Below are 55414 nucleotides of genomic sequence, written 5' to 3' on the forward strand. Positions count from 1 at the left end.
GTCAACCCGGTCAGCCCGAGGAAGAACACGAAGGTCCCGAAGCCGATCCCGACCGGCCAGATGCTGGCGTGATCGGCGTGTTCCGCCTGGCTCTCCACCGCGGTCGTCACGCCGCCGTCGGTCGTCGCCGCCGTGTCGTCGACGAACTCGAGGCGACCGCTGGCGTAGCTCGGCCGCCCGTCCCAGTTATCCAGTGGCGGGGGCGACGTGGTCGCCCACTCGGCGGTCCGGGAGTACTCCCAGGGGTTATCGGGTGCGTCGGGACCCGTGAGCAGGCTCTTCCCGAGCGTGAAGAACGTGATCAGGAACGACGCGCCGAAGACGAACGCGCCGACGGTCGCTGCCTGGTGATAGATGTGGATCGCCTCGCCGTAGTGGAAGACGCGCCGGGGCGTCTCCCAGGCGAGGAACATCGGGAAGTACAGCAGGTTGAAGCCGACGAAGTAGACCGCGAAGTTGAGCTTGCCGAGGGTCTCGGAGTACATCTTTCCGGTTATCTTCGGCCACCAGTAGTAGAGGCCGCCGACCAGCGCGGTCACCCCCGAGACCATCACGTAGTGGAAGTGCGCGACGACCCAGTAGGTGCCCCGGAACTCGTAGTCCAGCACGACGGCGCCGAGGAAGACGCCGGTGATGCCGCCGAGGATGAACAGGACGAGCGCTCCCAGCGAGAAGAGGAACGGCGTGGTGAACCGCACGCGGCCCTTAACCATCGTGTAGATCAGCGAGAAGATCATCAGGTCGAACGGCAGCGAGATCCCGATGGTCGTCGCCATGAACAGCGTCTTGATCTCGAGGTTGATCGTCGTCAGGAACATGTGATGGGCCCAGACGAGGAACGACTGGACCGCGACCAGGACCATCGCGATGATGACCCACTTGCGGCCGACCAGCCGCCGCCCCGTAAAGGTCTGGAACGTCTCGAACATGATTCCCAACGCCGGGAAGAAGACGATGTACACCTCCGGGTGTCCGAAGAACCAGAACAGGTGCGCCCATAACAGACTCGAGCCCTCGTCGGTCGCGAAGTACTGAGTCAGGAGGAGTCGATCGCTCGCGAGCAACAGGAGCGCGGCCAGCAGCGCCGCGAACGCGAACAGCATCATCCAGATCGTCAGCAGCCACGACCAGGTGAACAGCGGCATGTTCCACAGCCCCAGCCCCTCTGCGCGCGAGCGGTGAATCGTCGTGAGGAAGTTCACCGACCCGAGCGTGATCGACATTACGAACAGCATCAATCCGAGGATCGTCGCGTTTCCGCCGGTCGTCGCCTGCAGCGCGGGGTGGTACATCGGCACGTTCAACGGCGCGTACATGTACCAGCCGCCGGCGAACGCCCGCTCCTGGAAGAATGCGACGGCGAGAAGGAGCCCCGAGAACAGATAGAACCAGTAACTCAACGCGTTTAGTCGCGGGAACGCCAGGTCCTTCGCACCGATCTGTAGCGGGACGAAGTAGTTCGCGAAGCCGGCGGCGAACGGCGAGAGAAACCAGAAGACCATCAACAGGCCGTGGTTGGTAACCGCCTGGTTGAACTCGTTGTTCTCGAGCAGCCCCGTTCCGCCGGGGACCCACAGGTGGAGACGGAACAGGAGTGCGAGCACCCCGCCGAGCAGGAGGAAAAACAGCGCCGTCGCCAGATAGAGGATTCCGATATCCTTGTGGTTGGTCGTCACCAGCCACCGTTTGACGGTTGTCTGCGGCGGAAGGTCGCTCATGAACTCACCTCGTCTGCGCGGTATCGGGGTGATTCGATCCCACGTATCGGTTCGATTACGACTCCGCGAGCACGAGGCACCATTACCAGCGGATACCTCCACCAATTCCACTAATCAATGTGTTCGGTGCATCTGCAAGGCAACGGGCCGGGAATCGGCGCCATCGGTCGGCGATGCTATCGGAACCAGCCGCGGATGCGGCGACCGCGTCCGGGTCGATCCGGACACGGTTTGTCGGTCGCGCTGACGGCCGTATCGACGCGATCGCCGTCGTAGAAGAGGTCGACCGCGACGGGGTCGTCGTCGACCGCCACCGAGAAGCACCGCGTCGACGACGGCGGAACGACCAGCCGGTTCCGATCGCCGGTCGCGGCCGCGGCCGTCGCCGACTCGTCGTCCGTCGCCGACTCCGTCCCCTCGACGACGATTTCGCCGAAGTACTCCTCCTGACAGGCGTCGTACTCCGGATTCGAGGCGACGACGTCGCCGGCGCCCGGAACGGTCGGCCCCTCCTCGAACGCTTCGGCGGTTCCGATGATTCCGTCCGCCGGTCCCCGCTCGTGCTCGGTTATATCGATGACGCGGACGCCGTCGACGGAGTTGAAGTAGAGGAAGTCGTTACCGATCAACCCGGCCTCCGTGAGGAACGACACCTCGGTGACGACCTCGGCGAACGTCCCGACGACGAGGATGGTCTGACAGTCGATGAACTCGATCCCCGGTTCGAGGGGCCGGCGCTGCCACTCGAGGAAGGCGGGGCGGCGGCCGTCGTTGGTCGCACAGAAGACCGCTCGGTCGTCGTCGGCGCAGTCGGCGGTCAGTCCGACATCATCGGGGTCGACCAGCGCAGGCCGTGCGCTCCCGGTCCCCGAGAGGCCGACCGCACCCCCGCCCACTGCGACACCGGCGACGGAGGCCTTTCGAAGCCAGTCGCGTCTCGAATACTCTCGTGTCATGGACGAGCGTAACCCGAACCGGACACTACGTTATTAGGTAACTTCCATCGGAATACAGCGCATATTCTTGCTCGAAAACAGCACTCGGAACGGTAGGAATCCGCTAAATGCTACCGGACCGCCGGATCGGTGTTCCTACCGGCCGTCGGCGCGTGCGAACGCGAACTCCCGGACGAGCTTGCCGGCCAGCGCCGCGGTCTGTCCCTCGTCGCGGTCGTTGACTTCGACGACGTCGAAGCCGTCCGCGTACGGCGCGACCTCGCGGACGACGTCGCGCAGCTCGCGGGACTCGAGGCCGAACGGCTCTCTGGTCCCCGTCGCCGGTGCGTAGGCGGGGTCGGCGGCGTCGATATCGACGCTCAGGTAGACGTCGCGACCGTCGAGTCGGTCCGCGAGCGGCCAGTCGGCGACGTCTTCCGGCGAGACGACCGTCACGTCCGGCGCTCGGGCCCGCTCCCACTCCGTTTCGCTGCCGGTGCGAGCGCCGAGGATGAACACGTCCTCGACCGCGGACTCCTCGAGGATCCGTCGCGTGACGGAGGCGTGGGAGAGTTCGTTGCCGTCGTAGGCCTCGTAGAGGTCAAGGTGGGCGTCGAGCACGACGACCGCCTCGGGTTCGACGGCGCGGACGCCCGCCAGCGAGACGGTGTGTTCCCCGCCCAGCATCAGCGGGACGGCGTCGTCCCAGACGACACCGCGGAGCGTCCCCTCGAGGTACTCGAGGTACTCCTTCGCGTTGTCCCACGCGCGGATGTCGCCGTGGTCTTCGACGCCGAGTTCGGAGAAGTACTGGTCCGTCCGGTGGTCGTAGTCGTCGAACGGTTCGGCAAAAGTTCGGATGCGTCGGGGACCGAATCGGGTCCCCGGCTGAAAGGTCGTCGATACGTCCAGGGGCGCACCGACGACCACGAAGTTCGCGCCGTCACGGTCGGCGTCGTCCGCCGTGTGGCTCCCCTCGCCGTCGTCGGTCGCCCCGGGAAACATCAGACGATCTTTCGCTGTTCTTCCATCTCGAGGTATTCGATGTTCTCGTCGGGGGAGACGTCGATGTCGTCGGGGACGCGCATCGTGATCGTCTCGTACGTTTCGAGGTCCATGACCTGCATGTCGTCGCCGTCAACGGAGACGACCTGGCCCTGTTTGCGCTCGATGATCGGGACCCAGATCTTCGCGTCGACCGGCTGGGAGAGCGATCGCTTCTTGCCGTCGAAGACGCCCTCGGCCTCGACGCGTGCCTTCGCGCTGCCGTGTTTGCCCGGCTTCGCCGTCGAGTAGGCGTTGATCTTACACGGCGTGTCCTCGATCATCACGTAGCTTCCTTCCTGGAGGTCGCGAACTTCGGTCTGCTGTTTCGCCATGTCCCGGCGTAATCAATCGACGTGCATAAACCGTTTGGAATGGCCGCTGGCACCGAGTCAGTCGGTGACACGGCGGACGCGGCTCGCGAGGAGCGGGCGCACCTGGCCCGCGATTCGTACCCGACGACGCGGGACCGATCCCGTCTCGAGTCGTTGTTTACGTCCCGTCCCAGCGGAACCCGCGCGGTTCGGTCGGCGGCTCGAGCGGACTCGCCGGCAGTCCGTCCCCGACGGTCGGATCGTTGTAGGCCCGCGGCGCGATGTCGTTCGGTCCATCGGGGTAGTACAGCGAGGCGAGCGTCTGGATCTGCCCCCGCCCGACGCCGAGTTCGAACTGGCCGCCGCCGTACAGCCGAATCTCGTTCGCCTCGCAGTAGGCCAGCGTCTCGAGCAGCGACTCGAGCGAGCCGAACCGGGAGGGTTTGACGTTGAGCCAGTCGGGGTCCCACGGGAGCGCCTCGACGTCCGCCAGGCCGTGTATCGGGGCATCCCACGATACCCGCCCGCGGACGTCGGCGTCCTCGAACAGCGGCCGCGTCCGAGCGGTCAGGGCGGGATCCTCGACGACGGCGTTGGGGAAGGCCTCGAGGACTCGTTCGTACAGTTCGCGATCGGCGGGGACGTCGACCTCGGTTCCCTCGTACCGTCCCTTGAGGTCGAGAATGCGGATCGCGTCGGCCCCGACGGCGTCGTCGATCCCCGCCACGAGGTCGTCGTCCCAGGCCGGGATCGGATCCAGTTTGAACTCGAGGCCCGGGACCCGTTCGCGCAGGGCCTCGAGACGATCGGTCGTCGGCGGCTCGCCCAGCCGGGTGCTGGCGACGAACCGGACGGGATCGAGCGACCGACCGAGCGCGCTCGCGACGTCGGTGTCGGCCTGCCGCAAGGCGAGGTCCAGCGCCGCGCTCTCGAGCCCCCAGCGCCGGTAGTTGCGGAACACGTCGCGGTCCGGCGCGCCGGCGGAAAAGAGGTCGATCTCCGCGAGGCGCGACGAAAACGAGTCGATCGTCCACTCGCCGGCGAGCTCGGGCAGCCCCGACTCGGCCAGCGCGTCGTGATCGTCGGTCTCGTAGGTGACGTCCTCGCCGCGGCCGACGACCGCCTCGCCGTCCGGTCCGGGGCCGGAGAGGGCGAACTCGGTCGTGACGCGGGTGAACTCGCTCGAGGTCTCGCGCTCGAGGCGGTCGGTCGACACCTCGTCGATCGTCACCGGTAGGTCGGCAATCCGCTCGTAGTCCATACCGGACACTCGAGCGCCAGCGAAAAGAACGTTTGACCCTGCCTACTCCTCGCCGCGGCGCCGGCGCATGCTCTGTCGCGTGAACTGCGGTTTGGCGCCGATCCCCTTCCGTTCGCGGAACGAGCGGTAGAGCAGGACCGTCACGACCAGCGAGAAGACGGCCGCGACAATCGACGCTCGAGGCGCCTCGAGCGCGTAGAGGACGCCCGTCGAGAACAGCGACATCGTGAGCAACATGCCGTAGATCAGCCGTTTCGCGAACGTGTCGAAGACGTTCTCCTCGTCCTCGAGGCCGATGCGGACGTAGAGGTCGTCCCGATCGAGTCGGTCGAGGGCGCGCTCGGCTTTGGGCGCGAGTCGGGTCAGCGACTCGCCGGTTCTGCGGATGTTCTCGCCGGTCTCCCGGGCGTACTGTCGGATCGACTCCTCGCGGTACCCCTCCTCGGTGAGGTAGTCGGTCGCGACCGAGATGAAGTCGAAGTCGGGATCGAGGGTGACGCAGACCCCCTCGACGACGGTCGCGACCCGCAAGACCAGCGCGAGGTTCTTGGGGAGTCGGAACGGGAAGACGTAGATCGAGTCCTCGATCTGGCCGACGATCTGATTGACCCGGTACTGTTCGACGTCCTCGCCGCGGGCGTCCTGGATGGCGATCTCCATCACCTCGGCCATCACGCCCCGGTCGGCGTCGGGGCTCAAGGTACCGATTTCGATCAGCGCGTCGAGGATGCCGTCGATGTTCTGGTTGGCGACGGCGACGTAGAAGTCGATGATCTTCTCTTGGACGAACGAGTCGACCCGGCCCGACATCCCGAAGTCGTAGAAGACGATCCGCCCGTCGTCGGTCACCGCGAGGTTCCCTGGGTGCGGATCGGCGTGGAAGACCCCGTCGTCCATGATCATCTGCAGGTACGCCCGTTCCAAGTTCTCCGCGAGTCGCGTGCGGTCGATCCCCTTGCGCTCGAGTTCCCCGAGATCGTTGATCTTCGTCCCCTGGATGTACTCCATCGTGAGCACGCGCCGACCGGAGTGGCTCTCGATCACGTCGGGGATGACGAACCGGTCGTCGCCCGCGAAGTTGGTCCGGATCTCCCGGAGCATCTCGGACTCGCGCTCGTAGTCCATCTCCTCGCGGATTGTCTTCGAGAACTCGTCGGCGAGGTTCCGCAGGGAAAAGGCCCGAGATTCGTCGACGAAGTACAGCAGGATCGGCAGCGACCATTTGATCACCCGCAGGTCCGCGTTGACCAGTTCCTCGATGTCCGGCCGCCGGATCTTCACCGCGACCTCGCGGCCGGCGGGGTCGGGTCCTCCGGCGCCGTCCACTCGAGTATCCCCCGATTCGGCCGTCGGGTCCGCCGTCCCGACGGCGTCGACGGCCTCGGGATCGACCCGCGCGTGATACACCTGCCCGAGGCTCGCGCCGCTGATCGCCTCGGTCTCGAACTCGACGAAGTTCTCGTCGACGGGGCCGATCTCTGCCTCGAGGACCCGTTTCGCGTCGGCCCAGTCGGCCGGCGGCACCTCGTCTTGCAGCGCCGCGAGGACGTCGATGTACGCCGGCGGGAGCACGTCGGGCCGGGTCGAGAGCAGCTGACCGAGTTTGATGAACGTCGGCCCGAGGGTCAGCAGCGACTCGAGGAGGACCTCCGCCCGGTGACGGTGGGTCTCGGCGTCGACCGATCGCGGCCGCCCGAACAGCAGGAATCGGCGGCGGTCACGGGCGTAGGCGAGCAACAGCGGGAGGAACTGCCACGCGACGAGGACGAACCGCTTGTACGCACGGAGGGAGCCCAGTCTGTGTCACCTCAGGTTAGGAGTCTTCCTCGACGACGTCGATCGTCGTCTCGCCCGTCGCCGACGTTTTGGGGAGAGTCAACTCGAGGACGCCGCGTTCGACGATCGCTTCCGTCTCCGTACTGACTGCGTCGGCGGGGAGGGGAAGCTCGATATCGAGAAAGAGCGAGCGGTTCTCCTCGAGGTACTGGTAGTCGCCCGCGGGGTCCTTCTCGCGGTGGGCCTCGATGGAGAGCCGTCCGTCGTCGACCGCCACCTCGAGGGAGTCGGCGGAGACGCCCGGAACGTCGAGGACGAGCAGGTAGGCGTCCTCTCTCTCGAGCAGATCGAAGAAGACGTCTTCCGAGAGATCCTGCAGTGCGGCGCGAAGCGCTGACATGGCTACAGGTTCGAACGCCGATACGAAAAAGGCCGCGGTAGCGGCCGATTCGACTGTCGGACGGCGCTGTGACCGACGCGGGACGCGGCCGATCGCGGGGCCCGTCGACGGGGGGCGGTCCCCCACGTTTTAGGCGCCCGGCGACCCGAGTGCAGGTATGGACGGAGCCGACAGCGAGCGCAAGCGGGCCGGGTTCAAGGAACGGACGCCGGTCGACGAGGCGCGACGGATACTCAGGGAGGCCGTCGCGGGGGCCGACGACGCGGCCGCTGCAAACGGCGACGACGGCGACGCGCTCTCGCCGCTGACGGGAACCGAACGGCTCGAGGTCGAGCGCGCGGACGGCCGCGTGCTGGCCGCTCCCGTCGCCTCGGCCCGGAGCGTCCCCCACTACGAGCGGGCCGCGATGGACGGCTACGCCGTCCGCGCCGCGGACACGTTCGGCGCCAGCGACCGCTCCCCCGAAGTGCTACGGATCGCCGAGGGCGTCGGCGCCGACGCCGAGATCGGGCCCGACACCGCCGCCCGCGTCCACACCGGCAGCGCCCTTCCGGCGGGCGCCGACGCCGTCGTCATGATCGAGCGCGTGACCGAACTCGAGTCGGCCGGCGACGTCGAGATCGAGGACGCGGTCGCCGAGGGCGAGAACGTCGCGCCGGTCGGCGAGGACGTCGAGGCAGAACAGCACCTCTACGACGCCGGCCACCGGCTGCGGCCGTCGGATCTGGGCCTGCTGCGGTCGGCGGGCTACGCCCGCGTCGCGGTCGCCGAGCCCCCGACGGTCGGCGTGATCCCGACCGGCGAGGAACTCGTCGAGGCCGATCCGGGGCCGGGCGAAGTGATCGAGACCAACGGGCTCACCGTCTCGCGGCTCGCGAACCGCTGGGGGGGCCGCGCGACCTACCGGGACGTCGTCACCGACGAGTTCGAGTCGCTTCGCGTGGCGATCCAGCGCGACCTGACGAAGGACGTGATCGTCACCACCGGCGGCTCGAGCGTCGGCGAGCGCGACCTCCTGCCCGAGGTGATCGACGAACTGGGCGAGGTGGTCGTCCACGGCGTCGGGCTCAAGCCCGGCCACCCCGTCTGTCTCGGGATCGTTGAGGAGACCCCCGTCCTCGCGCTGCCGGGCTATCCCGTCGCCTGTATCGTCAACGCCGTCCAGTTCCTCCGACCCGTGATGCGCTGGCTCGAGGGGACCGAGTCCGATCCGCACCCGACCACGTACGCACGCCTCGAGCGAAAGATCCCCAGCGAACCCGGAACGCGGACGTTCGCGCGGGTGAAACTAGAAGCGCGCGAGCCGGACGATGGCGACGACTTCGGGGCCGGCGAGCCGCGGTTCGCGGCGACGCCGACCCGAGCCAGCGGCTCCGGCGTGCTCTCGAGCGTCGCGCTGGCCGACGGCTGGGTGGTCGTCGACGACGACCGCGAGGGGATCCCGGCGGGCGAGACCGTCGCCGTGCAGGACTGGGAGCCGAACACGTAAGTCACCTCATCTCGTCTCGATACAGTTTTTTACCGTGACGATCGTACGCACAGTCATGGAACTGAACGAATTCCTCGAGGGGGAAGGACTGACCGGCCGGCAGGCCGCGATCGTGTTCTTCACCTTCCTGACGCTGATCATCGTGGCGGGGATCCTGCTGGTCACGTTCAGCGATGCCTTCTACAATCTGGTGAACTAGGTCGACCGACGGCCTCAGTCCGACCGTATCGCCAGTCGAACCGCGTCCGCGAGCGCGTTGACCCGGGCGACGTGCTCGTAGGAACCGTCCCGAACCCCGTTCGTGACGTACGAGAAGCCGACGTTCTCCTCGGGGTCGGCCCAGCCGACGCTACTGCCGAGTCCCGCGTGGCCGAAGACGCGCTCCGGCGAGAGCGTCCCGTATGGGGCGACCGTCGTCCCGCCCTTCCAGAACCCCAGTGCGAACCGGCCTTCCCGTCCGAGCGTGCCGTCCGCGTCGGTCTCGGCCTCGAGGGCCGTCATCCGCTCGACGGTCTCCGCGGGGAGGATCCGGGTGCCCTCGAGTTCGCCCCCGTTGGCGAGACAGGCGTAGAAGCGCGCCATGTCGCCGGCGGTTCCGATCCCGTTGGCCGCCGGAATCACGGCGCGGTGGATCTCCTCGGCGTTAAACGGCGCCGCGACCTCGGCGTTGTCCCCGAGCCCCTCGCCGGGGTCTCGACAGCGGTCGAACGCGTCGAAGCCGACCAGCGTCGCCACGTCGTCGTCTTCGTCCTCCCGGAGGCCGATCCCGGTGTCGTCCATCTCGAGGGGGTCGAACACGCGCTCCTCGACGGCCTCCTCGATCGGCGAGCCGGACACCCGACGGACGAGTTCGCCGACTAGCCAGCCGAAGGTGAGCGCGTGGTAGGCGGGCGTCTCGCCCGGCGGGAAATTCGGCTCCATCGCTTCGATCTGCTCGACCGCGGCCTCCCAGTCGGTCCAGAGATCGGGCCGGTCGTCGATCTCTCCCTGATTGAGTCCCGCGGTGTGGCTGAGGACCTGTCGGACGGTGATCCCGGCCTTCTCGGTCCCCTCGTCGGCGAACTCCGGCCAGTGGTCGACCACTCGGTCGTCGTACGCGAGTTCCCCCTCGTCGACCAGCGTGTGCAGCGTCACGGCGGCGTAGGGCTTCGTACACGAGAACAGCACGTGGCGCGTCTCGGGGGTCTCGCGGTCGCCGTCTGGCCCCTCGCGGCCGCCCGCGAGATCGAGCACCCGCTCACCGTCGACGTAGACGGCCAACTGCGCGCCGTGGTGGAGGCCGGCCTCGAGGTGGCGGTCGAACAGGGCGGCGATCCGCTCGCGATCCGAATCGGGGAGTCGTGTCATACCACACCGCACCAGCGGAACGCTTGTAACCGTTCGGGAGCGTCGTCTCGCCGATCCCGGATCGACGTCGCGGAGAAAGCGGACAGCGCGTTAGCCGGAGAACTCGTAGAGTTCGTCGCGGAGAAAGCGGACAGCGCGTTAGCCGGAGAACTCGTAGAGTTCGTCGCCGACGTGGTGCAGCGAGTCGATGACCTTTCCCTCGTCGCCGGCCATATCCTCGCCGTCGACGCGAGCGCGGCCGACCGCCAGCACCTTTCCGTGGGACTCCTCGGCGATGACGACCAGATCGTCGGGCGAGATGTCGTCGGTGGCCTCCGTGATCCCCGGTCGCATCACGTCCGCGCCGTCGCTGACGAACGAGATCGCGCCGGCGTCGACCGTGACCAGGCGCTTTTCGGGTTCGTAGGCGTTGGCGCCTCTGACGGTCAGGAACGGTTCCTCGTCGAAGTAGGCGACCTGTGGCTCCCCGTCGATGAGGACGACCTCCCAGTCGGTGTCCTCGAACTCGACGCGCTCGTAGGCGTCGCCCTCGGGCGAGACGCCGAGTTGCTCCTCGAGGGCCGTCTCGACGTCCGAGACGACGTCGCTGCGGAGATGGTGTCGGGACTTGACCTGCATACCCGGTCCAACGGCCGAGCGAGAGATAAAAGGCCCGTTCGGCGACCGATCGGAGGCCCTGAGAGTCGCCGCCGATTAGGGGTGTGACAATCGCTAAGTACTAGCACGGTGTCCGGTTAGCTATGTGGCCCTCCCGGACGCGCACTGAGACGGTCACGTGTCTCGCCTGCGGCGATCAGGTCACCCGGTCGATGGCGCGCGAGTACGACAAACACGGCGACCGCTGGGATCGCGAGGACAAGGAGTTCGAACACCTCTGTAAATCCTGTCACGACGACCTCTGTCACTATCCGCGGGACGACCTCGAGGCCTTACTCGTCGAGAGCGAGGCCGGCGAAACGGATCGGGCCGCTTTTCTCGCCGACTACCTCGAGACCGTCGAGGAGCGCTACGGGACGCTCGAAGAGGAGTCCTGACGGCGAACCGCGTCGAGTTCGCGGCCTCCCTCGAGCGGCGCCGATTCGAGTCGCGACCGCTCTAGCGGTCGCCTGCCCATCCCGACACGACTTTCACCTTCACGTCCGTAGGCCCCGCTATGAGTAACGACGCACAGGCCGAGGCCGGGACGGCCGAGGCCCAGGGCCCGGTCGAAGTCTCGGAGGACCTCGCGCGCCACCTCGAGAACAAACGCGAGGAACTCTTCGAGAAGTTCGAACTCCGTGACGAGTTCCCCGCCGAGGTCCTCGAGGAGGCCGAAGCCCGAACGGAGGGCGTGACGGCCGAGATCAGCGACGAGATCGACGAACGGAAGGATCTGCGAGATCTGACGACGTGGACGACGGACCCGATCGACGCCCAGGACTTCGACGACGCGCTCTCGATCGAAGAGCGCGACGACGAGTACGTCCTCTGGGTCCACATCGCCGACGTCACCCACTACGTCAATCCCGACACGGCGATGTGGGACGAGGCCGTCGAACGGGGCAACACGGTCTACCTGCCCGGCTACACGGTCCACATGCTGCCGCCGGTGCTCGCCGAGACGGTCTGTTCGCTGGTCGCCAACGAGGACCGACTCGCCCACACCGTCGAGATGCACCTCGACAAGGAGAACCTCTCCTACGAGAACATCGAGATCTACAAGTCGGTCATCCAGTCCGACGAGCGCCTGACCTACTCGCAGGCCGAGAACCGCCTCGAGGACCCCGACGCCGACCTCCACGAGGAGAACAAACTGGTCTACGAGGTCGCAAACCGGATGCACGAACAGCGCAAGGAGGACGGCTCGCTCGTCCTGAACCCCGCCCGCGACCGGGCCCACACCATCATCGAGGAGTGCATGCTGAAGGCTAACAAGGCCGTCACGCACGAGCTCATGTGGAACCGCGGCGTCGAGGCGATGTACCGCGTCCACCCGCAGCCGAGCCCCGACGAGTGGTCCGAAGCCCTCCGAGAGATTCAGGACCTAGATGGCGTCTCGATCCCCGGCAGCACGTGGGACGACCCCCGGAAGGCCGTCAACGCGACGCTCGAGGAGGCGCCGGGCCGCCAGCTCGACAAGATCCAGTGGGCGGTGATGAAGGTGATGCCCCGCGCGAAGTACATGAACGACCCGTTCGGCGGCCACCACGCGCTGAACTTCGAGATCTACGGCCACTTCACCAGCCCCATCCGCCGGCTCAGCGACCTGATCAACCACTGGATCGTCTATCAGAACGACGTCCCCGAGAACCTGATCGAACTCTGCGACCGCGCCAGCGACAAGCAGAAGGACGCCGAGCAGTGCGAACGCGAGTACAAGAACTTCCTCCAGGAGGTCGGTCTCGATCCGATGGCGGTCAACAACCGCGGGATCGAAATCGTTGACGACGACGAAGCCGACAAGACGCTGTAACGGTCGCTACCGCGCGAGTGATGCCGTCTGATTTTCCAGCCTGATCGAACCTCGTGCGGCGGCGCACACTCGATCCCGGTGAGCGTATCGGGAACCATGCTTCGAAGCCGTGCGAGGGCTTCGCGAGTCGGGCGGGACCGGCGGTCCCGCATCCCATGCGAACGCCGCCAGGGTCGCCGTGAGCAGATGGGCGCTTCACGCCCGTGAGCAGCGTACTCGAGACTCACCGCTCTGCAAACCGCCGATATCGCGTTCGACTCGAGGAGCGACGCTCGTCAGTCGCTCTCCCTCCCATCCGCGCTCGCGATCGGTCGCTCGTAGACGTACTCCTCGAGGCCGGCGGCCAGATCGTTCTTCCGCGTCGCGACGCGTTCGAACCCCGCGGATTCGTAAAACGCGATTCCGACGTCGTTGGCCGCGAGGACGGCCAGCCGCAGGCGGTCGAACGCGTCCTCGAGGTCGGCCTCGAGTCGCGTTAACAATTGCGTCCCGGTCCCCTCGCCCCAGATCTCGGGGGTGACGTACAGGCGCGCGAGGTAGCCGACCGCCGGGTCCTCGGGCCACGGGACGGCGTGGGCGAACCCGGCACACTCGCGGTCGAACTCGCCGATGCGGTCTGCGCGGTCGTCCATCGATCGCGCTCGAGCGCCGTCGTCGGCCGACTCGGCGACGAGGAAGGCCACGTCCGCCCGCTTGCTCGCGCCGTCGATCGACGACTCGAGGTCGCCGATCGCGTACCAGTCGTCGACGACCTCGTCGACCCGGTCGGAGCCGAGGATCTCGTCGTAGGCAGCGTGCCAACTCTCGCGGGCCGTCTGGTGGATCGCCCAGACGTCGTCGCGCGTCGCCGGCCGGACGGCTCGACTCACGTGACATCGTACCAACTCCGTAACCAAAAGTTCGGGGCCGGACGTTGAACGGTTGTACAGGTCCTGATACGTCCGAATACGACTTTCTCGATTTCGTCGGTGTGCGCGAATCGAGACGGGAGTCCCGTCGCCGATTCAGTCGACGACGAACGTTTCGGCCTCGATTACGCTGCCGCCGACCCAGCACTCGCGGGCGAACCACGCGAAGTAGCCCACGAGCCCGGCGGTGAGCACGCCCTCGAGCGCCCCGAGTCCGGTGATGCCGTCGCCTCGGTGGAGGCTCGCGACGCTGATCGCGGCCCAGCCGACCGCCAGCAGGGCGATCGCGACGGCGGCGACGCGGGGCCACTCGAGGGTCGTCGACCCGAGCGAGACCCGCTCCCGGCGGCCGGCGGCGAGCATCCCGCACCCGACGGCGACGAGCCACGCGACGATTGCGATCATCGACGGCGTCGTCGGAATCCCCAGCGCGGCGACGAAGCTGACGGCCAGCAGGAGCGTCGCGACGCCGCCGCCCGCGAGCCCGCGGCGGAGGACGGCCTTTCGGGTGTTCACGGGTGAGGATTCGGCGGCGGCCGTCATTACCGGTTCGGATCGCGGTCATCGGAACTGGCTGTCAGGTCGGGCGACGAACGACGAAAACGAGCGAAGCGGAGAACGGGAAACCGGTCGTCGAGTCGCGATCAGTCGTCAGTCGTCGTCCATCGGCGCCGTCACGGGCTCGACGCGCTCGCCGCGAGGCCCCTCGATGTCGACCTTCGGGAGCAGATCGCGCAGGTAGCGGCCGGTGTGGGAGTCGTCGAGTCGCGCGACTTCTTCCGGCGTCCCCGTCGCGACGATCTCGCCGCCGTTTTCGCCGCCCTCGGGGCCGAGATCGATGATGTGGTCGGCGTTCTTCACGAGGTCGAGTTCGTGCTCGATGACGACGACGGTGTTGCCGTTGTCGGTCAGCCGGTGGAGGACGTCGATGAGCTTGCGCTCGTCCTCGCTGTGGAGTCCGGTGGTGGGCTCGTCGAGCAGGTAGAGCGTCTCGCCCGTGTCCTTCTTCCCCAACTCCTCGGCGAGCTTGATCCGCTGGGCCTCGCCGCCCGACAGCGTCGTGGAGGGCTGGCCGAGCTTCATGTAATCGAGGCCGACGTCCTTCAGCAGCTTCAGGCGCCGCCGGATCTGGCTCGAGGACTCGAAGAACTCGTAGGCCTCCTCGACTTCCATCTCGAGGACGTCGGCGATGGTCTTGCCCTTGTAGGTGACGTCGAGCGTGGCGTCGTTGTAGCGGGCGCCGTCGCACTCCTCACAGGGGACGTACACGTCGGAGAGGAAGTTCATCTCGATCTTCACCGTTCCCTGTCCGCCACACTCCTCGCAGCGGCCGCCCTTGACGTTGAAGGAGAACCGGCCCTTCTCGTAGCCGCGCTGTTTCGCCAGCTTCGTCTGGGCGAACAGTTCGCGGATGTAGTCGAAGACGTTGGTGTACGTCGCCGGGTTCGAGCGGGGCGTGCGGCCGATCGGCGACTGGTCGATCAGCCGTACGGTCTCGATCTCCTCGAGACCCTCGAGGGCGTCGTGGTCGCCCGGGATGACCGACGTGTTGTCGTTCATCTCGCGGGCCAGCCCCTTGTAGAGCACCTCGTGCATCAGGGTGGACTTGCCGGAGCCGGAGACGCCCGTGATCGCCGTGAAGTTGCTCAACGGGATGTCGACGTCGACGTCATCGAGGTTGTGCTGGCGGGCGCCGCGGATCGTCAGCGCGCCGTCGGGATCGCGGCGTTCGTCGGGGACCGGAATCTGCCGGCGGCCGGAGAGGTACTCGCCCGTCACGGAGCCCTCGGTCGCCTTGACCTCCTCGACGGGGCCGTTGGCGACGACCTCGCCGCCGCGCTTGCCGGGGCCGGGCCCCATGTCGATGACCTGGTCCGCCCGGCGCATCGTCTCCTCGTCGTGTTCGACGACGATGAGGGTGTTTCCGAGGTCCCGCAGTTCCTCTAAGGTGTCCAGCAGGCGGTCGTTGTCCCGCTGGTGGAGCCCGATCGAGGGCTCGTCTAACACGTAGAGGACGCCGACGAGGCCGGAGCCGATCTGCGTGGCCAGCCGGATGCGCTGGCTCTCGCCGCCCGACAGCGTCGCGGCCTCCCGGTCGAGCGTGAGGTAGTCCAGCCCGACCTCGCACATGAAGCCGAGTCGCGCGCGGATCTCCTTCAAGATCTCCTCGGCGATGACCTTCTCGCGCTCGGTGAGGTCGGCCTCCATCGATTCGAAGTGTTCTAAGGCGTCGCCGATGCTCATCGCGTTGATCTCGGTGATCGCCGTCTCGTCGACGAGCACGGCCCGACTCGCGGCCTTCAGCCGCGTGCCGTCACAGGCCGGACACTCCGTCGCGGACATGTAGTCCTCGATGTGCTCTCTGGTCGAGTCGGAGTCGGTCTCGATATACCGGCGCTCGAGGTTCGGAATGACGCCCTCGAAGCGCTTGCGCTTCCGGCGGGTGCCGTTTTTCGTGCTCCGCTTGAACACGACCTCGTCGTCGGTGCCGTAGAGGAACGCCTGCTGGACGTCCTCGTCTAACTCCTCGAACGGCGTCGACAGCGAGACGCCGAAGTGCTCGGCGACGGCGTCGAGGCGGGTTCGGTAGTACGACCGGTTGTAGCTCCAGGCCTCGAAGACGTGCTTGAGCGGCTTGGACTCGTCCTGCACGACGAGGCCCTCGTCGACCTCCTTGGTCTCGCCCAGCCCTTCGCACTCGGGACAGGCGCCGTGGGGCGAGTTGAACGAGAAGGAGCGGGTCTCGATCTCGGGGACGTCGATCCCGCAGTGGGTACAGGCGAGGTCCTTCGAGAACTCGACGACGAAGCGGTCGTCCTCCTCGGTCTCGTTGCCCAGGGCGCCCGTCCGGCGGGCCGCGTCGCCCAGATCGCTCGCGACGTCTTTGGGCGCGTCCGGCAGGATGACCTTCAGGACGCCCTCGGCCTCGTCGAGCGCGGTTTCGACGCTGTCGATGATGCGCGGGCGGTCCTCCGTGGAGACCTTCACGCGGTCGACGATGACGTCGACGGTGTGGTCGAAGTTCTCGTCCAAGTCGGGGTCGTCCAGCGTGAGGTCGTGTTCCTCGCCGTCAATCTCGACGCGGGCGTACCCCTCCGAGACGAGTTCCTCGAAGAGGTCCTCGAAGGCGCCCTTCTGGTCGCGGACGACCGGCGCCGCCAGCTTGACCCTCGTGTTCTCGGGGAGCTCGAGGATGCGTTCGACCATGTTCTGGGCCGACTGTTCGCCGACTTCGCGGCCACAGTCGGGACAGTGGGGGGTGCCGACGCGGGCGTAGAGGAGACGGAGATAGTCGTGGAGTTCCGTGACGGTCCCCACCGTCGATCGGGGGTTGTTCGCGGCGTTCTTCTGGTCGATCGAGATCGCCGGGGAGAGGCCTTCGACGGTCTCGACCTGCGGCTTGTCCATCTGCCCAAGGAAGTTCCGGGCGTACGCCGAGAGGCTCTCGATGTACCGGCGTTGGCCCTCGGCGTAGATCGTCTCGAACGCCAGCGAGGACTTGCCCGACCCCGACAGGCCGGTGACGACGGTGAACTCCTCGCGGGGAATGGTGACGTCGAGGTCCTTGAGGTTGTGTTCCTCCGCGCCCCGCACCTCGATGTAGTCCTTGCTCATAATTTCGTGGTGATCGGTGACTGCATAATTGCGCGACTCGCTGCTCGATTCACTGTGATGGAGTCAGTGTCCGGAAGGACTTAACGGGTCTGAAAGCCCGATAGAATGGGGTTTGCTAGCAGCTAGCCCGATCGAACGCTCCCGTCGCCGCGACCTCGTGACGATCCGAGCCCCCAGTCCAAAGTGACTTCGGTCTGACTCCCCAACGGAAAGTCATGAGCGACGACACCGACCCCAGTCTGGCGGTCGACGACCTCGTCGACTACTGCCACACGCAGGCGGGGCTGCTCTCCGGGCGCGTCGAGACCATGCGCTCCGAGGCCGACGACTTGCTCGCCGAGATCGACGAGGACATGGCCGAACTCCGCGGGCAACTCGAGGACCACTCGACGGCGACGACGGGAACCGATGCCCCCTCGACGCCGGACGGTCCCGGCGACGAGTTGGACCTCGACGCCTTCGAGGAACTCGAGAACGACGTCAAGGAGAAACAGCTGCTGCTCGAAGCCAAACAGACGCGAATGGAAGCCTTCCAGACGCTGGCCGGCGCCTACACGGACCTCGCGGAAGAGTTGGCCGAGGACGTCGACGACGGCGAGGACGCCCTCTCCCGCCTGCTCGAGTTCGAGGCCGACCGCGACGCCCCGGTGTACTTCGACGAGCGGGAGACGATGCTCGAGGCCGCAGCGCACTCGAGCGACGACGACTCCGGAGACTGACGGTCGGTCTTCGGTGTGGATCTCAGTAGTCGATAGCGCGAGTTATTCACTCGGATATTCAGGTGAGTTGCGGGCGGTAATTACGCGTGCGAACGCTTCCTCAGTCTCCGTCGTACGCTGCGTCGAGATACGGGTCGTATCTGCGACCGCAATTATCGCATTCGTAGAATTGTATTCGCCATCCCGGCGTCGTATATCGGGGCGAGTACGCCTCTCGCTTGCCACAACGCGGACAGGTGGTCGGCGGCGAGGATTCCATAGTGAAGACGATCCGACGGATCGCGATAAGTGCGTTCCCTCTATTCAGCACGCCCCCTCTCGACGGGCGTTCTGTCGGTCGATCTGCTGAATAGAAAGCGCGTGTCTCGCCCCGCCACGCCACTTTGTCGATCAGTTGGCGATAATCCGGGCGATCCAGACGATCGGGATCACCGGGATCGCCAATCCGGTGACCAAAAGCAGGATGGCGATCACGATCTTTTCGGCGCGACTCGACTCGTGCCATATCGACTGCCACATATCGTCGATCGCCTGCGCCGTTCGCTGGATCAATCCGGCCATAAATGGTGCTGAGGGTGTCGAGACGGAAAATCAAACAGCCTGCAACGGATTGGGCGCCCTCGATTCGCAGCGTCTGACTGTCATCTTCACAGGTACCTCTACCACCCTCCCCAGGTAACACGTGGAGAACCAACTCGCTCTATTGTGCTGGGAACACCCTCTGTACTCAGCAGGTTCTTTCTGACAGAATCTGAGTAGGACGTTCAGCTACTGCTGAATACAGGGCGCGTCTCGGTTACAAATCTCTACTCACAGGAAGGACAGCAGACGATCAATAGACTTGATCCGATGAGATGGGATATATTCCTCGCTGCTATTACTAACAGAAATCCAGATAGAATCAAGCCCAGCAGCAGATGCACCAGCAATATCTGTTTCCAATGAGTCACCGACGTGTACTACAGTAGCGGGTGTCGCATTGAGCGACTGAATCGCTCGTTCGAATGGTTCTGGATCAGGTTTTGGTGGTACACCGTGGCCCGCGATAACGATCGTGTCGATCCACCGATCGAGGTTCACAGCGTCGATCTTCTGCTGTTGCGCGTCCGGTGCGCCGTTCGTCACAATAGCAAGCTGGTACTCTCGGTTGAGTTCGTTCAAGACGCGACTGACAGATGGGAGGAGTTCGACGTTTGTCTGGTCGCGCTCATCGCTAAATGTGTCCGCGAGGGCTCGTCCAAGTTGCCGTTCGTAGCCATTCTCATCAGCGAGCGCTGCAAAGCATTCAGAGCGAAGTTCGTTCATCGAATTGCACTTCTCCGCAAACTCGTCATATCGGGCATAGTACTCCTCAACCGAGAAAAGCGGCTCAGTCCCCAAGATTTCGAAGGATGTCTGTAGGACCTCGCCCGGAGACCTCTTATACTGCACTAACGTATCGTCGAGATCAAACAAAACGGCCTCAATTTGGACCACATTATTCTTCCCTTATCGATTATATTAGGTTTTTCCTGCTTCATCTATCGGCGCCTACGCACCTATCAAAACATTTCATAACTGACTGGCCTGGTGAATCTAGCCTCTCTATTCAGTACGCCTCTCTTTACAGCTATCGGTGAGATCGATTGCTACTCCAGTATCTACTCAACCTGTACTGAACACGCGCTTCACAAACCACTCTGAATACCAAAATCGCCGTCCCAACCACTGCTATCTCCGACCCCTCGAAGCGACGCCTCAGTCGTTCGACAGCACCTCGAGCAACCGATCGATATCCTCCCGGGTGTTGAACGCGTGGACCGACGCCCGGATCGCATCGGGGTAGGGCAGCGACCGGACGACGATGCCGGCGTCCGAAAGCCGCTCGACGGTCGCCTCGGGATCGTCGACGTCGACGGTGACGAGGCCGGACTCGAAGGTCCGCGGACTCAGTAGTCGGTCGTCCTCGAGGCCGTCCTTGAGCCGGTCCGTGAGCCGTTCGATCCGCGATTCGATCGCGTCGAGACCGATCTCCTCGAGCGTCCGGATCGATTCCGCCAGCCCCGCGTGCGGTGCGGGACTCGACGTGCCGACTTCGAACCGCCCGGCACCCGGCGCGTACTCGTAGTCCGTGGCGTCCGGGTCGACGACGCTGCGGTACCCGATCGCGGCGGGAACGAGGTCGTGCTCGCTCGCGACCCCGTCGCGGACGTACGCGAACCCGGTGCCGAAGGGGCTGACGAGCCACTTGTGACCCGCGGCGACGACGAAGTCGGCGCCCCACTCGCGGACGTCGACCGGCGATTGGCCGGGCGCCTGCACGGCGTCGATGAGGACCAGCGCGCCGGCGTCGTGGGCGATGTCGACGATCTCGGCGACCGGCAGTCGGGTGCCGTGGGTCCAGGTGAGCGAACTCAGGCAGAACAGCGTCGCGTCCTCGGCCGCCGCCGTCACGTCTTCGAGGTCCAGTCGCCCGCGTTCGGTCTCGAGCACCCGCACGTCGACTCCCCGCTCGCGCTCGAGGCGCTGCCACGGCAGGATTCCCGCGGAGTGCTCGAGGTCGGTTCTGACGACGGTATCGTCGTCGTCCCAGTCGAGCGCGCCCGCGACGCGGTTGATCCCGTCGGTCGTGCTCTCCGTGAGCGCGATCTCGGCGGGCGCGGCGCCCAGCAGGCCCGCGATCGCGTCCCGCGCCTCGTCGTAGGCGTCGAACGCCGCGGGATACTGCCCCTCGTTCGTCGGGGCCTCGAACTCGTGGGACTCGAGGGCCGATTCGGCCGCCTCGACGACGCGGCGCGGGCTCGGACCGCCCGCACCCCAGTTGAAATACGCGCCGGACTCGAGAGCCGGTATCGTCTCGCGCAACTCGATGGGGTCCATACCACATCCATCGGTCGGCGTCGTGTTCGGTCTGACGGTCGATTTCGAGCCGCGGCGACGAGTTGAATCGTACCGGGGAGCCGATCATTGTTCGGGCGTATTTAACCACCCTCTGTATCGAGGGAGCGGCCGCTGAGATTACTATCGCTCGAGAACCATCGCGGGTATTGACCGTATGTCCACTCGTAGGTAGAGATGAGGAGAAGGCCAATGACAACGACAGCAGCGAACCGACGACAGTTCATGGCGGCGCTGGGCGCGGCCGGCACCATCGCGGTGGCCGGCTGCCTCGGCGGCGACCGGCCCCAGCCGAACAGCGCGGCGAACGAAACGGAGCCGGCAGGCGACGAAGGACTGTCGGCGGCGAAGGCTGTCGACGTCGACCGGATCGCTCGGGATCCGACGGACGTGCCCCCACCGGTCGACTGGAGCGAGCCCCGCGAACACGACGTGACCGTCCGCACCGAGCGGCTAGTCGCCGAGATCGAGCCGGGGGTCACCTTCGAGTACATGACCTTCGAAGGCCAGGTGCCCGGACCGATGATCCGGGTTCGCGAGGGCGACCGCGTGAACCTCACCTTCGAGGTGCCCGAGGACCTGAACATGGCCCAGCACAACATGGACTTCCACGCGGTCTACGGGCCCGGCGGGGGCGCCGAGGCGACGACGGTCAGCCCCGGCGACGATCCCGCCGAGATCGGCTTCACGGCTGACTACCCCGGGGTGTTCATCTACCACTGCGCGATCCCGAACATGGACTACCACATCAGCTCGGGCATGTTCGGCGCGATCCTCGTTGAGCCCGAGGACGGCCTCCCCGAGGTCGACCGCGAGTACTATCTCGGCCAGCACGAGATCTACACCGACGGCGAGGTCGGCGAGGAGGGCCACCACGCCTTCGACTTCGACGCGATGCTCGCCGAACAGCCCACCTACGTCGTCTTCAACGGCCAGGCCTACGGCCTCACCGAGGACCACGCGATGCAGGCTAAAACCGGCGAGACCGCCCGGGTGTACTTCGCCAACGGCGGTCCCAACCTCACCAGCGCCGTCCACCCCATCGGCAACGTCTGGAGCCGCTACTACCGCGACGGCGACCTCCTGACCGATCCCGACCGCAACATCGAGACGGCCCCGGTCGCACCCGGCACGACGACCGCCGGCGAGATGGAGTTCCCCGTCCCCGGCCCCGTCAAGATCGTCGACCACGCGCTGACCCGCGCCACTCGTAGGGGCGCCCTCGCCGAGATCCGCGTCGACGGCGAACCCACCCGCGACCTCTACGACGAGAGTCCGTGAGCGGGATCGCCCCAGCGGTTCGCCAGCATCACCTCGAGCGACCACTCCTCCTTCTTCGCACCTACATATCGATCCCGACGTCCGCATGCGACCCGATTCGGCGACCGCCGCGACGCTAACTCGAGAGGCGTCTCGTCGCGTTCTCGACCCTCAGTAACTGAAGGTGGCTTTTACAGGAACCCCGAGCAACACTCGCCCGATGATGTCCGTCCTAGCACCGCTACTCGCGTTCGACGCCAGCGATCCGGAAGCGACGGTCGCGATCGGGCAGCTGTTCACCTCCTTCGCGGTCGGCGGCGCCGCGATCGCGTACTCCGTCGCCGACATCGCGACGGTGATGCTCGAGGCCGACTCGCTCTCCCCGTTCGCCGAGGGCGCGGTGCTGTTTTTCATCCGCTTTCTCGCGCTGGCGATCCGCGCGATGTACCACGCCGAACGGCCCGGGAGGGACGGTCGCGACTGGTTCCCGCGTGGGCCGACTACGCCGTCGTCGCGGTCTTCGTCGCCGCCTGGTGGGGAACCTTCCTCCTCGGGAGCGACTGGACGCACCCGGTGATCGCCGTCGGCTGGATCGTCACCTCGGCGTGGGTCGTGCTCTACGCCGTCCGGACGGTCCAGGTCCACGAGAGGACGACGCTTGCGGCGCTGACGCGCCACCTACTGCCGGCGATCCTCTGTCTCGCTGCCGTCGTCTCCGTCGATCTCGTGGCCGGCTCCCTGTCGGGGTACGGGGCGCTGATCGACGCGGTCTGGATCGTCGGCACGACGCTGGTCGCCGCCTTCCTGTTCGACACCGCCGTCGCTATCCGCCAGCAGGGCGGCGAACTCGAGCGGCTCTACGACTGGACGACCTGGCGCGAACAGTCGTTCGAGCAGTAGCCGCGGACGGCGTTCCGGGGTCGTGCGCCGCCTCAGAGGTTGCCCCGCAGCACGATCTCTTCGCCGACGGAATCGAGCATGTCCTCCGTGACGACGTAGTCCTCTTCGTCCTCCCCCTCGACGCCCAGCGAAGCGAGCAGGTGCTCCGCGACCGACGGGTTCGGGTCGACGGAGGCGCGACCGTTCTCGACTTTCGCGACGATACCGAGCTCCTTGCCTTCCGCGTCGACGACCGTCTTGCCGACCTCGTCGTCTGTCAGTGTCGCTGTCATACCCGGTGCTATCACGACGACCGGGTTAACTCCGGGGCCGTCCCGTGCCAGCCCGACACGGCGTCTCCGTCGCCTGCATCGACCGTCCGTCATGCGATCGGTCTCGCTGCACGCGCGCCCCCGGGCTATTTGACGGCCGATGACGACGGTACGGTCGGAGCGTTCGCTTCCGTCCAGCCATGACTCACACCATCGAACTCAGCGACGACATGAAAGAACGGCTCGACAGCCACTGCGAAGAGGGCGAGTCCTACGAGGAGTTCCTCGAGGAGCTCCTCTCGATCTACGAAACCGAGGGCGCGTTCCTGCAGGAAGGCTACTCCGAGTGACGGCCGCGTGGGCCTCGATCATCCGGCCTTCCTGTTCGATCGAAACCCGACGGCGAAACGATCGTTGAGGCGTGGCTCCGACCCGTCGCCGCTAGGACGGTATCGCTCACGGAGGCGGCTGTAGACGAAAACGGGCGACAACGGCCGGACGGTTAGTCGTCTTGCGTCACCGGCTCCTCCTGGGGCGTCTGTTTCTCCTGGAGGTGTTCGATCGCGTGGAGTTCGACGACCGGGAACAGTTTGGCCACCGTGAGGAAAAACAGCGTCACCATTCCGATCGTACCTGTCAGCGACGAGATCTCGATGAGACTCGGGAAGTACTCGCCGGGCACCGCGCCGTAGATGTCCAGCGTCGGATGCAGGAACCCCTCGACGACGAACAGGATCTTCTCGATCAGCGTACCGGTGAGCACCGCGAGACCGGCGACGACGGCCCGCTTCTTGGTGAACAGCGCCGGGCGAATCGTCTGTGCGAAGATGAACGCGAGCGTCGTGGCGACGAGCCCCATCGCGAGCACGTAGAGCGGCTGGTGAATCCGTCCCTCCGCGGCGTGGGTCACGTCCACGGGCGCCGTGAACAGGCCGGTCGTGAGCTGCTGGAGCTGTAGCCAGAGGAAGAGCAGACAGAAGAAGCCGAGCCACAGCAACAGCCCGCGGAAGATGTCGTCGGTGATGATGTGATCCCAGTCGTAAGCCCAGCGGAAGGCGTAGGACAGCAGGATCACGCCGCTGATCGCCGACGTCAGGGCGATCGTGAGGAACTGCGGTCCCTGAACGGCGCCGAACCAGCCCGGCATCGTCGGGATCACCGCGAACAGCCACGGAATCACGCCGCCGTGGAGCAAGAGCGGCGCCATGATGATGATCGCCAGCGCGAGCCACCAGACCATCCGCTCGATGATCTCGTCTTCCTTCTCGGTGTAGCCGATCGTCATGAACCGGTAGATCGGCCCGAACCGATCCGGCAGCTGGTCGCGCAGGCGGCTGATGTCGTAGCGCAGCGTCAGCGACAGGTACGTCGCCGTCAACACGAGGTAGGCGGTGATGACAGTCACGTCCCACACCAGCGGCGAGTTGTGAACCGTGATGTGGTAGTGGCCCAGCACGCTCGTGACCATCCGGTCCGGACGGCCCATGTGGACGATGATGTAGAAGCCGGCCGCCGAGAGGCCGGCGATCGTCAGGAGTTCGGCGAGGCGAGCGACCGGCATATACCGTTCCATGCCGAGCAGCCGGACGGCGGCCGAGAGGATGATCCCGCCGTGTGCGATCCCGACCCACCAGATGAACGCGCCGATGTAGACGCCCCACGTGACGCCGCCGCCCGACCCCCAGTCCGCGAGGCCGGTGACGACCATCCCCTCCCAGAGCTGGTAGAACCAGCCCAGCAGGAACAGGGTAAACGCCAGTCCGGCGACGGCGACCAGCGCGAAGTACTTCGTCGAGGTGTTCTGTATCGGGCGCAGGATGTCGGCCTTCCGCGGCGTTTTCGTACTCATTGGGAGAGCTTCGCAAGCCTACGGGTGCCGGTCCCCTTATTGCATCCGTTGGCTTTGCAAGCACCGCCGAACGAGCCGAAACGGACGCGTCCTCGGTCGGCGGTTCCGCGCGAGTCGGCTTCCGGTCGGCCCGTGCAGCCAGCCGTTCGGTTCGCTTAAGGCGTCGCCGCGAGCCGATTCCCGGCTGCGGTTTTGCGCGCCGCTGCGAGCCGTCGCTCCGCGATCGACCGCGAACGCCGCGCCTCGAGTAACGACAAATTGTCGCCCGTATGCGGACGTTTCGGTAGCGCTATCGGGGCGTCAACGACCGACTGGGTTCGGGTCGCCGCTGCAGTGGCTGTGAACGGTGTGGCACCTCCAAGTGGATGCGGGCCGAATCACCAGCTATGACGTTCCTGGTCGCCCTCGACGAGTCGGCTCCCGGTCGGGCGGCCCTCGAATACGCGCTCGAGAACCACGCCGACGAGGAGATCGTCGTCGTTCACGTCGTCGATCCGAACGAGAGCGGCTACGGCGAGGCCGCCCACATCGGCGCCGACGGGATCCGCGAACAGCGCCGGGAGCAGGCGACCGCACTGTTCGAGCGGACTCGGGAGACCGCGGCCGAGCGGGACTGCGAGATCGAGACGGCGCTTCTGACCGGCCAGCCCGCGGCCGCCGTCCTCGAGTACGCGACCGACCGCGGGGNCCGCGGGGTCGACCGGATCGTCGTCGGCAGTCACGGCCGGTCGGGAATCTCGCGGGTCTTGCTCGGGAGCGTCGCGGAACGGATCGCCCGTCGATCGCCGGTTCCGGTGACGATCGTTCGCTGACGGTCGTCGACCGAGCGAGCGCGTCGTCCCGCCCGAGAGGTCCGGAAGGCGGCTGAATCGGCGCTGGGACGTCTCTTCCCCCGCCTTCGAAATTCGTTGTCTGGGGACGGACACTCCACCGCAACTGAATAAACTAATGTGGCTTCGAAATAGTTTCGGCGGTATGAACAACCGCTACGATGTGGTCATCGCCGGTGCCGGTCCGGCCGGGGGACAGTGCGCGCGTGACCTCGTTGCCAGGGGCTACGACGTCGTGGTCCTCGAGACCGAGTCGGAAGACGAGTTCCCGCGCCAGAGCAACAAGTCGACTGCGGGGACGTTCCCGTCGATGATGGCCTCCTTCGGAATCCCGGACGACGTCGTCATGCAGTACACCAACAACGTCGTCCTCGAGTCGCCGACCGATCACTACGTCCAGGAACAGCCCGGCGCGGTTCTGGAGTTCGCCGACTTCAAGCGCTACCTCGTCGAGGACGGTCGCGACGGCGGCGCGGAGTACCTGTTCGACGCCCGCGTCACCGCCCCGATCATGGAGAACGGCGAGATCGTCGGCGTTCGGTACAACGGCGATGAGGAGGTCTACGGCGACGTCGTCATCGACGCGACGGGACCGTCCGCACCGCTGGCGAAGAAACTCGACGTCGTCGACTTGAAACGGGAGAACCACGCGATCGGCATCGAGTACGAGTTCGAGGGGATCGACATCGACCGTCCCGGGTTCGCCGACCTCTCCGACGCGATGATGCTCCGGCTGGACCACGAGATCGCGCCCGGCGGCTACTCGTGGATCTTCCACACTGGCGAGGACTCCGCCAAGGTCGGACTCTGTTACATCCAGAACGAACACCACAGTCGGTACGCCAAGGACGGCCACACGGTCGACGACTACCTCGAGCACTGGCTCGAGACGGATCCCCGCTTCGCGAACGCGACGCGCCTCGAGGGGAAACAACACCGGGGCTCGGCTCACATCCAGCTGCCGGAACGGATGCACACCGACCGGTTCCTGGCCATTGGCGACACCGTCCCGACGGTCGACCCGCTGTGGGGCGAGGGGATCAACAAGTGCATGCAGTCCGGTCGCGTCGCGGCCGTCGCCGTCGACAGCTGTCTCAAACACGGTCTCGAGCCGACCGCCGAGAACCTCGAGGTGTACGACACCCTCTGGCACCGCGACGTCGCGCCCAACCAGCGCAAGCGACTGCTGATGACCCAACTGCTCTACCTCGCGCCGAACGAACGCTACGATCAGTTCATGGCCGATCTCCACCGCCTCGACGAGGAGACGCTCGCGGCGGCGAACAACGGCAACATCCTCGCTCTCGCGAAGCTGTTTGATATCGACGACGCGCCGCTGCTCGCCCGCTTCGCGAAACAGCAGCTCAAACTCGGTCAGTTCCTGTAGCGCTCCGTCCGTTCTCGCCGAAAACGGCGAGTCCGATTTCGACCGGTGACAGATCGTCGTCCGTCGACCGCTCGCCGATGCGTCGAACTGTTGATGCACCCAGGATCGGCCACAGGTCGAACGCTGCGGTGATGTCCTCGAGGTGGGGCAGCCCGGTCCCGAGAACGACCGTAACCAGCAGCGCCGCGATGTGGCGGGGCCCGCTCATCGCTTGCCGCCGGAACGACCGACTCGCTGGCCGATCCCATCACGTCATCCGGGAGGCGTTGTCAGCGATCCGCAATCTGGGTATCGCGACGCTCGAGCGCGCCGTCGCGGCCGGCGACCGCCCGCCGACCCGGAGACGATCGACCGCCGGCTCTTTCCGGCCGCTCTCCGATTTTCTGTGTAGATGGCGCTTCTCGAGAATTTCGTGTTGGTGTTCGTCGCCGGCCTCGTGACGGCGCTGGCGACCGGGCTCGGCGCCGTCCCCTTCCTCCTGTTCGATTCGATCAGCGACCGCCGGAACGTCGTTCTCTGGGGGCTCGCCTCCGGGATCATGCTCTCGGCGTCGACCTTCGGGCTCGTCGAGGAGGGGCTGGCCGAGGGGACGCCACTGGAGATCGCGATCGGGATGGCCACCGGCGTCGCGCTCGTGATCGTCGCCCACGACGTGTTGCTGGACGTCGACATCGATCCCCGCGACTACGAGGAGGCCGATTTCAAGAAGCTCGTGCTCATCCTCGGCGTGTTGACCGTCCACAGCTTCCCCGAAGGCGTCGCGATCGGTGTCTCCTTCGCCGATCTCGGCCTCGAGGGCGGCACCCGGCTCCTCGGGTTTACGGTCCCGCTGCTGGCGATCTTCATGACCGTCGCGATCTCGATCCACAACGTCCCCGAGGGGACGGCGATCTCGATCCCGCTGTCGGCGATGGGCGTCGCGAACTGGAAGCTCGTCTGGTGGGCCGTCTTCTCGAGTCTGCCCCAGCCGATCGGGGCGGTGCTGGCGTTCGGCTTCGTCCGCTACGCCCGGGAGTTTCTCCCCTACGGCTTCGGGTTCGCGGCGGGCGCGATGATCTACCTCGTGCTCACGGAGTTCGTCCCCGAGGCGCTCGACGTCGGTCGGGAGCTTCCGCGAGGCGGCAAGCCGGAACTGGCCGCCGGGCTCCTCGTCGGCGCGCTCGTCATGGTTCCGCTCACGTTCGTCTGACGGCCGTTCGATCCGAATCGCGACCTGATCTGCAACTGGCCCTCACTCGAGGACGGCCCCGTGTTCGTCGATCTCCCCCTTCACGATCCGCGTCGAAGAGATTCGCTCACCGTCTGCGGCGAGGACGTAGGGGGCGACGATCCCCGAGATGGGCTCGAGGTCGCGGCGGCGGCGCCGGTCGTTGATCGCCTCGAGTTCGGGCGCCGTCTCTGGGGAGACGACCAGCGCGTCGATCGAGGGGTCGTCCTCGGCGATGTCGTACTCGCTCGTCAGTTCCCGGAACTCGACCTCGCGGCCCCACGTATCGAGTTCGGCGACGGCGTCGGTCACCGCCGCCACGCGCTCGTCGAACACGGGGATCTCCCGGGGTTCGTGGCGCGTCTCGACCGCCAGATCGTCGCTCGTCAGGGCGACGACGACGCCGTCCTCGCCGAACCGGAGCGCGTGCTCGAACAGGGTCCGATGGCCGTCGTGGAGCGGGCCGAACGTACCGGCGACTGCCACTCGCATGGCTCAGCCGAGTACGGGAAGCCCCATAACTGTGCGTCTCGGGTTCGGTCCGGTCGACCGTCGTCCGTCACGGCTCGAGCAGGTCGGCCGTCGTCGCGACCGTCGCGAACTCCCCCTCGAGGTGGGCCAGCGCGGTCCGGTGGACCGTCTCGGCGTCGAACCGCTCGCCGTCGAACTCGCGGTCGAAGGTGGCGGTCGCGTCGGCGGCGACGATCGGCTCGAAGCCGAAATTCTCGGCCATCCGCGTCGTCGTCGAGATGCAGTGGTCGGTCGTGAGGCCGGCCACGATGAGCGTCTCGAGACCGCGCTCGCGGAGCCACGCCTCGAGATCGGTCCCGATGAACGCGCTGTTGACCGACTTCACCATCGTCGGCTCGCCCTCGAGGGGCGCCGTCTCGGGTTTGTACGCGAATCCGGGGTCGTCGCTCCGAAGCGGCGAGTCGGCCTCCGTCGAATCGTGGCGGACGTGGACCAGCGGCCGGTCGGCGTCGCGCCAGCGCTCGAGCAGGCGCCCCGCGTTCGCCTCGGCGTCGGGGTTGTTCCGGTCGCCCCACGAGGGATCGTCGAACCCTCGCTGGAAGTCGACGAGGACGAGCGCGGCGTCCTCGAGTCGGTCGGCGTCGGTCGGTGCACCCGTCATGATTCGAGCGGTTCGACGTCGTCTCCCGGTCGCAGGTCGCCGCCCTCGAGGATCCGCGCCCGAAGGCCGCCGCGATGAACCAGCGCCTCGCGCACGCCCCGCTCCTCGAGGTGGCGTTCGAGGTACGCACACGGTTCGCACAGTTCCGTCCCCTCGCAGACGACCTCGCCGACGCGGAACCGCTCTCCGTCGAGGTGGTTCAGCGCGACGCCCTCGGTCGTGACATTCCGGCGGTGAACACCCGGATCGAGCGCGATGTCGTAGTCGCGTTCGACCGCCTCGAGGGCCTCGCGCTCGATGAAGGTGATATCGCTGCCGTCGCGGTCGGCGAACGTTCCCTCGGTGTCGTAGTACCGGTCGCCCTCGAGTCCGCGGCCGGCGACGGCCGTCGCTTCCTCGACTCGTTCCGTCGGCGCCCCCTGTTCGGGCGCGATGTGGATCGATCGGACGCTACCGTTCATACCGGTGCATCGAGGGGTCGTGTGAAGTCGTTATGGTTTGGCGACTCGATTACGCCGGGCACCCCCTCTAACGCGTTCGGCTGCCTCTCACGAACCGGCTGCTGCGTCGATCAGTGTACTGAACGGGTGATCCGACAGTGAACCGGGACGAAGATGCATGTCCTGCTCCCGTAGACACGAGGGATTTCACACCCTCCCCGACCGATTCGCTTCACTGCGTTCGCTCATCCAACGGGAGACGCTTCGCGTCTTCCAAGCCGTCACTCGCTATCGCTCGAGACGACCTCGTACGGCTTTATCGGCCGTCTTGCTATCACTCGACGGCCGACAGCGCGCCACCGCAGATCACGTATAACCGCTGGCGGCTCACACCGTCTCGGGCAACCAACCGCCGTCGACTTCGATATTTTCGCCGCTGACGTACTCGCTGTCCGGGTCGAGGAAGAAGTACAGCGGCGCGATCAGATCCTCGAAGCTCGCGGGCCGGTCCCGCGGGAGTTCGTCGGGGAACTCGTCGGAGTTCTCGACGACGTACGGCGAGACGGCGTTGACGGTGACGGGATCATCCTGCGTGTCCGCGGCGAGCATCCGGGTGAACATCAGGACGCCGGCCTTCGCGACGAAGTACGGGAAGTTCTTCGGGCTCACGAGGCCCTTCTCGCTCGAGGCGTAGCCGACGTTGACGATCCGGCCGTAGTCGCCCTCGCGCATCTCCGGCAGCGCGCGCTTCGAACAGAGGTAGGTGCCGTTGAAGTTGGTCTCGAGGACGCGGTTCCAGGTCTCGAACTCGATGTCGGCCCAGTGGGCGGGCGCGAAGTCACCGACGTTGTTGACGAGCACGTCGACGCTCCCGAGTTCCGACTCGACGGCGGAAAAGAGGCCGTCGACGCTCTCGGGGTCGGTGACGTCGCCCTGAACTGTCATCGTCTCGGGGGCGCCGCGAGATTCGGCTTCGGCGGCCACCTCGCGGGCCGCGTCGGCGCTCGTGTGGTAGTGAACGGCGGTCTTCGCGCCGCGGTCGGCCGTCGAAAGCAGGAGTTCGCGACCGACGCCGCGCGCGCTGCCCGTCACGAGTACCGTCCGGTCCGAGAGGTCTGGTCCGTCCATGTCGCTCCCGTCGGCGACGGCGTGGAAAAAACGTCCGGAACGGGGGCTCGCGGTCGACGCGTCGGAAGTGGATTTACGGTGCTCCCCGAGAGAGAGGTCAGTATGACGCTAGAAACAGTGCTACTCGCCGTCGGACCGGGAGACGCAGAACGAATCGACGAACTGGCCGAAGCGGTCGTCGAAGTCGCCGAACCCGCCGATGCGACCGTCGTACTCGCCCACGTCTTCACGAAAGGCGAGTACGACGACGTCCTCTCCCGACTCGAGTTCGACCGGGAGCAGACGGAGATTGACCCCGACGACGTCGCCCGCCGCCACTCGACGGTCCTCGACCTACAGGAGACCCTCGAGGAGTACGGCGTCGACTACGAGACCCGCGGTGCGGTCGGCGAACACGGCCCGACGATCGTCGATCTCGCGACCAGCACGGACGCCGACCGCGTCGTCGTCGGGGGCCGTCGCCGGTCGCCGACCGGGAAGGCGGTGTTCGGATCGACGGCCCAGGAGGTCATGCTGTCGGCGCCGTGTCCCGTCACCTTCGTCCGGAACGACGATCACGGCAACTGAGCCGTCCTCGCATCGTCCGCTCGTCGCCGACTAGCGATGGGTATCGGACCGATCGGTACTGGACTCGGTTCCGGGTCGCCAGTACCGAACCGCTGCGATCGCGCGACGGTGACGCGGGCGACGGACCTACCGCTTGTCGGACCGCTCCTTCCACGCTCGTTCCTGCCGTCGCTCCGCCACGTGTCGCCGGCCGCCGGTCAGTTCCCGTCGAACCCGTCTCTCGAGGCCGCGCGCTTCGGCCAGCAGCGTTCGCTGGTAGTTCTCGACGACGTCGTACGACCAGCGGTCGTCGTCGACGACGCCGTGAGGTAACAGTTCGTCCCGGACATTGTCGGCGAGGTCGTCGCGACCGCTCTCCCTGAGGAGCCGTTCGGCCTCCCGGAGGTGGTCCATCCCGTGGCCCGTCGCGTGGTGGAACGCGAGCAATTGGCCCTGGGCGCGCTGGAACCACTCGAGGCCGAGTTCGACCTCGTGGACTGCGCGCCGCTCGGCCTCGACCAGATCCGGAGCGGGCTCAGACTCGCTGTCGGCCGGGTCGGGGGCGGACTCGGTCTCGGTCTCGGTCTCGCTGGTCGTCTCCTCTGTGGCCATACCTAGGTGTACGTCATCACATAGCATACAACTGTTCCTGGCGACCGCGATCCCGGAACGGCGCGGGCGTAACGTATTGGAAACAATACTCGTCGGCGAGTATAATCTGAGTAGTTAAGTACGGGCGCGATTGTCCCTAGGATAGCATGGACTACTATGCGGGCGTCGATCTCGGCGCGACGAACGTCCGTGCCGTCGTCGCCGAGGACGACGGGACGACGCTCGGTGTGAGCCGACGATCCACACCGCGTGGCCCGACGGGGATCGACGTCACGGAAGGCGTTTTGCGGACGCTTCGCGAAGCGTGTGGCGACGCCGGTATCGCACCCACTGAAATCGTCGCGGCGGGGATCGGCTCTATCGGTCCGTTCGACCTCGCGGAAGGGGCGGTCATCGATCCGGCGAACCTGCCGGACTCGATCGATCGCATCCCGCTGACGGGACCGATCTCGAAGCTGATCGACAGCGACGAGGTGTACCTCCACAACGACACCAACGCGGGCGTCATCGGCGAGCGGTTCCACGCCGATCGCAACCCCGACGACATGGTCTACATCACGATCTCCTCGGGGGTCGGCGCCGGCGTCTGCTGCGACGGCGAGATCATGAGCGGCTGGGACGGCAACGCCGGCGAGGTCGGCCACTGCGTCGTCGATCCGCAGGGTCGGCTGACCTGCGGGTGCGGCCGCGACGGCCACTGGGAGGCCTACTGCTCGGGGAACGCGATCCCCGACTTCGCTCGGCTGCTCGCCGAGGACGATCCGACGATCTCGACGAACCTTCCCCTCGAGGGGCCCGATTTCACGGCCAAGGACGTCTTCGAACTGGCCGGCGAGGACGAACTGGCCGACTACACCATCGAGCAACTCGCCCACTGGAACGCGATCGGCGTGACGAACGTGATCCACTCCTTTGCCCCAATCGTGGTCTCCTTCGGCGGCGCCGTCGCCCTCCACAACGAGGAACTGGTCGTCGACCCCATCCGCGAGCGCGTCGCCGAGATGGTGATGACCAACGTTCCCGAGATCACGGTCACCGATATGGGCGACGACGTCGTCCTCGAGGGCGCCCTCGCCAGCGCGCTGACCGGCGGCACGGGCGACCGCAAGCAGCTCTGACGGTCAGTTCTCGAACCGACGGCGCCTCGGGGGCGGGATCCGATCCGGTTTCGACGCCGAGGCGTCGACGACGGTACCGACCCGTGCGTCCGCTTTCCACGTACTTTTGACGCGAGCGACGGTTGATGACGTATGCAGCGGAGAGCATTCCTCCGGGCGGGCGGGGCCGCCGGCGCAGTCCTGACCGTCCCGGGAGCGGCCACCGATTCGGCCGCAGCGACGCCGCGCGCCAATCAAGAGGCCCCCGACTCGTTCGAACCGCTCGGGCAGATCGAGCTATCCGGCGGCGACCCCGCCGAAGTGGTCGTCGGCGACGACGGCGAGACGGCGTACCTCGCCACTACGTACGGGTTCGCGACTGTCGACCTCGGCGATCCGATCGCGCCGGAGCCGCTCGCCGAACGAAATCAGCTCGCGGTCGACGGCCGGGAGTTCACGCGGATTTTCGACGTCAAAGTCGACGGCGACCGACTCGCGGTCGTCGGGCCCGCCGACGAGGGGTTCGGCGAGTTCAACGGGTTCGAACTCTACGACATCAGCGACCCCGCTGACCCCGCGGTCGTCGACCGCTACGAGACCGGTTTCCACATCCATAACTGCTTTTTCGCGGACGAACTGCTGTACGTCGTCAACAACGGCCCCGACGATACCGCGCTCGTCATCTACGACACGAGCGACGACGACACCGAGGAGGTCGGTCGCTGGTCGCTCCTCGATCACGAGCCCGAGTGGGAAGACGTCTACTGGTACGCCCACTATCTCCACGACGTCACCGTCCGCGACGACCTCGCGCTCCTCCCGTTCTGGGACGCCGGCACCTATCTGGTGGACGTCAGCGATCCGAGCGCCCCAGAGTACGTCTCGCACGTGCGCGATCCCGACGTCGGCGACGATCGCAGTTACGGGGGAAGCGAGGCCGTCTACAGCCTGCCGGGTAACGACCACTACGCGGCGGTCGACGACGCCGGCGACCTCCTCGCGGTCGGTCGCGAGTCCTGGACGACTGGCGGCTCGGCGCCGGACGGTCCGGGTGGAATCGACCTCTACGACGTCACCGATCCGACGGCACCGGACCCGCTGGCGTCGATCGAACCGCCCGAAAGCGACGACGCGTCCCGCCGAGGCGGCGAGTGGACGACCGCGCACAACTTCGAGTTGCGCGACGGTCGCCTCTACTCGGCGTGGTATCAGGGGGGCATCAAGATCCACGACGTCGGAGACCCCGCCGCGCCCGAGGAACTCGCCCACTGGCGGGCGACCGACGAGGCGGCGCTCTGGACGGCGCGCGTCGCCAACGACGGCGCGACGGTCGTCGCGAGCAGCACGTCGCGGATCCCCGCCACGGACATCGACGGCGCGCTGTACACGTTCCCGACCGGACTCGGGAGCGACTTCGAGACGGGCGGCGACGACACCGATGGCGGATCGAACGGCGCTCTCAGCGATCGGGTTCCCGGCTTCGGCGGGCTCGGCGCCGGGGTCGGACTCGCCGGCGGCGCGGCCGCCCTCGAGTGGATCCGCCGTCGCGACGACGATCGGTGACCGAGCGCGCGCCGCCCCGAAACCGTCAGGAACGATCCTGATAGTAGCTAACACGCGTCAAAACCTTATTCAGCGCTCGCGTGTTAGACCGACTAATGACTGATTCCGACGCGGTATCCGACGCCGAAGCCGACGGCGAGCCGTCGCTCCGAGAGCGCGTCGAGACCTGGCTCAGCCGGGAGATGCCGATCATCCAGATGCACGGCGGGACCAGCGCCGTCCGCGAGGTCGACTCCGAGACCGGCGAGGTCATCATCGAGCTCGGCGGCGGCTGCAAGGGCTGTTCGGTCAGCGACGTCACGACGGGCAACATCGAGGCCGAACTCATCAAGTGGCCCGAGATCGACGAGGTCACCGTCCGCGTGCCCGACGCCCGCGAGCAACTCGGCGGTCCAGACCAGGCGGAATCGATCATGGGCGTCGACCGCACGGAGGGCGGCCGCGGCGACTGGGGCTCCTCGAATCCCGGTAAGGACCACCTCTAAGTCGACGCCTTCGCTCTTTGTCCTCGTTTTGCGCGTCGCGTTTGATCGATCGAGTCGCAACGGCTTTCCACACAAGTACTCCTCGAGACCCCGTCGAACGGATCGGTTTGACGGCTCTTACAGCTGTGTGTGCGGCATCTACGAAGTCGCGCGCCTTGTCCCGCAGCCGCCAGCAACGGTGGCGAGCCTCGAGTACTGCTCCGCGCGCTCGAGTGGATCAGCCAAGGGTGATAGGACTATCCTGCGTAGTCGTCAGCCACCACTGTCCAAGCCTGTGGTTGGCTTTCCAGGAGCGGCGTCTAACGGTACGGAGCGGCGGAGGGCCGTCCGGAACGATCGAACGGGTGGTTCGACTATCGAAACCGTCTGCTCGAGCCGCGTCGACCGCGCCGCCGTCTGCCGTGTGGGGACCGCCGCGCCGGACCTTTCGGTCCGTGTGAACGCTCAGCAAACCGCAAGAGGGCGTCGGGTTCGGCTGAATACGCTTTCGAAATGGTTTTAACCGCAACGAGCCAAAGAGACCGATATAAGCGCCTCTGCGCGTGAGCTACAACAATGAGCGACCAACACCAGAACCTGGCCATCATCGGCCACGTTGACCACGGGAAGAGTACGCTCGTGGGACGACTCCTCTACGAGACGGGGAGCGTACCCGAGCACGTCATCGAACAGCACCGAGAAGAGGCCGAGGAGAAGGGCAAGGGCGGCTTCGAGTTCGCCTACGTCATGGACAACCTCGCCGAAGAGCGAGAGCGCGGTGTCACCATCGACATCGCCCACCAGGAGTTCTCGACGGACGCCTACGACTTCACCATCGTCGACTGTCCGGGCCACCGAGACTTCGTGAAGAACATGATCACGGGCGCATCCCAGGCGGACAACGCCGTCCTCGTCGTCGCCGCTGACGACGGTGTCGCGCCCCAGACCCAGGAGCACGTCTTCCTGGCTCGTACCCTCGGTATCGACGAGCTCATCGTCGGCATCAACAAGATGGACATCGTCGACTACGAGGAGTCGACGTACAACGAGGTCGTCGAGGAAGTGACCCAGCTGCTCAAGCAGGTCCAGTTCAACACCGACGACGCTTCGTTCATCCCGATCTCGGCGTTCGAGGGCGACAACATCGCCGAGCGCTCGGACAACACGCCCTGGTACGACGGCGAAATCCTCCTCGAGGCACTCAACGACCTGCCGGAGCCGGAGCCGCCGACGGACGCGCCGCTTCGACTCCCGATTCAGGACGTTTACACCATCTCCGGTATCGGTACCGTCCCCGTCGGACGTATCGAGACCGGACTCCTGAACACCGGCGACAACGTCTCCTTCCAGCCCAGCGACGTGGGCGGCGAAGTGAAGACGATCGAGATGCACCACGAAGAGGTGCCCAAAGCGGAGCCCGGTGACAACGTCGGATTCAACGTCCGCGGCATCGGCAAGGACGACATCCGACGCGGTGACGTCTGTGGCCCCGCCGACGACCCGCCGAGCGTCGCCGAGACGTTCCAGGCCCAGATCGTCGTCATGCAGCACCCGTCCGTGATCACGGCCGGTTACACGCCGGTCTTCCACGCCCACACGGCCCAGGTCGCCTGTACGATCGAGTCCATCGACAAGAAGATGGACCCCTCGAGCGGCGAGGTTGCCGAGGAGAACCCCGACTTCATCCAGTCGGGCGACGCTGCTGTGGTCACCATCCGACCGCAGAAGCCCCTCAGCATCGAGCCGTCCAGCGAGATTCCCGAACTCGGGAGCTTCGCCATCCGCGACATGGGTCAGACCATCGCGGCCGGGAAGGTCCTCGACGTCCACGAGAAATAAATGCAGCAGGCACGCGTTCGACTCGCGGGTACGAGTCCAGACGACTTAGACGACATCTGCGACGACGTCCGCGAGATCGCGAACAACACCGGCGTCAACCTGAGCGGTCCGATCCCGCTGCCGACGAAGACCCTCGAGGTCCCGACCCGGAAGTCGCCTGACGGCGAGGGCACCGCGACGTGGGAGCACTGGGAGATGCGCGTCCACAAGCGCCTGATCGATCTGGACGCCGACGAACGCGCACTCCGTCAGCTCATGCGCATTCAGGTGCCGAACGACGTTTCGATCGAGATCGTCCTCGAAGACTGACGATCGCGGTTGCGGTTGCGGTTTTCGCCGTTTCGTTCGTTCGGTAGCGGTGCAGCCGTCGAGAGTATCGAGAGCGGTGAGTCAGCGACGCTACGGCGCCGGTTTCTCTCGAGTGCACTCCGACCATCACTGCTTCTGCTTCGTTCGACCGACTCCGACTCGAGCGGACCGAAGCGGCCGTGGTGTCGATTTCCCGTCGCCGGATTACCACCGGCGCTCACAGTAGGCAATCCATAGCCGTCGGTGTCGACGCGGACACTTTTGGGGGGCGCGGTCCCACTAGTCCTTATGGCAGATCGCTCGTCGCGGTCGGGGATCGGGATGCGATCGGGGACCGGCGCCGAATCACCGGCCGACGACTCGAGTAGTCCGATCGTCGATCTGCTCGCCGTCTTCGTCGTCGTCTTCGTCCTCCAGCAGGTGGCGGCGCTGCTCAGCGTCGGGCTGATGGCCGGCCTGTTCGTCCTAGCGCCGCCGCTGTCGACGAACCCGTGGACGGTCGTGACGAGCGTCTACGCCCACGGCGGCGTCGGCCATCTGGTCTCGAACAGCCTCGCGTTGATCGTCTTCGGCTGGCCGGTCGCACGCGCGACGACGCGGCTCCGATTTCACGCGTTTTTCGCGGTGACGGGTGCGATCGCCGGCGTCGCCCAGATCCTCCTCACGAACGTCGCGGCGTTGGTGACCCCGGTTCCCGCGACGGGCGGCGTGCTCGGCGCCAGCGGCGCGGTCTTCGCCCTGCTGGGCTACCTGATCGCCTCGAACCGGCTGTCGGCCAGCCTGGCCTCGTTCGTCGAGGTCCCCGCGTGGCTGTCGGGGCTGGTGTTCCTCGGACTCGCGATCGCCGTCACGATGGCCACCGCCTCGCCGGGGGTCGCTCTGCTCGCACACTTCACCGGCCTGTTGCTCGGCCTGGCGGCCGGCCGCGCTCGAGTCCTCAACGTCGGCTCCCCGTCGCGGTCGGGGTCCGCGCGACTCTGAGACGCGACGGCCGCGAGTCGGTCGCGGGAGACAAGGTATTTTTCCGACCTGTTCGTACAGAACGTATGGCACCGACTCAGGTCCAGCGGGCGATCGACGTCGCCGAGCGGGAGCTCAACCTCGCGTGGACGGCCGTCGCCGCCGTCATCCTCCTCTTTGCGGGTCGACTGCTCCTCGAGGGAACCGCCTCGCTCTCCCGGACCGCGGCCCTGCTCGCCTACGCTGGCGTCGTGACCGCGAGCGCGTTCGTCCGCGTCCGGCGGTGGGCCGGCATCTGGTTTCTCTGGGCGGCCTTCGCGGCCCACTTCGCGCTGACGTTCTCGGCGGCCGGAATGGTGACCGTCGCGCTCGTGCTCCTGCTTGCCGCCGGCGTGTTGGCGGTGTTGGGCGTGCAGGACGTTCGTGGTGTACTCGAGCGGTGATCGGGTGGCGACTCGAGCGTGGGGACGGCTGTCGCGCCGCTTCCGAAACACAAGCTACAAATAGAAACCCCGGTTAGAAAGGGGCGAGGGCTCGTAGATCAGTGGCAGATCGCTTCCTTCGCAAGGAAGAGGCCCCGGGTTCAAATCCCGGCGAGTCCATTTCCTTCCGCTCACTACGTTCGCTCCAGTCACTGGACTCGCCGTAGTCACACTCGCTTCGCTCGCGTGACTCCCGGCGAGTCCACAGTTGTGTTGAGAGATTTCACCTCGAGGCGAAGTCTGACTGTTGGTGGCGACGCTGTAGGACGGGTGCGTGTCCACTTCCGAGATCGTTGCCCGCGATTGCCGATCTCGCCGACTTCGTCTCGGATGATCAGCGCGATTCTCGTGTCCCGCGAGGAACTGTGAGTGCTCGTCAAGTTCGACGGCCAGGACGAACCGCGACGAATGCGGATCGATACAATCCTCTCACGGCTGAAGGCCGATAGCTTCGAGAACGTCGGCACGATCGCTGCTGAGGCCCTCGAGAAGTGGTCGAAGTCAGGGAACGATCCGACGATCCTCCGCGGCGCCGAGTTGACCTGGAAGACTCCCGGCGGCGGAACGGAGACCGGATTCGTCGGCGCCGTCGCCGATCGGTGAATCGGCCCGAGTAGTGGCAACACTACCCCGTCACTTCATTTAGACAACCACAGTTTCGTTAGCAGCTGATTTTCACAAGTTCCGTTGTATTCGCTCACTCGAGGGCGGGGTCGGCGCCGCAATCGCACCGCAACGCCGCGGGGTCGTTTCGCGCTTCGCGCGAAAGCCCCCTTGGCGGGTGTCGCCAAGGCGACAGCGCCAAAAAATTACAGTACCCCTCCCCCACCTCTGCATGCTGAACTCCAGTTGATCCACTCGAAATAACGGTCAAGTTGGTTACAAAGTGCTGCAATCATTAGGTTTATCATATGTCATTCAAGACTGCTTTCTAATGGCTGTTGACTCAACTCAATCACTCATCGCTCAATTTGCAGGATTCGTATCTTCAAAAGACATTTCGAAGGAGGATTGGGAAATCATTACAAAAGAGTTTGGAGTTTACGACACCGCTACTGATACTGAGAGGTTTTTTAGAAGTTGGTATTTTGACGATGATGATAAAGCCCTCAGGACTACTAACTTTCTAGAAGGTATTCATGAAGAAGATAAAGAGTTGACAATGTCGCTTATTAGCCGAGTCTATAATCGTGTAGGCCCAGCGAGTGATGACGAGTTTGAAGAATATCCAATGATTGAGGCTATTGAAGATGATATAGATGACGAGGTTTCATTAGTCAACCGCGTCGCGTACAATTCAGAACCGTTTATCGAAATAGATAATTTACCAGAGTCTTTTTACCCGAAATTATTGGACGAGATTAACTCTTGCTATCAGAATGGATCATATACAGCGGCCTTAATTCTTTGTCGGAAATTGTTAGAAAATGCTTCAATAGATGCTTTACGTGCGAGGTTCGGAATCAAGAAAGGCAAACATCTATTCTTTAACGAAGATAGAAGACAATTTGTACAGTTTAGCACCTTGATATCAAACCTGAAAACAGAGATTGATAATTTCAAACCACTATCTGACGGAGCAGACCAAGAACTAATTCGACAACTCCATGAAATTCGACACCAGTCAAATGCCGGCGCGCATTCTTTAGAGACCGATATCACTAAAGAAGAGATTGACGAATACAAACATTCTATTGAAAGAGCAGCTACTATATTGTTTGATCTTCGGACAAAAGCATTTGATGAGGAAAATATATCTCCGAAATCTGAATCACAAGATGATCAGACAAGTTCCACTGGATTGGATAAGGAAGATTTTCAGGTATCTGACTCTGAGATGCTTAAGAAATATCAAGACAACATCGGAACTCTATTTAGATTCTCAGATAAGGGTGATTTACACATAAATGAGAGGGATACTCTCTCACTCGAAGATAAAATAATAATCCATTTTATAGCGTATCAATATGCATCTGAGGTAGAATTGGTAGAATCGCCAGTTGTTAGCGTAAATGATTTAATTGAATCGTATAATTCAGACATGGGTGAAATCTGGGGAGTGATCAATGATATAGATTGTCTTAGAAATATTGATAAGGAAAATGGTGAATTTTCATTTAATGTACAAATGCTTCCGGAAGTGATATCTCGGATAACAGAACGCTAGTCCGATATCAGTCTACTCCCTGCGGTTGTACGTCTCGAAGAGTGATTTCCTCGATATGAACACGAACCGAGTATCTTCCGTGTTCATATTCGGCCCATCGCCCACGAGATCGCCCCAGCCACAGCACCGATCACGGCGGGTCCGATCCCCTCTTTATAAACTAAGACCGCTCGAGTGAACCGAAAAAACTAGGATAGGCGGGTTGTGTTCACGGCCATGTCTCACAACGAGACGCCCGGGTCGGTTCGAATCCGGACCGACGACGGGAACGAATGGCAATTCGACGCAATCCAGAAAGCCGCCCAGTTCTACGACTGTAACCGGAGTAACGCTATCGCATTCGCCTGCGAAGACGTCGGCACGCTCGTCTCCGCGGCCCAGGCCGTCCTCGAGCGCGAGGACCTGACTCGTGAACAGCGCCGAGAGATCGCCGAGACACTCTCCACTCGAGCGGTACAGTTCGAGGTCGACACGTCGGTCGCAGTGACGACGAAAGGCCAAATGTAATCACCGTTTCTTGATTCAGCGCAGGATCTGAAACTCGTGTTCAGTGTAGTTGGCGCAGGTATCGGTCAGTACAGAATCTGAAAATCTGGTTTTAACACATGCGGTTTTTCAACCGACTATCGGTGTAGTTCGGTCGTCATTGTTGTCGCGCCGTGCGCCAACACTGAGGGCTATCGCAGCAGTCAGCAACCCCAGTGCTGAGGCCATGAAGAACCATCCTAACCAGAGACTCAAGACGGAGAGCCCTACGCCAACAATCGCGGTTCCCCATGTTATCCGCCGGCGGTTAGTCCATGTCGCAACGCCGCCGATAGCAACGAGGCCTAAGAGAAGCGTTGCCCAGAAGAACAGTGTGGATGCGTCGCCACCAGTCCCTCCAACAAGGTAGTTAATACCCGATACGCAGCCTTCGGCCCCTCCGCTTGTCTGGCAGGAGACTGGGCCGAATGTACCCATTAGATAGAGAAATCCGTACGTCCCTGTTAGACCAGCCACCCCTGAAGCGATTCGGGCGACACGTTGGGGACCATCTGTTGTGTTAGCCATATAGAATTATTTGTGAGATAAGGACTTTAACCTTCTCCAGAGACGGATGTAGTTCACTAAGTACGCAGCTGTAGTTACCGAAAAAGTGATCGCGTTGCTCTCTTCTGAAGTCGTCAGAAGTATCGGAGATCGATATTTTCGCCTGCTTGGTATCCCGATGGTCGCCGCCACCGTGCCACCCCAGCGTCGGTAACCTCGAGGCCGCGACGGCCGTCGTCTTGAGGATCTGCGTTCCCCGTCCACGTTTCCGATAGACGGCGAAGCCGTACATCCCACCGTTCGCCTGTAGGCGATCGTGAGAGGTTTTGTAGACCTTGAAGTTGCCCGGTTGGCCGTCCGCGTGGCGGTGTTTCGTCGCTTTGAACTCCCGGCAAGTCCATTTCCTTCCGCTCACTACGTTCGCTCCAGCCAATGGACTCGCCGTAGTCGCACTCGCTTCGCTCGCGTGACTCCCGGCGAGTCACAGTTGTTGTTCGCGGTTTCATCTCGAGGCGAAGTCTGACTGTTGGTGGCGACGCTATAGGACGGGTGCGTGTCAACTTCCGAGATTGCTGCCCGCGGTTGCCGATCTCGCCGACTTCGTCGCAGCTGATCAGTGCGATTCTCGTGTCCCGCGAGGAACTGTGAGTGCTCGTCAAGTTCGATAGCCAGGGCGGCGGATACGAATCGCCACGATCCTCTTGATCGGCGCTATCTAGTCTGTTCCCCCTCGACTGGTACGTTTCCGTTGAGGGCTTGATGCCGTCTTTGCTGGTTGTAGTACTACACGAACTGTTCAAACCGTTCTCGAGTACTCGCCCGACTGCCCACTCATGAATTACGGAAGCGGTCGATTCGCGTTTTGAGAGTGTAAAACCGCTTTTCGATTGCCGACGTGCCCGTAGTACGAATGGATCGAGAGTAGTGAGGGTCAGTTCAGTGAGGCAGGGACGCCGAGAAACTCGAACGGTTCGGTCTCGACGAGTTCGGTGGCGGCATCGCCAGCAAAGGCGTTCGCCTGGTTCTCACCGAGCGGCAGCGATCGAACTCCGGCATCGGCGGCGAAGTCGATCTCGTCGAGGTCCAGCCAGAAAACGTTCGGTGAGAACGCCGACTCGAAGTAGTAGCGTCGGTCTCGGTGATCGGCGACTGTGCGCCAGCGCGTCGAGGAGATATGTGGTTCGTCCGGCGTACTGATCCCGTACGGGACGGAGACGTTGCGGATCACGCCGAAGACGCTCGCCGTTGCGGTTCGACGGTTCTGTGTCTGTGGGATCGCGTCCACGTAGAAACTCGCGCGGGCGAACCGGTCAGCTGGGCGATTCGTTCCCGGCAACATGACGGTTCCACCGATCTCCGACCAGTACTTGTCGAGTGCGAGTTGCTGGTCGAACGGCGGGGAGTTCGTCATTACCTGATACTCCCGATCGTGATGGATCACTAACTCGCCGTCGATGTACTCGAGGATAGCGCTGTCACCCGTGGCGTCTGACATGGAAAGGTGCAGGGTGGCGAACCGACCTTCGTCCGGGATTTCGTCGGAAACGACGACGAATTCCTCTTTCCGGTGGTTCTCGACCGCCTCGGCGACCGTCGCGAAGTTGTCGAGGACGTACTGTGCCCACACTGAGATCGACAGTCCAGGCGTGTCGCCGTCCCACTCGGGATAGTCGGATTCGGTGAGCCACAGAACGTTCGCGGCCAGACCAGCCTCGTTCATTCCATCGGTTGTCGCGATGTCGTATGCGGAGGCGATGACACTGCCATACTCAGCGGTCCACTCCTTCGAGGCTGGACCGACCTTGCCCGTTCGATCCGTTCCGCGCGGGAATACCCAGATGTTGGTTCCGATCTCGCTGTGCCAGTCCATCGACCGGCCGGTGAGCACGATGTCCTCGGTTCCGAGATACATCAACCGCGTACACATATCGGTTGCCCTCTCTGAATGGCGCCTGCCAATTTTCGCACCGATTTCCGTTCTCCCGTCATTTTAGGCTGCGACTTCTTCAGCTGCAAACATCTCCCGAAGCGTATCTTCGTCCGTCGGCGAGAGGTTCGTGCGAATCACTTCCGGATCGTACGACGCGAGATCCTCGACGATGCGCTCTTCGGAGACATCGTGAGCGAGCATGAACAGCGCGGAGTGGCCAGGTTCGATCGTATCAGATACTTCGTCAATGAAGTCGTCGTCAATACCGACATCGGAGAACTTTCCGGCGAGTGCACCGCTTGCGGCTCCGATCGCAACGCCGAGCCACGGCATCCAGAAAACGGTCCCGATGAGCAGGCCCCAGAACGCCCCGCCTAGGGCGCCCGCACCGACCAGACTTCGCGCCTGTTTCACTTTGACGTGACCGTTTTCCTTCCGGACGACGACCGCTGCGTCGTCGAGTTGGAGCAACTCTTCTTTCTGAAGTTCGTAAAGTTCGTCACGGACGGCTTTCGCGCCATCCATGGAATCGAACGCGAGGACGATTAGTTCTTTCATCGGCAATGAACGCACAGTGACGTTGGTGTTAAATGCTTCACACAATAATTTAGAATAGTATCTATCTAGAAGTTCGTAAGAATTGATGCGCACTTTATCCGATTTACCATTCTCGGAAACTCTCGAGGACCTATATTTTATATGCGATAGCGCCGGTACGAGAGTTACCATACCCGGCAACCGTGGTGTTTAGTTCTCGGATTCAAGGGCAGTGATTCGACGGTGCATCTCGTCACGAATCCACGTCGCTAATTCCGGAACGGGTTCGTCGGCTTCCGGTGCCCAGAATTCGAACGCCTGGGCCGGTTTGAGGAAGGTAACGATTCGATACAGCGGAATCCGCTTTTCGTACCTATCCGGTAAGCTACCAGCCTGATTTCGATACCCTGCTCGTAGTGCCCGCCGAAGTCGGTCGGGGTCGTGGATTGGCGGTTGCTCAATCTGTGTCGCTTCTACACGGCAGAGGTCAAACGACGGGTCACCGACGAGCGATTCCTCCCAATCGACGAGTCCGACCGCGGAATCGTTCGACTGGACTAAGCAGTTCTTTCGGTTTGGGTCGCCGTGGAGGAGCGATACTGGGACATCAGTGAGTACCTCGCGATGTTCTTTGAGAACCTGTTGCACACGGTTCGGAAATTCCGTGAAGCGGTCAGAGAAAACCGTCTGTACGCGCTCTTCGATTGTAGTACAGAGGACAGTAACCCACGGGTCTTCTTCGAGGGTGAGGTTATCAGCCGTTCCCCCCAGAATCCGACCGCTTTCCTCGAATCGAACTGCGTGCAGATTCGCCATCGCGTGACCGACCCGATACAGCATCGACTCGCGCTCGGATGGTGATGCACCCGACCAACGGGTAACGATGGGTTCACCTGAGAGGGCAGCAGTCGCGAGATAATACGGCTCGCTTTGCACGCGAGTGGACAGTACGCGTGGCACCCGGATTTCTGCATGAGTGTTGAGATACTGAAGAACAGCACCGGCCCTTCGAATCCGACGACTGCCACCGTCGGTCACTAGTTTGAGAAACGATTCCTCGCCACTAGCAAACGAAATACGATAGGTTTGATTCCCCGGATGCTGGGATTCTGAGGGGCTGTCTATCTCAGAGATGTTCCGGTCCGGGAACGCCCGTTCTAATGCATCGGAAAGAATCTGCCCCATTTGTGTTGGATAGTAGATGATTGCAGAAGAATCTTCGCTCTGTGTTGAGCAACGACGCTGTTACAGACGGGGATCTAATGAATGTACCACCGCTTCGAGAGCCGGCAACTTCAGACCGATTTCGCCCCCGCAATCTCAAGCCGCAGTTCGCGCCTCGAGCCACTGCTCGAGGCGCTCGACGACGAGCGCGGCCACGACGTCGCCGATCCGCTCGGGGACGTCGCTCAGGTCCCAGACGTACTCGCCGTCGCGGGTGACGGTCACCCACTCGACGAAGTCGCCGCGGTCGAGTTCGAGCAGGAGGTCCTCGAGGACGGTCGCGTTGAGCCGACAGCCGAGAGCGTCTTCGACGCGGCCAGCCAGCTGGGACGTGGTCGCGAGGACTCGGTCCTCGCCCGCGGGAACGGGCCGGTCAGGGGTCGACGGGGCGGGGGGTTGGATGGGCATATTCGACCGACCGGTAGGAATTCGAGTTATATTAATGTAGGCGGTACTCACGACGCCGTGACTGTCGGGCCGACCGACGCCGCGCGACGCGGTGGCTCGAGACGCCGCGGCACGCGGATCACAGTGTCTCCATCAGGGCCGGTCTCGGGCCGGCGGCGCACTCGTACGGAAACGACAGCGTCACGACCGTCCCGCCGTCGGGGCGGTCGGCGAACCGCAGATCGCCGCCGCCGTTCTGGACGATCCAGTTGACGAGCCACAGCCCCAGTCCGGAGCCGTGCTCGAGTTGCGTCTCCGCGCCGTCGAGGACCGCCCGGCGCTCAGTTTCGGGAATCCCGTCGCCGTCGTCCGCGACCGTGAACTCGAGTCGGAGTTCGCCGCCGTAGTCGACGGCTCGGACCGCGACCTCGACGGTCGGGCCGTCCGCACCCTCTTCGTCCGCGGCCGAGTTGTGTTCGACGGCGTTGTCGACGAGCTCGTTCAGGGCGTCGACGACGCTTCCGTCGACGGTCGGCGCGGTCGCCCTCGCCCCCGACTCGTCGGTTCTGGACGCAATCCGCGCGTCGGGGTAGGCCGATCGCGCGCGGTCGACGACCGAGCGAACCGCCGCCGTGGCGTCGATCAGATCGCCGTCCCCGTTGCGCTCGAGCGTCCGTTCGACGCCGCGGGCCTTGTCGGCCGTCTCGATCAGGTCGGTGGTCTCCTCGAGGATCGGTCTGACGTGCTCGCGCTCGAGGGCGGGTTGTTTCTCGCTGATGAGGCTGGCGTGGCCCTTGATCACGGTCGCGGCGTTCCGGAGGTTGTGCCGGAGGACGCGGTTGAGCACCTGAATCCGTTGCTCCCGGTCGCGCTGCTCGGTGATATCGCGGGCGACGACCACGTAGCCATGCTCGAGGGCGCTGACCGTCACGTCCTGGGGAAACGTCGTCCCGTCGGCCCGCTGACCGATCAGCGTCCCGCGCCAGTAGTTTCGCTCGGCGAGGGCCGGACGCACCTCGCGGTCGATCGTCGCCTGCGCGGCGTTCGTGTACCGTTCGGCCCACTCGGTCCCCTCGATCGTCGCCGAGTCGTGAACGCCGTAGAGGGAGGCGTAGGCGTCGTTGACGTAGGCGTGTTCGTCGTCGACGACGACGGCGATCCCGTCCATCGAGGCGTCGACCGCCCGCGAGAGCCGTTCGCTCTCGCGGTAGTAGTGGGTAAACTCGACGTAGGTGTGGCCGAGCAGGCCGCCGAAGGCCATCCCGGTGCTCAGTGCGCTGATCACCGGCTGGGTGAACCCGCCGGAAAAGCCCATTCTGACCGAGAGCAGGTAGATACTCCAGGCGCAGAAGAGCGCGACCATCGCGCCGCAGGTGACCGAACCGACGGTGACGATGTCCGCCCGCCGCGTCGTCTCCTCGTCGGTCCGCGTCCGCACCCCGTACCAGACGTGACCGAGCCCGATCGTCGTCGGGACGCCCGCCTCGAGGACGAGCAGGAAGACGGGGCCGCCGAACGTCACGACGTACGCGGCGACGATCGCGAGCAACCCGAGCCCGGCGATCGAAACCGAGTACTCCCGGACGTACGTCGACGTGCGGCGAGCACTGGTGAACATCGTCGGAACAGTACGTGATGGGAAGACGACGATGATAAATCAATTGGCAATTCTATCGACACCTCGGCCGGCGACTCCGTTCGCCGACCCCGACTTGTTTGGTGATAGACGCCGTCTTCGTGCCACATGAGGACGCTCTACGCGGCGATGCGGGACCGGCTCCGCTGTTACGCGAGCGACGAATCCGAACCGGGCGGGATGAGCCACGCGAGCACTCGACTCGAGGGCCACAGGATCGAGTGTCTCGCCGCCTCGCGGGCGGCCCCCGAGCGAGTCTTCGTCGGCACCTTCGAGGACGGCCTCTACCGCACTCGCGGACAGGCTACCGAGCCGGGTGAACGAGAGTTCGAACGCCTCGAGACGGACTTCGTCAGCGAGGCCGTCACGGCGCTGGCGGTCAGCCCTCGCGATCCGAACGTGGTCTACGCCGGAACCGAACCGAGCCGCGTCTACCGCTCGGCCGACGGCGGCGACACCTGGACGCACCTCGAGGGACTGACCGACCTCCCGTCGGCCGACGAGTGGGCGTTCCCGCCGCGACCCCACACCCACCACGTCCGCTGGCTCGAGGTCGACCCCTTCGATCCGGATCGACTCTACGTCGGCATCGAAGCGGGCGCGTTCGTTCTGAGCCCCGACGGCGGCGAGACGTGGCGCGATCGCCCCGAGGGGTCGCGCCGAGACAACCACACGCTCGCGACCCACGGCGACCGCGAGGGCCGGATCTACACCGCCGCCGGCGACGGCTACGCGGTCAGCGACGACGGCGGCGACTCCTGGCGCCGTCCCCAGGACGGCCTCGGGCACACCTACTGCTGGGGGCTGGCCGTCGACCCCGCCGACCCCGACGCGGTCATCGTCTCGAGTGCCAGCGGCGCCCGAACGGCCCACACGGCCGAGCGGGCCGACTCGCACGTCTACCGTCGGCTCGGCGACGAGCCCTGGGAGCGACTCGAGGGCCGCGGCCTCCCGACGGGCAAGGGCGTCGTCCGCGCCGTCTTCGAAACGACCGACGCGAACGGCGTCGTCTACGCGCTGCACAACCGCGGGTTGTTCCGCAGCGAGGACTTCGGCGACTCCTGGGACGCTATCGATACTGGCTGGGGAGAAGGCCTCGAGGCGCAGGCGCCGTGCGGACTGGTTGCGCTCTCGGACTAATCGAGCCACCCAGTCGACTGCCGGAGGGCACCGTCTCGCTCGAGAACGACACCGATCGCGACGGCGTGAACGGGTGCGACGAGGGCGCTGCTCAGCACCGGCCCCACGACCGGGAGAAGCGAGAGCAGCCACGCCGAGAGTCCGATTGCGAGGAGCAGCGCGAAAAGAGACCAGCCGCGTCCGTCCGCAAACCGGCTGCTCTCCCGGAGTGCCGGCCGCAGCGGTCGCCCGGCGACGAGCAGTCCCGGAACGAGGAAGAGCCGCACGAACAGTGCGAAGTAGATCGCCAAGGGGACGAACCCCCATAGCCCCATCTCCTGGAGGAGGGCGATGGAACCGAACAGCCGCTGGAGCAGGTCCAGCGCGACGACGAATCCGAACAGCGAGGCGACGTCCGCAAACCGAACGGGTCGATCCATCGCGCGGGCCATCGTGGCGGCGCCGGCGATGGTGACTGCGACCAGCGGCAGGACGTACAGGGCGAGCCCCTAGCCGAGGTAGTGCGGTTCGAGCCCGATCAGCGACTCGAGCGGGCGCAGCGTCTGGCCGATCCCCGTCGGATAGCCGACGTACTCGATCTGGATATTGACTCCGTCCGTACCCAGTCCTGTCCGCTCGAGGGTCGGAATCGGATCGCGTCGGTGGAGCCAGTCGACGACCGCGAGGAGAAGCCCAACGAGGAGAAACGGGACGAAGAGGACGGGATCGTACCGAAGGCGAGAGAGTGCGACCGAGAGCGAGTTTCGCTGCCCCCGGCGGAATTCGGGCGGATTCGACTGGTGATCGCGTCCGTCAGTCATGGTTACTCGGCCTCCTCGAGGGCGAGCAGTCCGTCGTCGGTGAGGACATACAGCACGCCGTCGCCGACAATCGGCTGCGTGAAGTACGTCGCCTCCTCGTAGCGCCACCGTCGCTCGCCCGTCTCGGCGTCGATCGCGACCAGTTCTGGGAACTGATACCCGAGGTAGACGATGCCGTCGGCGACGACCGGATCCGTGTCGGGAACGTACTCGGCGGTCCACTCCCGCTCGCCGCGCTCGAGGTCGATCGCGTGCAGCGACTCCTCGCCGTCGGTGACGAACACCGTTCCGTCGGCGACGGCGGCGCTGCCGTCGGTAGCGTTCCCGTCGTGGGTGTACTCCCACAGAACGCTGCCGTCGGCCGGATCGAGCAACACGACGCCAGTCCGATAGGGAACGACGAGTCCCTCGTCCGTCGCCGTCGGCGGGTGGAACTCGTAGTAGGTCATCGGCGTCTCTTCCCCGGGATCCGGTTTGGCGCTCCAGTGAACGTCGCCCGTTTCGGCGTCGAAGGCGACGACGTCTCCGGGATAACTCGAGACGTAGACGACCCCGTCGCGGACCGCCGGCCGATTCGATCCGGTCGACCGTTCGTCGCCGACCGTTCGCTCCCACCGGACGCGACCGCTGCTCGCGTCCAGCGCGACGACGCGGTCGGTGTTCGGGACGATTCCGTACACCGTTTCGTCCGCGGTGACGGGCGACTGTTCCCGCGGCGACGAACTGGACCATCGCTGACTCTCTTGACCGGGACTGTGCCATCGTTCGGTGCCGATCGACCGGCCGAGCACCTCGTATCCGCCGCCGGCGCTCAGGCCGTACAGTCCCTCTCGGCCGCAGACGGCGAGGGTGTCGCTTCGGTACGCTCGCGCCGGGGCTCGAGCCGGTGACGACCAGTACTGACCGTCCCGCGTGAATCGAATCTCGCCGGTGTCGCGTTCGAACGCGACGAGCGACTGCTGACCGACCGCGTACAGCGTCTCCCCGACAAGAATCGGCGCCGACAGTCCGTACATGTTCGACTCCGTGTCCTGCTGCCACGCGACCTCGACGCCGTCTTCCGGTCCCGTCGCGCTCGGATTGTAGCCGGTTCCGCTGGGATCGTAGCGTGCCATCGGCCAGTCGGTCTCGCCGCTCGTCGAGGCGGACACGGTGTCGGCGGCGAACTCGACGTCGAGAACGCTCGTACCGCCGGCGATTCCGACGGCGCCGACTCCGACGCCGGCGAGCAGTCGTCGTCTGGAGGGCATCAATCGACCCGTCACGCGGCGAACGTGTAAGTTCTTTCATCGGTTCTGACCGAATTCAACCTCGACTCGACGGATTCGGGGGCCGACGGACACGGGTCGATTGCGGATCGTCTCGTCGGCCGGCAACGGTGGGGTGCTTCGAAATCCTTTTAGTCGCGACACGGGGATAGTAGGGTAACTGAGTGATATCATGGACGTCGACATCATCTCCGAAACGGAGAATCCCATGTTGCATCGAACCGACGTGACCTTCGAACTGTCCCACGAGGACGCGACGCCGGAGCGCCTGCAGGTCCGGGACAGTCTCGCGGCCAAACTGAACAAGGACGCCGACGAGGTCGTCGTCCGCAAACTCGACACGAAGTTCGGGATGCGAAAGACCGTCGGCGAGGCCAAGGTCTACGACACGGCCGACGACGCCCGCGACGTCGAGCAAGACCACATGCTCGAGCGAAACAAGATCGGCGCCGAAGAGGCCGAGGCCGAGGCGGACGCCGAAGCGGAGGAAGCATAAATGCCACGACACGAGCTCTACGACGACGACGGCAGCACCGAGCGCGAACAGTGCCCCCGCTGCGGGGACGCTTTCCTCGCCGACCACGGCGACCGCAAGCACTGCGGCAAGTGCAGTTACACCGAGTGGGAATAGCGAGGATCCGAGCGGAGCAAGGGACGCCGGACGTGCGAACGGGCGCGACACGCCCGTAAGCGAGTAACGACCTTCTCTCCGCGTGACTCAATCGACCGAGTAGTTGCAGTATCAACCCGTGAGTTCTGACATCCGCATCCTTGGAATCGAAGGCACCGCGTGGGCAGCCAGCGCAGCGGTGTACGATTCCGCGACCGACGACGTCTTCATCGAGAGCGACGCCTACCAACCCGACAGCGGCGGGATCCACCCCCGCGAGGCCGCCGAACACATGCACGACGCGATCCCCCGCGTCGTCGAGACCGCCCTCGAGCACGCCCGCGAGACTTACGACGGGCCCGCCGGCGAGGCTCCGGTCGACGCAGTTGCTTTCTCTCGAGGGCCGGGGCTCGGCCCCTGCCTGCGGATCGTCGGCACGGCCGCCCGCGCGCTGAGTCAGGCGCTCGAGGTCCCGCTCGTCGGCGTCAACCACATGGTCGCCCACCTCGAGATCGGCCGCCACGCCTCGGGCTTCGACTCGCCGGTCTGTCTGAACGCCAGCGGCGCCAACGCCCACCTGCTGGCCTACCGCAACGGCCGCTACCGCGTGCTCGGCGAGACGATGGATACGGGCGTCGGCAACGCGATCGACAAGTTCACCCGCCACGTCGGCTGGTCTCACCCCGGCGGGCCGAAAGTCGAGGCGGCCGCCGAGGACGGCGAGTACGTCGACCTCCCCTACGTCGTCAAGGGGATGGACTTCTCCTTTTCGGGGATCATGAGCGCCGCCAAGCAGCGATACGACGACGACGTGCCGGTCGAGGACATCTGTTTCTCGCTGCAGGAGAACATTTTCGGAATGCTGACCGAAGTGGCCGAACGCGCGCTCTCGCTGACCGGCAGCGACGAACTCGTGCTGGGCGGCGGCGTCGGACAGAACGCCCGCCTGCGGGAGATGCTCGCGGAGATGTGCGCCCAGCGCGGGGCCGAGTTCCACGCGCCCGAACCGCGATTCCTCCGGGACAACGCCGGCATGATCGCTGTGCTAGGGGCGAAGATGTACGAGGCCGGCGATACCCTCGAAATCGAGGAGTCCCGCGTCGATCCGAACTATCGGCCTGATCAGGTCCCCGTCACGTGGCGCAGCGACGAACCGGAGCTCGCAGCCGGCCGCGGAGCGGACGGCGATGAGACGCAGGTTCGCGGTGCCGAGGCGCTCGTCGACCTCGAACCCGAGACCGGTCGTGTCACGAAGCATCGCGAGGCCAAGAGCTATCGCCATCCCGAACTCGACGAACGACTCCGCCGCGAGCGGACGACCCTCGAGGCCCGCCTGACGACCCTCGCTCGCCGCGAGGGGGTGCCGACGCCGGTGCTCTCGGACGTCGATCCGCGGGAGGCGCGCCTGGAACTCGAGTACGTCGGCGAGATGGATCTCCGCGACGGGCTGACCGCCGAGCGCGTTCGCGACGTCGGTCGACACCTCGCGCGGCTACACCGGGCCGGGTTCGTCCACGGCGATCCGACGACGCGGAACGTCCGCGTCGGGTCCGCGGAACCCGATGCCTCCGGAACCGAGCGGACGGCCGACGGCGGCGAGCAGACGGGCGATCGCACCTACCTCATCGATTTCGGCCTCGGCTACCACACCGATCACGTCGAGGACTACGCGATGGACATCCACGTCTTCGACCAGAGCCTCGTCGGCACCGCCGACGACCCCGACCCGCTCCGCGAGGCGCTTCGGGAGGGCTACCGCGAGGTCGGCGAGGAGCGGGTGCTCGAGCGCCTGCGGGACGTCGAGGGACGGGGCCGGTACGTCACCGACGACGCCTCGGAATAGGTCGCCTCGAGGGAGTCACTCGATGATTTTCGGCTCGATGCGTCTCGGCTCGACGAGTCGACACTCGAGGACTCGTCACTTCGCAGCGCAGGAGTCCTCGGTCGTATCGACCCCGAGCAGGTAGTTTCCGCCGCAAAAGCCCATCCAGACGTTCTGGAGGAGTCCGAGTCCGGCGATGCCCGCTATCGCCGCGCGCTCGCGCTTGTCGTCCTGGTAGGCCGCCGCGGCCATCACGACCAACCAGATGCCGAGCACGCCGCGTACGATGCGATCGAGTCCACCGACGTTTCGCTGCATACGCGGTCCTACGGGCGGCCGAGTGGAAACCGTTCGGCCGAATATGTCGCCCGCATTTATTACGTCGCCTGTCGACTAGTCGACAGCAACCGATCGATGAAACGCGTTCGCATCACGCTGGACCCCGTCGGCGAGTACGCGCCGCCGCTGTACCGGCGGCTCGCGGGCGGGGCGCCGTCGCTCGATCGGGCCCACATCGTCAACTGGAACGTCGCGGCGCCGCCGACGGCGTTCCTGCTGTGGCTTCGCGGCGACTACCGCCGGTTCGAGCCCGAACTCGAGGCCAGCCGGAACGTCGACGAGTACGAACTCCTCCCGCTCGCGGACCGGGAGTGTCACTGCTTCCTCGAGGGAGCGGTCGCCGACGCCGCGCGACTCCTGTTCGAGAACTTCACGCGGGGGAGCCTGATCACCGTGCCGCCGATCGTCTGCAACGACGACGGGACCAACACGTTCTCGTTCATCGGGACGGACGCCGACATCCAGAACGCGATCGAGGGCGTCCCCGACGGCGTCGGCGTTACCGTCGAGGCGGTCGGCGGGGAGACCGTCGCCCCGAAGAGCGCCGTCGGACAGCTCTCCGAGCGCCAGCGCGAGGCTGTCGAGGCCGCCCTCGAGATCGGTTACTACGACGTTCCCCGCGAGGCGACGGCAGCCGATGTCGCCCGCGAACTCGACTGTGCGACCGCGACCGCCGCGGAACACCTCCAGAAAGCCGAATCGAAGCTGATCGAGGCCTTGCTCGAGCGGTAGGGCGGCGGCTCTCGTCCCCGCGGAACCGTGATAGGGCCGGCGCTCTCGAGGCCCCGCGGGTGTTCGATTCCGCTGACGGAGAGGATCACCAAATACTCTTATCAGGCGAGGTCGTATCTTCTCGTATGGCAGACAAACCGACTTCCGGAGAGATTCTCGGCGTACCGTACAACTTCGATCGACCCAGCCTCGGACGGATGATCTCCTCGTACTGGCAGCCCGGCGAGGGAATGCTCGTCGAGAAGCCTTTCGGCGTCGGCTACACCCTGAACCTCGCCAACTGGCGGTCGTGGATCGTCGTCCTCGTCGCCGGCGCGCTCCTCTGGCAGCAAGAACAGAGCGAGTCCGGCGCCGACGAGGACCGCCGGGACGAACCCGTCGAGGTCATTGTCGACGACCAGGACGAGTCGGCCAACTGAGCGCGCACTCGTTTCCGATTCCGTCGCCGTACGATCCCTAGCCGTCCATCCCTTTTCGTCGGGACTCGGTTCCGATATCTTATTATTCGTATTAGTATATTGCGTACCAAATGGAGCGGATGTTACTATCGATTACGATATTGACGATTATCGCTCAATATCTCGGCTATTTTCTTCTCCGCATCGATATTCGACGAATAGAATACGCGGATTCGAGGATCAGACAGCTTCCGACGCTAACTGCGAGACTTCCCCTCCTC

58 protein-coding genes, 1 tRNA gene and 2 pseudogenes are annotated in these 55414 nt (G+C 64.9%); 29 read left to right on the forward strand and 32 right to left on the reverse strand.

What is annotated here, in order from left to right:
- The 7 genes from C477_RS08080 to C477_RS08110 form a co-directional block, all read right to left on the reverse strand.
- Positions 1 to 1718, reverse strand: a 1718-nt coding sequence (locus tag C477_RS08080; RefSeq protein ID WP_008893977.1) for a cytochrome c oxidase subunit I, incomplete at its 3' end; no start/stop codon positions are given.
- Between the two features lie 176 nt (positions 1719 to 1894).
- The gene (locus tag C477_RS23815) at positions 1895 to 2674 is read right to left on the reverse strand and encodes a hypothetical protein (RefSeq protein WP_008893978.1); all 780 of its coding nucleotides are present in this window, start codon (positions 2672 to 2674) and stop codon (positions 1895 to 1897) included.
- A gap of 135 nt (positions 2675 to 2809) precedes the next feature.
- Positions 2810 to 3658 (reverse strand): agmatinase, encoded by an 849-nt coding sequence (gene speB / locus C477_RS08090; RefSeq protein WP_008893979.1) that lies wholly within the window; start codon positions 3656 to 3658, stop codon positions 2810 to 2812.
- Positions 3658 to 4032: a translation initiation factor IF-5A gene (locus C477_RS08095; protein WP_008893980.1), complete on the reverse strand. Its 375-nt coding sequence runs from the start codon at positions 4030 to 4032 to the stop codon at positions 3658 to 3660. Before C477_RS08095 ends, speB begins: the two co-directional genes overlap by 1 nt.
- A 157-nt stretch (positions 4033 to 4189) precedes the next feature.
- The gene (locus C477_RS08100; RefSeq protein ID WP_008893981.1) at positions 4190 to 5272 is read right to left on the reverse strand and encodes an enolase-like domain-containing protein; all 1083 of its coding nucleotides are present in this window, start codon (positions 5270 to 5272) and stop codon (positions 4190 to 4192) included.
- A 42-nt stretch (positions 5273 to 5314) separates the two neighbouring features.
- Complete coding sequence (locus tag C477_RS08105; protein WP_008893982.1) at positions 5315 to 7009, reverse strand: ABC1 kinase family protein; 1695 nt, start codon at positions 7007 to 7009, stop codon at positions 5315 to 5317.
- Between the two features lie 76 nt (positions 7010 to 7085).
- Positions 7086 to 7448 carry an Hsp20/alpha crystallin family protein gene (locus tag C477_RS08110; protein WP_008893983.1) on the reverse strand — a complete coding sequence of 121 codons (363 nt, stop codon included), beginning with the start codon at positions 7446 to 7448 and terminating at the stop codon, positions 7086 to 7088.
- 157 nt (positions 7449 to 7605) lie between these two features.
- Here C477_RS08110 and C477_RS08115 point away from each other — a divergent pair, with 157 nt between their 5' ends.
- On the forward strand, positions 7606 to 8937 hold the full coding sequence (locus C477_RS08115) for a molybdopterin molybdotransferase MoeA (protein WP_008893984.1): 1332 nt from the start codon (positions 7606 to 7608) through the stop codon (positions 8935 to 8937).
- A gap of 55 nt (positions 8938 to 8992) precedes the next feature.
- On the forward strand, positions 8993 to 9136 hold the full coding sequence (locus C477_RS24025) for a hypothetical protein (RefSeq protein WP_008893985.1): 144 nt from the start codon (positions 8993 to 8995) through the stop codon (positions 9134 to 9136).
- A gap of 14 nt (positions 9137 to 9150) precedes the next feature.
- Here C477_RS24025 and C477_RS08120 read toward each other — a convergent pair whose 3' ends face one another.
- Together C477_RS08120 and C477_RS08125 are read right to left on the reverse strand one after the other, a co-directional pair.
- Positions 9151 to 10284 (reverse strand): EstA family serine hydrolase, encoded by a 1134-nt coding sequence (locus tag C477_RS08120; protein WP_008893986.1) that lies wholly within the window; start codon positions 10282 to 10284, stop codon positions 9151 to 9153.
- Positions 10285 to 10422: 138 nt separating this feature from the next.
- A complete protein-coding gene (locus C477_RS08125; protein WP_008893987.1) occupies positions 10423 to 10902 on the reverse strand; it encodes an RNA-binding protein in 480 nt (159 codons plus the stop codon).
- A gap of 122 nt (positions 10903 to 11024) precedes the next feature.
- On the opposite strand from C477_RS08125, the gene C477_RS08130 reads away from it, so the two are divergent.
- Both C477_RS08130 and C477_RS08135 read left to right on the forward strand, forming a co-directional pair.
- Positions 11025 to 11318 (forward strand): DUF7562 family protein, encoded by a 294-nt coding sequence (locus C477_RS08130; protein WP_008893988.1) that lies wholly within the window; start codon positions 11025 to 11027, stop codon positions 11316 to 11318.
- Positions 11319 to 11437: 119 nt separating this feature from the next.
- Positions 11438 to 12736 (forward strand): RNB domain-containing ribonuclease, encoded by a 1299-nt coding sequence (locus C477_RS08135; protein WP_008893989.1) that lies wholly within the window; start codon positions 11438 to 11440, stop codon positions 12734 to 12736.
- Between the two features lie 275 nt (positions 12737 to 13011).
- Here the strand turns inward: C477_RS08135 and C477_RS08140 are convergent, their stop codons facing one another.
- From C477_RS08140 to uvrA, 3 genes are all read right to left on the reverse strand, one after another.
- On the reverse strand, positions 13012 to 13605 hold the full coding sequence (locus tag C477_RS08140; protein WP_008893990.1) for a GNAT family N-acetyltransferase: 594 nt from the start codon (positions 13603 to 13605) through the stop codon (positions 13012 to 13014).
- Between the two features lie 135 nt (positions 13606 to 13740).
- Entirely contained in the window at positions 13741 to 14160 is a 420-nt protein-coding gene (locus C477_RS08145; RefSeq protein ID WP_049914439.1) for a hypothetical protein, read from the reverse strand.
- 135 nt (positions 14161 to 14295) lie between these two features.
- Positions 14296 to 17259 (reverse strand): excinuclease ABC subunit UvrA, encoded by a 2964-nt coding sequence (uvrA, locus tag C477_RS08150; RefSeq protein WP_008893992.1) that lies wholly within the window; start codon positions 17257 to 17259, stop codon positions 14296 to 14298.
- A 215-nt stretch (positions 17260 to 17474) separates the two neighbouring features.
- Here uvrA and C477_RS08155 point away from each other — a divergent pair, with 215 nt between their 5' ends.
- On the forward strand, positions 17475 to 17978 hold the full coding sequence (locus C477_RS08155) for a hypothetical protein (protein ID WP_008893993.1): 504 nt from the start codon (positions 17475 to 17477) through the stop codon (positions 17976 to 17978).
- Between the two features lie 390 nt (positions 17979 to 18368).
- Here the strand turns inward: C477_RS08155 and C477_RS24030 are convergent, their stop codons facing one another.
- The 3 genes from C477_RS24030 to C477_RS08165 form a co-directional block, all read right to left on the reverse strand.
- Entirely contained in the window at positions 18369 to 18539 is a 171-nt protein-coding gene (locus C477_RS24030; RefSeq protein WP_008893994.1) for a hypothetical protein, read from the reverse strand.
- 249 nt (positions 18540 to 18788) lie between these two features.
- Positions 18789 to 19454, reverse strand: coding sequence for an HAD family hydrolase (locus C477_RS08160; RefSeq protein ID WP_008893995.1), 666 nt, complete (start codon positions 19452 to 19454; stop codon positions 18789 to 18791).
- Between the two features lie 261 nt (positions 19455 to 19715).
- Positions 19716 to 20837, reverse strand: a complete 1122-nt coding sequence (locus tag C477_RS08165) for an aminotransferase class V-fold PLP-dependent enzyme (protein WP_008893996.1) — start codon at positions 20835 to 20837, stop codon at positions 19716 to 19718.
- A 243-nt stretch (positions 20838 to 21080) separates the two neighbouring features.
- Here C477_RS08165 and nirK point away from each other — a divergent pair, with 243 nt between their 5' ends.
- On the forward strand, positions 21081 to 22136 hold the full coding sequence (nirK, locus tag C477_RS08170) for a copper-containing nitrite reductase (RefSeq protein WP_008893997.1): 1056 nt from the start codon (positions 21081 to 21083) through the stop codon (positions 22134 to 22136).
- Between the two features lie 202 nt (positions 22137 to 22338).
- Positions 22339 to 23015 (forward strand): annotated as a pseudogene (locus C477_RS08175) (hypothetical protein).
- Positions 23016 to 23047: 32 nt separating this feature from the next.
- Here C477_RS08175 and C477_RS08180 read toward each other — a convergent pair.
- Positions 23048 to 23287, reverse strand: a complete 240-nt coding sequence (locus C477_RS08180; protein WP_008893998.1) for a hypothetical protein — start codon at positions 23285 to 23287, stop codon at positions 23048 to 23050.
- Positions 23288 to 23466: 179 nt separating this feature from the next.
- Between C477_RS08180 and C477_RS24035 the strand changes: the two genes are divergently transcribed.
- Complete coding sequence (locus C477_RS24035; protein ID WP_008893999.1) at positions 23467 to 23616, forward strand: DUF7557 family protein; 150 nt, start codon at positions 23467 to 23469, stop codon at positions 23614 to 23616.
- A gap of 152 nt (positions 23617 to 23768) precedes the next feature.
- Here C477_RS24035 and nrfD read toward each other — a convergent pair whose 3' ends face one another.
- Positions 23769 to 25115: an NrfD/PsrC family molybdoenzyme membrane anchor subunit gene (gene nrfD / locus C477_RS08185; RefSeq protein WP_008894000.1), complete on the reverse strand. Its 1347-nt coding sequence runs from the start codon at positions 25113 to 25115 to the stop codon at positions 23769 to 23771.
- A 386-nt stretch (positions 25116 to 25501) separates the two neighbouring features.
- Here nrfD and C477_RS08190 point away from each other — a divergent pair, with 386 nt between their 5' ends.
- Entirely contained in the window at positions 25502 to 25927 is a 426-nt protein-coding gene (locus tag C477_RS08190) for a universal stress protein (RefSeq protein WP_008894001.1), read from the forward strand.
- A gap of 163 nt (positions 25928 to 26090) precedes the next feature.
- A complete protein-coding gene (locus tag C477_RS08195; RefSeq protein WP_008894002.1) occupies positions 26091 to 27332 on the forward strand; it encodes a digeranylgeranylglycerophospholipid reductase in 1242 nt (413 codons plus the stop codon).
- Here C477_RS08195 and C477_RS08200 read toward each other — a convergent pair.
- Positions 27310 to 27540, reverse strand: coding sequence for a hypothetical protein (locus C477_RS08200; protein WP_008894003.1), 231 nt, complete (start codon positions 27538 to 27540; stop codon positions 27310 to 27312). The two genes, C477_RS08195 and C477_RS08200, sit on opposite strands and share 23 nt — an antisense overlap.
- A 183-nt stretch (positions 27541 to 27723) precedes the next feature.
- Between C477_RS08200 and C477_RS08205 the strand changes: the two genes are divergently transcribed.
- Positions 27724 to 28521, forward strand: coding sequence for a ZIP family metal transporter (locus C477_RS08205; protein WP_008894004.1), 798 nt, complete (start codon positions 27724 to 27726; stop codon positions 28519 to 28521).
- A 42-nt stretch (positions 28522 to 28563) separates the two neighbouring features.
- On the opposite strand, the gene C477_RS08210 is transcribed toward C477_RS08205, so the two are convergent.
- The 4 genes from C477_RS08210 to C477_RS08225 form a co-directional block, all read right to left on the reverse strand.
- Positions 28564 to 29031, reverse strand: coding sequence for a phosphopantetheine adenylyltransferase (locus C477_RS08210; protein WP_008894005.1), 468 nt, complete (start codon positions 29029 to 29031; stop codon positions 28564 to 28566).
- Between the two features lie 67 nt (positions 29032 to 29098).
- Positions 29099 to 29671 (reverse strand): cysteine hydrolase family protein, encoded by a 573-nt coding sequence (locus C477_RS08215; protein ID WP_008894006.1) that lies wholly within the window; start codon positions 29669 to 29671, stop codon positions 29099 to 29101.
- Positions 29668 to 30132, reverse strand: coding sequence for an MOSC domain-containing protein (locus C477_RS08220; protein WP_008894007.1), 465 nt, complete (start codon positions 30130 to 30132; stop codon positions 29668 to 29670). Before C477_RS08220 ends, C477_RS08215 begins: the two co-directional genes overlap by 4 nt.
- A gap of 366 nt (positions 30133 to 30498) precedes the next feature.
- Positions 30499 to 31239: an SDR family NAD(P)-dependent oxidoreductase gene (locus C477_RS08225; RefSeq protein ID WP_008894008.1), complete on the reverse strand. Its 741-nt coding sequence runs from the start codon at positions 31237 to 31239 to the stop codon at positions 30499 to 30501.
- A gap of 102 nt (positions 31240 to 31341) precedes the next feature.
- Here C477_RS08225 and C477_RS08230 point away from each other — a divergent pair, with 102 nt between their 5' ends.
- Positions 31342 to 31806, forward strand: a complete 465-nt coding sequence (locus C477_RS08230; RefSeq protein WP_049914427.1) for a universal stress protein — start codon at positions 31342 to 31344, stop codon at positions 31804 to 31806.
- 126 nt (positions 31807 to 31932) lie between these two features.
- On the opposite strand, the gene C477_RS08235 is transcribed toward C477_RS08230, so the two are convergent.
- Positions 31933 to 32397 carry a hypothetical protein gene (locus C477_RS08235; protein ID WP_008894010.1) on the reverse strand — a complete coding sequence of 155 codons (465 nt, stop codon included), beginning with the start codon at positions 32395 to 32397 and terminating at the stop codon, positions 31933 to 31935.
- A gap of 146 nt (positions 32398 to 32543) precedes the next feature.
- Here C477_RS08235 and C477_RS08240 point away from each other — a divergent pair, with 146 nt between their 5' ends.
- The 11 genes and pseudogenes from C477_RS08240 (at position 32544) to C477_RS08285 (ending at position 41785) form a co-directional block, all read left to right on the forward strand.
- The gene (locus tag C477_RS08240; RefSeq protein WP_008894011.1) at positions 32544 to 33515 is read left to right on the forward strand and encodes an ROK family protein; all 972 of its coding nucleotides are present in this window, start codon (positions 32544 to 32546) and stop codon (positions 33513 to 33515) included.
- A 132-nt stretch (positions 33516 to 33647) separates the two neighbouring features.
- On the forward strand, positions 33648 to 35057 hold the full coding sequence (locus C477_RS08245; RefSeq protein ID WP_008894012.1) for an LVIVD repeat protein: 1410 nt from the start codon (positions 33648 to 33650) through the stop codon (positions 35055 to 35057).
- Between the two features lie 95 nt (positions 35058 to 35152).
- The gene (locus C477_RS08250) at positions 35153 to 35542 is read left to right on the forward strand and encodes a NifU family protein (protein WP_008894013.1); all 390 of its coding nucleotides are present in this window, start codon (positions 35153 to 35155) and stop codon (positions 35540 to 35542) included.
- 555 nt (positions 35543 to 36097) lie between these two features.
- Positions 36098 to 37360, forward strand: coding sequence for a translation elongation factor EF-1 subunit alpha (gene tuf, locus C477_RS08255; RefSeq protein WP_008894014.1), 1263 nt, complete (start codon positions 36098 to 36100; stop codon positions 37358 to 37360).
- Positions 37361 to 37669 carry a 30S ribosomal protein S10 gene (gene rpsJ / locus C477_RS08260; protein ID WP_004215311.1) on the forward strand — a complete coding sequence of 103 codons (309 nt, stop codon included), beginning with the start codon at positions 37361 to 37363 and terminating at the stop codon, positions 37667 to 37669.
- A gap of 288 nt (positions 37670 to 37957) precedes the next feature.
- The gene (locus tag C477_RS08265; RefSeq protein WP_394295431.1) at positions 37958 to 38650 is read left to right on the forward strand and encodes a rhomboid family intramembrane serine protease; all 693 of its coding nucleotides are present in this window, start codon (positions 37958 to 37960) and stop codon (positions 38648 to 38650) included.
- 65 nt (positions 38651 to 38715) lie between these two features.
- Positions 38716 to 39072, forward strand: coding sequence for a hypothetical protein (locus C477_RS08270; RefSeq protein WP_008894016.1), 357 nt, complete (start codon positions 38716 to 38718; stop codon positions 39070 to 39072).
- Positions 39073 to 39159: 87 nt separating this feature from the next.
- A tRNA-Ala gene (locus C477_RS08275) sits at positions 39160 to 39231 on the forward strand.
- 270 nt (positions 39232 to 39501) lie between these two features.
- Positions 39502 to 39714, forward strand: a pseudogene (locus C477_RS08280) (DNA-binding protein); the annotation flags it as partial.
- Positions 39715 to 40045: 331 nt separating this feature from the next.
- Entirely contained in the window at positions 40046 to 41278 is a 1233-nt protein-coding gene (locus tag C477_RS22845) for a DUF4145 domain-containing protein (RefSeq protein ID WP_083870264.1), read from the forward strand.
- Positions 41279 to 41494: 216 nt separating this feature from the next.
- Positions 41495 to 41785, forward strand: a complete 291-nt coding sequence (locus C477_RS08285; protein ID WP_049914428.1) for a DUF7692 domain-containing protein — start codon at positions 41495 to 41497, stop codon at positions 41783 to 41785.
- Between the two features lie 1456 nt (positions 41786 to 43241).
- Here C477_RS08285 and C477_RS08295 read toward each other — a convergent pair.
- From C477_RS08295 to C477_RS08315, 5 genes are all read right to left on the reverse strand, one after another.
- Entirely contained in the window at positions 43242 to 44237 is a 996-nt protein-coding gene (locus C477_RS08295) for a linear amide C-N hydrolase (protein ID WP_049914430.1), read from the reverse strand.
- Between the two features lie 63 nt (positions 44238 to 44300).
- Complete coding sequence (locus C477_RS08300; protein WP_008894021.1) at positions 44301 to 44798, reverse strand: DUF1269 domain-containing protein; 498 nt, start codon at positions 44796 to 44798, stop codon at positions 44301 to 44303.
- A 189-nt stretch (positions 44799 to 44987) separates the two neighbouring features.
- Positions 44988 to 45962 carry a phosphotransferase family protein gene (locus tag C477_RS22850; RefSeq protein ID WP_008894022.1) on the reverse strand — a complete coding sequence of 325 codons (975 nt, stop codon included), beginning with the start codon at positions 45960 to 45962 and terminating at the stop codon, positions 44988 to 44990.
- Between the two features lie 135 nt (positions 45963 to 46097).
- Positions 46098 to 46409: a hypothetical protein gene (locus C477_RS08310; protein ID WP_008894023.1), complete on the reverse strand. Its 312-nt coding sequence runs from the start codon at positions 46407 to 46409 to the stop codon at positions 46098 to 46100.
- Between the two features lie 118 nt (positions 46410 to 46527).
- Positions 46528 to 48006, reverse strand: a complete 1479-nt coding sequence (locus C477_RS08315) for a sensor histidine kinase (RefSeq protein ID WP_008894024.1) — start codon at positions 48004 to 48006, stop codon at positions 46528 to 46530.
- A gap of 126 nt (positions 48007 to 48132) precedes the next feature.
- On the opposite strand from C477_RS08315, the gene C477_RS08320 reads away from it, so the two are divergent.
- Positions 48133 to 49164 (forward strand): WD40/YVTN/BNR-like repeat-containing protein, encoded by a 1032-nt coding sequence (locus tag C477_RS08320; protein WP_008894025.1) that lies wholly within the window; start codon positions 48133 to 48135, stop codon positions 49162 to 49164.
- On the opposite strand, the gene C477_RS24490 is transcribed toward C477_RS08320, so the two are convergent.
- The 3 genes from C477_RS24490 to C477_RS08330 all read right to left on the reverse strand — a co-directional run bounded on the left by C477_RS24490 (position 49161) and on the right by C477_RS08330 (position 51214).
- The gene (locus C477_RS24490; RefSeq protein WP_239641855.1) at positions 49161 to 49583 is read right to left on the reverse strand and encodes a hypothetical protein; all 423 of its coding nucleotides are present in this window, start codon (positions 49581 to 49583) and stop codon (positions 49161 to 49163) included. The two genes, C477_RS08320 and C477_RS24490, sit on opposite strands and share 4 nt — an antisense overlap.
- A 69-nt stretch (positions 49584 to 49652) precedes the next feature.
- Positions 49653 to 49964, reverse strand: a complete 312-nt coding sequence (locus C477_RS24495; RefSeq protein ID WP_239641856.1) for a hypothetical protein — start codon at positions 49962 to 49964, stop codon at positions 49653 to 49655.
- Positions 49965 to 49966: 2 nt separating this feature from the next.
- On the reverse strand, positions 49967 to 51214 hold the full coding sequence (locus C477_RS08330; RefSeq protein WP_008894026.1) for a PQQ-binding-like beta-propeller repeat protein: 1248 nt from the start codon (positions 51212 to 51214) through the stop codon (positions 49967 to 49969).
- 190 nt (positions 51215 to 51404) lie between these two features.
- On the opposite strand from C477_RS08330, the gene C477_RS08335 reads away from it, so the two are divergent.
- The 3 genes from C477_RS08335 (at position 51405) to C477_RS08345 (ending at position 53685) form a co-directional block, all read left to right on the forward strand.
- Positions 51405 to 51728, forward strand: coding sequence for a 30S ribosomal protein S24e (locus C477_RS08335; RefSeq protein ID WP_008894027.1), 324 nt, complete (start codon positions 51405 to 51407; stop codon positions 51726 to 51728).
- Complete coding sequence (locus tag C477_RS08340; protein ID WP_008894028.1) at positions 51729 to 51863, forward strand: 30S ribosomal protein S27ae; 135 nt, start codon at positions 51729 to 51731, stop codon at positions 51861 to 51863. It begins immediately after the preceding gene.
- Between the two features lie 118 nt (positions 51864 to 51981).
- Complete coding sequence (locus tag C477_RS08345; protein ID WP_049914432.1) at positions 51982 to 53685, forward strand: bifunctional N(6)-L-threonylcarbamoyladenine synthase/serine/threonine protein kinase; 1704 nt, start codon at positions 51982 to 51984, stop codon at positions 53683 to 53685.
- A gap of 75 nt (positions 53686 to 53760) precedes the next feature.
- On the opposite strand, the gene C477_RS08350 is transcribed toward C477_RS08345, so the two are convergent.
- Positions 53761 to 53982 carry a YgaP family membrane protein gene (locus C477_RS08350; RefSeq protein ID WP_008894030.1) on the reverse strand — a complete coding sequence of 74 codons (222 nt, stop codon included), beginning with the start codon at positions 53980 to 53982 and terminating at the stop codon, positions 53761 to 53763.
- Between the two features lie 96 nt (positions 53983 to 54078).
- Between C477_RS08350 and C477_RS08355 the strand changes: the two genes are divergently transcribed.
- Both C477_RS08355 and C477_RS08360 read left to right on the forward strand, forming a co-directional pair.
- Positions 54079 to 54735 (forward strand): helix-turn-helix domain-containing protein, encoded by a 657-nt coding sequence (locus C477_RS08355; RefSeq protein WP_008894031.1) that lies wholly within the window; start codon positions 54079 to 54081, stop codon positions 54733 to 54735.
- Positions 54736 to 54860: 125 nt separating this feature from the next.
- Positions 54861 to 55154, forward strand: coding sequence for a DUF5808 domain-containing protein (locus C477_RS08360; protein WP_008894032.1), 294 nt, complete (start codon positions 54861 to 54863; stop codon positions 55152 to 55154).
- Positions 55155 to 55414: the final 260 nt, after the last annotated feature.

Source organism: Haloterrigena salina JCM 13891 (assembly GCF_000337495.1).
In the GTDB taxonomy this organism is placed as follows: Archaea; Halobacteriota; Halobacteria; order Halobacteriales; family Natrialbaceae; genus Haloterrigena; species Haloterrigena salina.

Bases quoted from the DNA above. Each gene is read 5' to 3' on its own strand.
- C477_RS08125 (WP_008893987.1), bottom strand. From the start codon at position 10,902: ATGCAGGTCAAGTCCCGACACCATCTCCGCAGCGACGTCGTCTCGGAC.
- C477_RS08355 (WP_008894031.1), top strand. From the start codon at position 54,079: ATGAAACGCGTTCGCATCACGCTGGACCCCGTCGGCGAGTACGCGCCG.
- C477_RS08195 (WP_008894002.1), top strand. From the start codon at position 26,091: ATGAACAACCGCTACGATGTGGTCATCGCCGGTGCCGGTCCGGCCGGG.
- C477_RS08245 (WP_008894012.1), top strand. From the start codon at position 33,648: ATGCAGCGGAGAGCATTCCTCCGGGCGGGCGGGGCCGCCGGCGCAGTC.
- C477_RS08095 (WP_008893980.1), bottom strand. From the start codon at position 4,032: ATGGCGAAACAGCAGACCGAAGTTCGCGACCTCCAGGAAGGAAGCTAC.
- C477_RS08295 (WP_049914430.1), bottom strand. From the start codon at position 44,237: ATGTGTACGCGGTTGATGTATCTCGGAACCGAGGACATCGTGCTCACC.
- C477_RS24030 (WP_008893994.1), bottom strand. From the start codon at position 18,539: ATGGCCGGATTGATCCAGCGAACGGCGCAGGCGATCGACGATATGTGG.
- C477_RS08165 (WP_008893996.1), bottom strand. From the start codon at position 20,837: ATGGACCCCATCGAGTTGCGCGAGACGATACCGGCTCTCGAGTCCGGC.
- C477_RS08335 (WP_008894027.1), top strand. From the start codon at position 51,405: ATGGACGTCGACATCATCTCCGAAACGGAGAATCCCATGTTGCATCGA.
- C477_RS24025 (WP_008893985.1), top strand. From the start codon at position 8,993: ATGGAACTGAACGAATTCCTCGAGGGGGAAGGACTGACCGGCCGGCAG.
- C477_RS23815 (WP_008893978.1), bottom strand. From the start codon at position 2,674: ATGACACGAGAGTATTCGAGACGCGACTGGCTTCGAAAGGCCTCCGTC.
- C477_RS08135 (WP_008893989.1), top strand. From the start codon at position 11,438: ATGAGTAACGACGCACAGGCCGAGGCCGGGACGGCCGAGGCCCAGGGC.
- C477_RS22850 (WP_008894022.1), bottom strand. From the start codon at position 45,962: ATGGGGCAGATTCTTTCCGATGCATTAGAACGGGCGTTCCCGGACCGG.
- speB (WP_008893979.1), bottom strand. From the start codon at position 3,658: ATGTTTCCCGGGGCGACCGACGACGGCGAGGGGAGCCACACGGCGGAC.
- C477_RS08225 (WP_008894008.1), bottom strand. From the start codon at position 31,239: ATGGACGGACCAGACCTCTCGGACCGGACGGTACTCGTGACGGGCAGC.
- C477_RS24490 (WP_239641855.1), bottom strand. From the start codon at position 49,583: ATGGATCGACCCGTTCGGTTTGCGGACGTCGCCTCGCTGTTCGGATTC.
- C477_RS08230 (WP_049914427.1), top strand. From the start codon at position 31,342: ATGACGCTAGAAACAGTGCTACTCGCCGTCGGACCGGGAGACGCAGAA.
- C477_RS08205 (WP_008894004.1), top strand. From the start codon at position 27,724: ATGGCGCTTCTCGAGAATTTCGTGTTGGTGTTCGTCGCCGGCCTCGTG.
- C477_RS08300 (WP_008894021.1), bottom strand. From the start codon at position 44,798: ATGAAAGAACTAATCGTCCTCGCGTTCGATTCCATGGATGGCGCGAAA.
- C477_RS08155 (WP_008893993.1), top strand. From the start codon at position 17,475: ATGAGCGACGACACCGACCCCAGTCTGGCGGTCGACGACCTCGTCGAC.
- C477_RS08210 (WP_008894005.1), bottom strand. From the start codon at position 29,031: ATGCGAGTGGCAGTCGCCGGTACGTTCGGCCCGCTCCACGACGGCCAT.
- C477_RS08350 (WP_008894030.1), bottom strand. From the start codon at position 53,982: ATGCAGCGAAACGTCGGTGGACTCGATCGCATCGTACGCGGCGTGCTC.
- C477_RS08330 (WP_008894026.1), bottom strand. From the start codon at position 51,214: ATGCCCTCCAGACGACGACTGCTCGCCGGCGTCGGAGTCGGCGCCGTC.
- rpsJ (WP_004215311.1), top strand. From the start codon at position 37,361: ATGCAGCAGGCACGCGTTCGACTCGCGGGTACGAGTCCAGACGACTTA.
- C477_RS22845 (WP_083870264.1), top strand. From the start codon at position 40,046: ATGGCTGTTGACTCAACTCAATCACTCATCGCTCAATTTGCAGGATTC.
- C477_RS08130 (WP_008893988.1), top strand. From the start codon at position 11,025: ATGTGGCCCTCCCGGACGCGCACTGAGACGGTCACGTGTCTCGCCTGC.
- C477_RS08285 (WP_049914428.1), top strand. From the start codon at position 41,495: ATGTCTCACAACGAGACGCCCGGGTCGGTTCGAATCCGGACCGACGAC.
- C477_RS08270 (WP_008894016.1), top strand. From the start codon at position 38,716: ATGGCACCGACTCAGGTCCAGCGGGCGATCGACGTCGCCGAGCGGGAG.
- uvrA (WP_008893992.1), bottom strand. From the start codon at position 17,259: ATGAGCAAGGACTACATCGAGGTGCGGGGCGCGGAGGAACACAACCTC.
- C477_RS08200 (WP_008894003.1), bottom strand. From the start codon at position 27,540: ATGAGCGGGCCCCGCCACATCGCGGCGCTGCTGGTTACGGTCGTTCTC.
- C477_RS08100 (WP_008893981.1), bottom strand. From the start codon at position 5,272: ATGGACTACGAGCGGATTGCCGACCTACCGGTGACGATCGACGAGGTG.
- nrfD (WP_008894000.1), bottom strand. From the start codon at position 25,115: ATGAGTACGAAAACGCCGCGGAAGGCCGACATCCTGCGCCCGATACAG.
- C477_RS08320 (WP_008894025.1), top strand. From the start codon at position 48,133: ATGAGGACGCTCTACGCGGCGATGCGGGACCGGCTCCGCTGTTACGCG.
- C477_RS08240 (WP_008894011.1), top strand. From the start codon at position 32,544: ATGGACTACTATGCGGGCGTCGATCTCGGCGCGACGAACGTCCGTGCC.
- C477_RS24035 (WP_008893999.1), top strand. From the start codon at position 23,467: ATGACTCACACCATCGAACTCAGCGACGACATGAAAGAACGGCTCGAC.
- C477_RS08110 (WP_008893983.1), bottom strand. From the start codon at position 7,448: ATGTCAGCGCTTCGCGCCGCACTGCAGGATCTCTCGGAAGACGTCTTC.
- C477_RS24495 (WP_239641856.1), bottom strand. From the start codon at position 49,964: ATGACTGACGGACGCGATCACCAGTCGAATCCGCCCGAATTCCGCCGG.
- C477_RS08250 (WP_008894013.1), top strand. From the start codon at position 35,153: ATGACTGATTCCGACGCGGTATCCGACGCCGAAGCCGACGGCGAGCCG.
- C477_RS08220 (WP_008894007.1), bottom strand. From the start codon at position 30,132: ATGAACGGTAGCGTCCGATCGATCCACATCGCGCCCGAACAGGGGGCG.
- C477_RS08215 (WP_008894006.1), bottom strand. From the start codon at position 29,671: ATGACGGGTGCACCGACCGACGCCGACCGACTCGAGGACGCCGCGCTC.
- C477_RS08265 (WP_394295431.1), top strand. From the start codon at position 37,958: ATGGCAGATCGCTCGTCGCGGTCGGGGATCGGGATGCGATCGGGGACC.
- C477_RS08180 (WP_008893998.1), bottom strand. From the start codon at position 23,287: ATGACAGCGACACTGACAGACGACGAGGTCGGCAAGACGGTCGTCGAC.
- tuf (WP_008894014.1), top strand. From the start codon at position 36,098: ATGAGCGACCAACACCAGAACCTGGCCATCATCGGCCACGTTGACCAC.
- C477_RS08340 (WP_008894028.1), top strand. From the start codon at position 51,729: ATGCCACGACACGAGCTCTACGACGACGACGGCAGCACCGAGCGCGAA.
- C477_RS08360 (WP_008894032.1), top strand. From the start codon at position 54,861: ATGGCAGACAAACCGACTTCCGGAGAGATTCTCGGCGTACCGTACAAC.
- C477_RS08115 (WP_008893984.1), top strand. From the start codon at position 7,606: ATGGACGGAGCCGACAGCGAGCGCAAGCGGGCCGGGTTCAAGGAACGG.
- C477_RS08120 (WP_008893986.1), bottom strand. From the start codon at position 10,284: ATGACACGACTCCCCGATTCGGATCGCGAGCGGATCGCCGCCCTGTTC.
- C477_RS08315 (WP_008894024.1), bottom strand. From the start codon at position 48,006: ATGTTCACCAGTGCTCGCCGCACGTCGACGTACGTCCGGGAGTACTCG.
- C477_RS08235 (WP_008894010.1), bottom strand. From the start codon at position 32,397: ATGGCCACAGAGGAGACGACCAGCGAGACCGAGACCGAGACCGAGTCC.
- C477_RS08310 (WP_008894023.1), bottom strand. From the start codon at position 46,409: ATGCCCATCCAACCCCCCGCCCCGTCGACCCCTGACCGGCCCGTTCCC.
- nirK (WP_008893997.1), top strand. From the start codon at position 21,081: ATGGCGGCGCTGGGCGCGGCCGGCACCATCGCGGTGGCCGGCTGCCTC.